The 57,671-nt window shown below is 58.3% G+C and carries 52 protein-coding genes (1 of these 52 running past the window's edge); 17 read left to right on the plus strand and 35 right to left on the minus strand.

Features of this window, described 5'->3' with window-relative positions; all coding sequences use genetic code 11:
• Positions 1 to 20 precede the first annotated feature (20 nt).
• Genes C5P05_RS14345 through C5P05_RS14370 form a run of 6 tightly spaced genes read right to left on the minus strand, consistent with a single transcriptional unit; the run spans position 21 to position 5,491 of the window.
• A complete protein-coding gene (locus C5P05_RS14345) occupies positions 21 to 770 on the minus strand; it encodes an electron transfer flavoprotein subunit beta/FixA family protein (protein WP_114970535.1) in 750 nt (249 codons plus the stop codon).
• Between the two features lie 56 nt (positions 771 to 826).
• On the minus strand, positions 827 to 1,741 hold the full coding sequence (locus tag C5P05_RS14350) for an SDR family oxidoreductase (RefSeq protein ID WP_114970536.1): 915 nt from the start codon (positions 1,739 to 1,741) through the stop codon (positions 827 to 829).
• 49 nt (positions 1,742 to 1,790) lie between these two features.
• Positions 1,791 to 2,960: an acyl-CoA dehydrogenase family protein gene (locus C5P05_RS14355; RefSeq protein ID WP_114970537.1), complete on the minus strand. Its 1,170-nt coding sequence runs from the start codon at positions 2,958 to 2,960 to the stop codon at positions 1,791 to 1,793.
• Between the two features lie 20 nt (positions 2,961 to 2,980).
• Positions 2,981 to 4,147, minus strand: coding sequence for an acyl-CoA dehydrogenase family protein (locus tag C5P05_RS14360; protein ID WP_114970538.1), 1,167 nt, complete (start codon positions 4,145 to 4,147; stop codon positions 2,981 to 2,983).
• 1 nt (position 4,148) lies between these two features.
• Positions 4,149 to 5,039 (minus strand): HpcH/HpaI aldolase/citrate lyase family protein, encoded by an 891-nt coding sequence (locus C5P05_RS14365; protein WP_114970539.1) that lies wholly within the window; start codon positions 5,037 to 5,039, stop codon positions 4,149 to 4,151.
• Entirely contained in the window at positions 5,036 to 5,491 is a 456-nt protein-coding gene (locus C5P05_RS14370; RefSeq protein ID WP_114970540.1) for a MaoC family dehydratase, read from the minus strand. Before C5P05_RS14370 ends, C5P05_RS14365 begins: the two co-directional genes overlap by 4 nt.
• Before the next feature lie 119 nt (positions 5,492 to 5,610).
• Between C5P05_RS14370 and C5P05_RS14375 the strand changes: the two genes are divergently transcribed.
• The gene (locus C5P05_RS14375) at positions 5,611 to 6,627 is read left to right on the plus strand and encodes an NADP-dependent oxidoreductase (RefSeq protein ID WP_114970541.1); all 1,017 of its coding nucleotides are present in this window, start codon (positions 5,611 to 5,613) and stop codon (positions 6,625 to 6,627) included.
• Between the two features lie 15 nt (positions 6,628 to 6,642).
• On the opposite strand, the gene C5P05_RS14380 is transcribed toward C5P05_RS14375, so the two are convergent.
• Genes C5P05_RS14380 through C5P05_RS14420 form a run of 9 tightly spaced genes read right to left on the minus strand, consistent with a single transcriptional unit; the run spans position 6,643 to position 16,273 of the window.
• Entirely contained in the window at positions 6,643 to 7,893 is a 1,251-nt protein-coding gene (locus tag C5P05_RS14380; RefSeq protein ID WP_114970542.1) for an acetyl-CoA hydrolase/transferase family protein, read from the minus strand.
• Complete coding sequence (locus C5P05_RS14385; RefSeq protein ID WP_114970543.1) at positions 7,890 to 8,309, minus strand: MaoC family dehydratase; 420 nt, start codon at positions 8,307 to 8,309, stop codon at positions 7,890 to 7,892. Before C5P05_RS14385 ends, C5P05_RS14380 begins: the two co-directional genes overlap by 4 nt.
• Entirely contained in the window at positions 8,306 to 8,761 is a 456-nt protein-coding gene (locus C5P05_RS14390) for a MaoC family dehydratase N-terminal domain-containing protein (RefSeq protein ID WP_114970544.1), read from the minus strand. Before C5P05_RS14390 ends, C5P05_RS14385 begins: the two co-directional genes overlap by 4 nt.
• Positions 8,758 to 10,308: an enoyl-CoA hydratase-related protein gene (locus C5P05_RS14395; protein ID WP_114970545.1), complete on the minus strand. Its 1,551-nt coding sequence runs from the start codon at positions 10,306 to 10,308 to the stop codon at positions 8,758 to 8,760. Before C5P05_RS14395 ends, C5P05_RS14390 begins: the two co-directional genes overlap by 4 nt.
• A gap of 53 nt (positions 10,309 to 10,361) precedes the next feature.
• Positions 10,362 to 11,906, minus strand: a complete 1,545-nt coding sequence (locus C5P05_RS14400) for a long-chain-fatty-acid--CoA ligase (protein WP_114970546.1) — start codon at positions 11,904 to 11,906, stop codon at positions 10,362 to 10,364.
• A 39-nt stretch (positions 11,907 to 11,945) separates the two neighbouring features.
• The gene (locus tag C5P05_RS14405) at positions 11,946 to 12,740 is read right to left on the minus strand and encodes an enoyl-CoA hydratase-related protein (RefSeq protein WP_114970547.1); all 795 of its coding nucleotides are present in this window, start codon (positions 12,738 to 12,740) and stop codon (positions 11,946 to 11,948) included.
• A 50-nt stretch (positions 12,741 to 12,790) separates the two neighbouring features.
• A complete protein-coding gene (locus C5P05_RS14410; RefSeq protein ID WP_114970548.1) occupies positions 12,791 to 13,558 on the minus strand; it encodes a glucose 1-dehydrogenase in 768 nt (255 codons plus the stop codon).
• 50 nt (positions 13,559 to 13,608) lie between these two features.
• Positions 13,609 to 14,814 carry an acetyl-CoA acetyltransferase gene (locus C5P05_RS14415; protein WP_114970549.1) on the minus strand — a complete coding sequence of 402 codons (1,206 nt, stop codon included), beginning with the start codon at positions 14,812 to 14,814 and terminating at the stop codon, positions 13,609 to 13,611.
• Positions 14,807 to 16,273: a 3-oxoacyl-[acyl-carrier-protein] synthase III C-terminal domain-containing protein gene (locus C5P05_RS14420; RefSeq protein WP_198674722.1), complete on the minus strand. Its 1,467-nt coding sequence runs from the start codon at positions 16,271 to 16,273 to the stop codon at positions 14,807 to 14,809. The genes C5P05_RS14415 and C5P05_RS14420 overlap by 8 nt, the downstream gene beginning before the upstream one ends.
• Positions 16,274 to 16,492: 219 nt before the next feature.
• Here C5P05_RS14420 and C5P05_RS14425 point away from each other — a divergent pair, with 219 nt between their 5' ends.
• The 8 genes from C5P05_RS14425 to C5P05_RS14460 all read left to right on the plus strand — a co-directional run bounded on the left by C5P05_RS14425 (position 16,493) and on the right by C5P05_RS14460 (position 22,538).
• Positions 16,493 to 17,407: an SDR family NAD(P)-dependent oxidoreductase gene (locus tag C5P05_RS14425; RefSeq protein WP_114970551.1), complete on the plus strand. Its 915-nt coding sequence runs from the start codon at positions 16,493 to 16,495 to the stop codon at positions 17,405 to 17,407.
• A 93-nt stretch (positions 17,408 to 17,500) separates the two neighbouring features.
• Entirely contained in the window at positions 17,501 to 17,965 is a 465-nt protein-coding gene (locus tag C5P05_RS14430) for a MarR family winged helix-turn-helix transcriptional regulator (RefSeq protein WP_114970552.1), read from the plus strand.
• Positions 17,966 to 18,221: 256 nt separating this feature from the next.
• On the plus strand, positions 18,222 to 18,947 hold the full coding sequence (locus tag C5P05_RS14435; protein WP_157979329.1) for a hypothetical protein: 726 nt from the start codon (positions 18,222 to 18,224) through the stop codon (positions 18,945 to 18,947).
• Between the two features lie 38 nt (positions 18,948 to 18,985).
• Complete coding sequence (locus C5P05_RS14440; RefSeq protein WP_114970554.1) at positions 18,986 to 19,606, plus strand: cytochrome c oxidase subunit 3; 621 nt, start codon at positions 18,986 to 18,988, stop codon at positions 19,604 to 19,606.
• A gap of 8 nt (positions 19,607 to 19,614) precedes the next feature.
• Positions 19,615 to 19,902 (plus strand): cytochrome C oxidase subunit IV family protein, encoded by a 288-nt coding sequence (locus tag C5P05_RS14445; RefSeq protein ID WP_114970555.1) that lies wholly within the window; start codon positions 19,615 to 19,617, stop codon positions 19,900 to 19,902.
• A gap of 125 nt (positions 19,903 to 20,027) precedes the next feature.
• Complete coding sequence (locus C5P05_RS14450) at positions 20,028 to 21,176, plus strand: acyl-CoA dehydrogenase family protein (protein ID WP_114970556.1); 1,149 nt, start codon at positions 20,028 to 20,030, stop codon at positions 21,174 to 21,176.
• A gap of 17 nt (positions 21,177 to 21,193) precedes the next feature.
• On the plus strand, positions 21,194 to 22,063 hold the full coding sequence (locus C5P05_RS14455; RefSeq protein ID WP_114970557.1) for an SDR family oxidoreductase: 870 nt from the start codon (positions 21,194 to 21,196) through the stop codon (positions 22,061 to 22,063).
• Positions 22,064 to 22,076: 13 nt separating this feature from the next.
• Entirely contained in the window at positions 22,077 to 22,538 is a 462-nt protein-coding gene (locus C5P05_RS14460; RefSeq protein ID WP_114970558.1) for a MaoC family dehydratase, read from the plus strand.
• Between the two features lie 16 nt (positions 22,539 to 22,554).
• Here the strand turns inward: C5P05_RS14460 and C5P05_RS14465 are convergent, their stop codons facing one another.
• From C5P05_RS14465 to C5P05_RS14550, 18 genes are all read right to left on the minus strand, one after another.
• Complete coding sequence (locus tag C5P05_RS14465; protein WP_157979330.1) at positions 22,555 to 23,709, minus strand: ABC transporter substrate-binding protein; 1,155 nt, start codon at positions 23,707 to 23,709, stop codon at positions 22,555 to 22,557.
• A gap of 26 nt (positions 23,710 to 23,735) precedes the next feature.
• Positions 23,736 to 24,521 (minus strand): tyrosine-protein phosphatase, encoded by a 786-nt coding sequence (locus C5P05_RS14470; protein WP_114970560.1) that lies wholly within the window; start codon positions 24,519 to 24,521, stop codon positions 23,736 to 23,738.
• A 22-nt stretch (positions 24,522 to 24,543) separates the two neighbouring features.
• Positions 24,544 to 25,461, minus strand: a complete 918-nt coding sequence (locus C5P05_RS14475) for a DUF7064 domain-containing protein (RefSeq protein WP_114970561.1) — start codon at positions 25,459 to 25,461, stop codon at positions 24,544 to 24,546.
• An 83-nt stretch (positions 25,462 to 25,544) separates the two neighbouring features.
• Positions 25,545 to 26,489, minus strand: a complete 945-nt coding sequence (locus C5P05_RS14480; protein WP_114970562.1) for a DUF7064 domain-containing protein — start codon at positions 26,487 to 26,489, stop codon at positions 25,545 to 25,547.
• A gap of 46 nt (positions 26,490 to 26,535) precedes the next feature.
• Entirely contained in the window at positions 26,536 to 27,087 is a 552-nt protein-coding gene (locus C5P05_RS14485) for a hypothetical protein (protein ID WP_114970563.1), read from the minus strand.
• Position 27,088: 1 nt separating this feature from the next.
• A complete protein-coding gene (locus tag C5P05_RS14490; RefSeq protein WP_114970564.1) occupies positions 27,089 to 28,282 on the minus strand; it encodes a phosphotransferase family protein in 1,194 nt (397 codons plus the stop codon).
• A gap of 55 nt (positions 28,283 to 28,337) precedes the next feature.
• The gene (locus C5P05_RS14495) at positions 28,338 to 29,681 is read right to left on the minus strand and encodes a DUF1329 domain-containing protein (RefSeq protein ID WP_114970565.1); all 1,344 of its coding nucleotides are present in this window, start codon (positions 29,679 to 29,681) and stop codon (positions 28,338 to 28,340) included.
• Between the two features lie 23 nt (positions 29,682 to 29,704).
• Complete coding sequence (locus C5P05_RS14500; RefSeq protein ID WP_114970566.1) at positions 29,705 to 32,095, minus strand: efflux RND transporter permease subunit; 2,391 nt, start codon at positions 32,093 to 32,095, stop codon at positions 29,705 to 29,707.
• A gap of 27 nt (positions 32,096 to 32,122) precedes the next feature.
• Complete coding sequence (locus C5P05_RS14505; RefSeq protein WP_114970567.1) at positions 32,123 to 33,106, minus strand: WD40/YVTN/BNR-like repeat-containing protein; 984 nt, start codon at positions 33,104 to 33,106, stop codon at positions 32,123 to 32,125.
• 123 nt (positions 33,107 to 33,229) lie between these two features.
• Complete coding sequence (locus C5P05_RS14510) at positions 33,230 to 34,585, minus strand: DUF1329 domain-containing protein (RefSeq protein WP_198674723.1); 1,356 nt, start codon at positions 34,583 to 34,585, stop codon at positions 33,230 to 33,232.
• Between the two features lie 21 nt (positions 34,586 to 34,606).
• The gene (locus C5P05_RS14515; RefSeq protein WP_114970569.1) at positions 34,607 to 36,427 is read right to left on the minus strand and encodes a DUF1302 domain-containing protein; all 1,821 of its coding nucleotides are present in this window, start codon (positions 36,425 to 36,427) and stop codon (positions 34,607 to 34,609) included.
• Positions 36,428 to 36,571: 144 nt separating this feature from the next.
• The gene (locus C5P05_RS14520; protein WP_114970570.1) at positions 36,572 to 36,850 is read right to left on the minus strand and encodes a cytochrome C oxidase subunit IV family protein; all 279 of its coding nucleotides are present in this window, start codon (positions 36,848 to 36,850) and stop codon (positions 36,572 to 36,574) included.
• Positions 36,847 to 37,482, minus strand: coding sequence for a cytochrome c oxidase subunit 3 family protein (locus tag C5P05_RS14525; protein ID WP_114970571.1), 636 nt, complete (start codon positions 37,480 to 37,482; stop codon positions 36,847 to 36,849). Before C5P05_RS14525 ends, C5P05_RS14520 begins: the two co-directional genes overlap by 4 nt.
• Positions 37,483 to 37,489: 7 nt before the next feature.
• Positions 37,490 to 38,221, minus strand: a complete 732-nt coding sequence (locus C5P05_RS14530; RefSeq protein ID WP_114970572.1) for a hypothetical protein — start codon at positions 38,219 to 38,221, stop codon at positions 37,490 to 37,492.
• A 33-nt stretch (positions 38,222 to 38,254) separates the two neighbouring features.
• Positions 38,255 to 39,331 carry a 2Fe-2S iron-sulfur cluster-binding protein gene (locus tag C5P05_RS14535; protein ID WP_114970573.1) on the minus strand — a complete coding sequence of 359 codons (1,077 nt, stop codon included), beginning with the start codon at positions 39,329 to 39,331 and terminating at the stop codon, positions 38,255 to 38,257.
• 45 nt (positions 39,332 to 39,376) lie between these two features.
• Positions 39,377 to 39,844 (minus strand): styrene-oxide isomerase StyC, encoded by a 468-nt coding sequence (gene styC, locus C5P05_RS14540; RefSeq protein WP_114970574.1) that lies wholly within the window; start codon positions 39,842 to 39,844, stop codon positions 39,377 to 39,379.
• An 11-nt stretch (positions 39,845 to 39,855) separates the two neighbouring features.
• Positions 39,856 to 40,956, minus strand: a complete 1,101-nt coding sequence (locus C5P05_RS14545; protein WP_114970575.1) for an alkane 1-monooxygenase — start codon at positions 40,954 to 40,956, stop codon at positions 39,856 to 39,858.
• A 3-nt stretch (positions 40,957 to 40,959) separates the two neighbouring features.
• Entirely contained in the window at positions 40,960 to 42,135 is a 1,176-nt protein-coding gene (locus C5P05_RS14550) for an NAD(P)-dependent alcohol dehydrogenase (RefSeq protein ID WP_232834498.1), read from the minus strand.
• Positions 42,136 to 42,309: 174 nt separating this feature from the next.
• Here C5P05_RS14550 and C5P05_RS14555 point away from each other — a divergent pair, with 174 nt between their 5' ends.
• Together C5P05_RS14555 and C5P05_RS14560 are read left to right on the plus strand one after the other, a co-directional pair.
• Positions 42,310 to 45,129: a LuxR C-terminal-related transcriptional regulator gene (locus tag C5P05_RS14555; RefSeq protein ID WP_157979331.1), complete on the plus strand. Its 2,820-nt coding sequence runs from the start codon at positions 42,310 to 42,312 to the stop codon at positions 45,127 to 45,129.
• A gap of 230 nt (positions 45,130 to 45,359) precedes the next feature.
• Complete coding sequence (locus tag C5P05_RS14560) at positions 45,360 to 46,799, plus strand: aldehyde dehydrogenase (protein WP_114970577.1); 1,440 nt, start codon at positions 45,360 to 45,362, stop codon at positions 46,797 to 46,799.
• A gap of 60 nt (positions 46,800 to 46,859) precedes the next feature.
• Here the strand turns inward: C5P05_RS14560 and C5P05_RS14565 are convergent, their stop codons facing one another.
• The gene (locus C5P05_RS14565; RefSeq protein WP_114970578.1) at positions 46,860 to 49,631 is read right to left on the minus strand and encodes a LuxR C-terminal-related transcriptional regulator; all 2,772 of its coding nucleotides are present in this window, start codon (positions 49,629 to 49,631) and stop codon (positions 46,860 to 46,862) included.
• 263 nt (positions 49,632 to 49,894) lie between these two features.
• Here C5P05_RS14565 and C5P05_RS14570 point away from each other — a divergent pair, with 263 nt between their 5' ends.
• The 6 genes from C5P05_RS14570 (at position 49,895) to C5P05_RS14595 (ending at position 56,038) form a co-directional block, all read left to right on the plus strand.
• Entirely contained in the window at positions 49,895 to 51,151 is a 1,257-nt protein-coding gene (locus C5P05_RS14570) for a cytochrome P450 (protein ID WP_114970579.1), read from the plus strand.
• Between the two features lie 69 nt (positions 51,152 to 51,220).
• A complete protein-coding gene (locus C5P05_RS14575; protein ID WP_114970580.1) occupies positions 51,221 to 51,544 on the plus strand; it encodes a 2Fe-2S iron-sulfur cluster-binding protein in 324 nt (107 codons plus the stop codon).
• A gap of 3 nt (positions 51,545 to 51,547) precedes the next feature.
• Positions 51,548 to 53,152 carry a GMC family oxidoreductase gene (locus tag C5P05_RS14580; protein WP_114970581.1) on the plus strand — a complete coding sequence of 535 codons (1,605 nt, stop codon included), beginning with the start codon at positions 51,548 to 51,550 and terminating at the stop codon, positions 53,150 to 53,152.
• 40 nt (positions 53,153 to 53,192) lie between these two features.
• Entirely contained in the window at positions 53,193 to 53,513 is a 321-nt protein-coding gene (locus tag C5P05_RS14585) for a hypothetical protein (RefSeq protein WP_198674724.1), read from the plus strand.
• Positions 53,506 to 54,657: an acyl-CoA dehydrogenase family protein gene (locus C5P05_RS14590; RefSeq protein WP_114970582.1), complete on the plus strand. Its 1,152-nt coding sequence runs from the start codon at positions 53,506 to 53,508 to the stop codon at positions 54,655 to 54,657. Before C5P05_RS14585 ends, C5P05_RS14590 begins: the two co-directional genes overlap by 8 nt.
• A 151-nt stretch (positions 54,658 to 54,808) precedes the next feature.
• On the plus strand, positions 54,809 to 56,038 hold the full coding sequence (locus C5P05_RS14595; protein WP_114970583.1) for an NAD(P)/FAD-dependent oxidoreductase: 1,230 nt from the start codon (positions 54,809 to 54,811) through the stop codon (positions 56,036 to 56,038).
• A gap of 26 nt (positions 56,039 to 56,064) precedes the next feature.
• On the opposite strand, the gene C5P05_RS14600 is transcribed toward C5P05_RS14595, so the two are convergent.
• Positions 56,065 to 57,671 carry the 3' portion of a methyl-accepting chemotaxis protein gene (locus C5P05_RS14600; RefSeq protein WP_114970629.1) on the minus strand. It continues 61 nt past the right edge of the window, so only the last 1,607 of its 1,668 coding nucleotides appear in the window; the start codon falls outside the window, past its right edge; its stop codon occupies positions 56,065 to 56,067.

Below are 57,671 nucleotides of genomic sequence, written 5' to 3' on the forward strand. Positions count from 1 at the left end.
TGATGTCATGTTTGTGCTCCTCAGATGACCTTGGCTTCGTTCTTGAGTTTGTCCACCAAGGTGGCGACGTCGGGCACCTTGATGCCGGCGCTGCGTTTGGGCGGCTCGCTGACCTTGAGGGTCTTGATGCGCGGCGTCACGTCGACACCCAGGTCTTCGGGCTTGAAGATCTCCAGCTGCTTTTTCTTGGCCTTCATGATGTTGGGCAAGGTGACATAGCGCGGCTCGTTCAGGCGCAGGTCGGCGGTGATCACCGCCGGCAGGCTCAAAGAGAGGGTTTCCAGGCCGCCGTCGACTTCGCGCGTGACGGAGACTTTGCCGTCAGCGACTTCAACCTTGCTGGCGAAGGTGGCTTGCGGCAGATCCGCCAGGGCCGCCAGCATCTGGCCGGTCTGGTTGCAGTCGTCATCGATGGCCTGCTTGCCCAGAATGATCAGGCCGGGCTGCTCCTTGTCCACCAGCGCTTTGAGCAGCTTGGCCACCGCCAGCGGCTGCAGTTCAACGGCGGTTTCAACCAGGATGGCGCGGTCAGCGCCAATGGCCATGGCGGTACGCAGGGTTTCCTGGCACTGGGTGACGCCTGCGGATACGGCAATGATCTCGGTGACCACGCCTTTTTCCTTCAGGCGCACGGCTTCTTCGATGGCGATTTCATCAAAGGGGTTCATGCTCATTTTGACGTTGGCGATGTCTACACCGGTGTTGTCCGACTTGACGCGGACCTTCACGTTGTAGTCCACCACGCGCTTGACTGCGACCAGGACTTTCATGTATGAATGCTCCTATAGAGTGATGAATGATTAGCCATTATTTGATGGTCATCTGCTTAGCCAGCGCTACGTTGCGCCTTCTCCTGCTCGGCACGCCCACGGACGAGTGACTTGGCCTCAGCCCAATCCTCGGGCGTCAGTTTGCCCAGCGCGGCGAAGGTACTTGGCGCGGCCAGGTGATGGCCACCGTCGATGGCGATGTTCTGGCCGGTCAGGTACTCACACCCATCGGCCTGCAGGAAGGTGAGTAGATTGCACAGTTCGGCCATGCGACCGAAACGTTGCATTGGCACTTCATCGGCTGATGCGGCGCCGACATTGGCCTTTGGAATCGGGGCCAGTTTTTCCCATGCGCCTTCCGTAGGAAAGGGCCCCGGGGCGACGGCATTGACGCGAATGTTGTTCTTTCCCCATTCAACAGCCAATGACATCGTCATGGCGTGAACCGCAGTCTTGGCCATCACCGACGGCAAGACGTAGGCCGAACCGGTCCACACCCAGGTCACCAGCATACTGACCACAGAGCCTGGCAGGCCTTGTTCAATCCAGCGCCGGCCGCAGGCCAGGGTGGAGAACAGGGCGCCGTCCATCACGGTGGAACGCACGGCGGCGAAACCGCGCGGACTGATGTCGATCGAAGGCGAAATGAAATTGGCGGCGGCGTTGTTGACCAACCCAGTGAGCGGGCCGCCTTGCCATATTTTTTCCACCATGGCCTCGATCTGCTCGGCCTCGCGCACATCGCAAATGTGACTCTCGATCGAGCCACCATGCGCTGCGCTGAGTTGCAGTTCGGCGACGGTCTCATCCAGGACGCCCTGGCGGCGGCCGCAGATATGGACGGCGGCACCCTGTGCGCTGAACGCGCGAGCCAGTTCCTTACCCAGGCCGGTGCCACCGCCCGTGATCAGGATACGTTTTCCTTGCAGTGCATCAGGGCGCATCGCGCCGCGCGGGGTATTTGTGTTCATATGCGATTCCATTTGTAAGTGCGGTTAGTCCGCAGTTGGCGAATGTGGGTTAAGCAGTTTGACCGTTGGCCCGGTAATCGGCAAACAGCTTGCGGCCGATGATGAGCTTCATCACCTCGATCGAGCCACCCGCGATTTTGACGATACGAGCATCTGCGTAAGCGCGTGAAATGGGGTATTCCCACATGTAGCCCCAGCCACCGAACAGCTGCAGACACTCGTCAACCACCTTGCAGTGCAGCGTACTCAGCCACATTTTGGCCATCGCCGCGTCGATCGCGTCGAGTTCGCCCTTCATGAAGTTTTCGATGCACTTGTCGGTGAATTGGCGACCGATGACGGCTTCCGTCTTCATTTCCGCCAGCTTGAACTGGGTATTCTGAAAATCGCCGATGGTCTGGCCAAATGCCTTGCGCTCAGCGGTGTAAGCGACCGTATAGTCAATCACGGTTTCCGCGACGGTGGCTGAGCGGATGGCTTGCGCCAGTCGCTCTTGCGCCAGTTTGGTCATCATCAATTCGAAGCCCTTGCCCTCTTCGCCGAGCATGGCCGAAGCCGGGACCCGCACCTCGTCGAAGAAAAGTTCAGAGGTGTCCTGGCCCTTCATGCCCAGTTTTTCCAGATTCTTCCCGCGTCGGAATCCCGGCAAGCTGGTGTCTACCAGGAACAGCGTCACACCTTTGGCCCCAGCGGTCAAATCGGTCTTGGTCGCCAGCACAATGACATCGCACAACTGGCCGTTGGAGATGAACACTTTCTGACCGGAAATCAGGTAGTCGTCACCGTCGCGCACTGCCCTGGTTCGGATGGCCTTGAGGTCACTGCCGGCATGCGGCTCGGTCATGCCCAGCGAGCCGATGGCCTCGCCACTGACCATTCTTGGCAACCACTGCTTCTTCTGCGCTTCGCTGCCGAATGCCTTGACGTAGGTTGCCACCAAATCGCAATGGATCAGAAAGCCTGGGCCGGTGTGGCCGGATCGGGCCATTTCTTCGAAGACGACGACATCGAACAAATAGTCCACACCCAGGCCACCATATTCCTCGGGCACTGTGCAGCACAACATGCCTGCGGATCCCGCCTTGAGCCAAAGTTCACGCGGCACAATGCCATCGTGTTCCCACTGTGCATGGTAGGGTGTTATTTCTTTTTCGATAAAGCGACGAACCGTGTTGCGGAAGGCTTCGTGATCTTCGTTGAAGAGTGTTCGTTTAAACATGATTTCCCTTGTGATTGTGGTCAGTAAGACTTGGGCAGGCCCAGCACCTTCTCAGCAATAAAGCACAAGATCAGCTGTTCAGTAATGGGGGCAATGCGGGTGATCGTCACTTCGCGCAGCAGCCGTTCGACGTGGTATTCCTTGGCATAGCCAAAGCCCCCGAGAGTGAAGACGGATTGCTGCGCCGCAGCATGTCCGGCGCGCGCACCGAGAAACTTGGCCGTGTTGGCTTCGGCGCCGCAGGGTTGATGCTGGTCATACAACCAAGCCCCTTTCATCGTCATCGCCCAGGCTGCTTCCAGATCCATCCAGCGCTCTGCGAGCGGATGCTGGATGCCTTGGTTCATGCCGATGGGGCGGTCGAAGACGACGCGGTCTTTGGCGTATTGGGTGGCTCGCCGCAGTGCGTCCTGGCCAATGGCGACGGCTTCAGAAGCGATGAGCAGGCGTTCCGGATTCAGGCTGTGCAGGATGTAGCTAAAGCCTTTGCCTTCCTCGCCAATGCGGTCGGCGTCGGGGATGAACAAACCGTCGATGAAGATTGCATTGGAGTCTACCGCCTTGCGACCCATCTTGGGAATTCGGCGAACCTCGATCTTGGACCGGTCCAGGTCGGTATAAAAGATCGTGATGCCGTCCGTCGGCTTCTTGCAGTCTTCAAGCTTGGTGGTGCGCGTGAGTAGCATGATCTTGTTCGCTACCTGCGCCGTTGACGTCCATACCTTTTGGCCATGCACCACATAGCCGCCCGGCACCTTTTCGGCAAAGGTCTTGATGGCTGTTGTGTTCAGGCCCGCATCCGGCTCGGTGAAGCCAAAGCAGCATTGGTCCTTGCCCTCGATCAGGCGCGGCAGCCAGCGTTGGCGCTGATCGGGGGTACCACAAACGACGATGGGATGCGGGCCGAACAGGTTGATATGGACCGATGAGGTGGCCGTCATGCCACCGCCGTGGCTGCCCACTTCATGCATCATGATACAGGCTTCGGTGACGCCCAGGCCGGCGCCGCCGTATTCGGTTGGCATGGTAATACCCAGCCAGCCGGCATCGGCCATGGCTTTGTGGAATTCGCGCGGGAATTCGCCGTCTTCGTCTCGCGCCAGCCAGTATTCGTCATCGAACGAGCGGACGACGGCACTGACACCATCGCGTATCGCCCGGTGATCTTCTGTGATTGAAAAATCCATGTTATTGCTCCGTGGGTTTGCACGAGCCGCTCAGGCCCAATGTGCGCAATGCTTGTGTCAAGTGGGGTTTGTCGACCATGACGCCGTCGATGCTGAGCGTGCCGACATCGGGCTGGGCCGCGAAGGCATCGACGATGCGCCGCGCGTGGACCAGCTCCACCTCGGACGGGGAAAACGCTTCATTGATCGTGACGACCTGATCCGGGTGGATGGCGATCCGGCCGCGAAAGCCGCGTCGGCGCGAGATCCGGCAGGAGGCCGCCAAACCCGCGTTATCCCGGAAATCTGCGTAAAGGGTGTCAATCGCTGCTGTTCCTGTGGCTGCTGCGGCACACAGGCACATCGAGTTGGCCAGTGAGTACAGCGGGGACAGGGTGCCATCTTCTTCCCGGTTGGAAATCGCCCCAATGGCGGCGGACAGGTCTTCCGCGCCCCAGGTGATACCCACCAGTCTTGACACCGGACCGGCGAAGCTTTGCATATTCAGCATGGCTGGCGCGGTTTCTGTGGCGACTGGCACGATGCGCACGCTGCCGGCCACCATGCCCGCACGCGCCTCCAGCGCATCAAGGCAATAGCCCAGGCGAATCACGTCGGACGCACTGTTCGTCTTGGGCAGCATGATGCCCGCCAGGCCCGGGACGACCACGGCGGCCAGGTCCTCCATGGCCATGCCGGAATCGAGCGGGTTGATGCGTACAAACAGTCTGGACTGCAGACTGTTGGCTTGGGTGGCGATGAAGCTTGCCGCGGCGTTACGGGCCTCGATCTTGCGGCTTGAAGCCACGGCGTCTTCGAGATCCAGGATTAACGCGTCGGCCGGGCTGCCCAGCGCCTTGTCCAGCTTGCGCTCGCTGTCGGCAGGCACGAAAAGCATGGAGCGCAGTTTCATGCCGCGGCCTGCTTGAGCATCAGGGCCTGACGGGTGCAGGTACAGACTTCCTCATCACGCTGGTTGAAGCCTTGGTGCAAGAAAGTCACGATGCCCGCATTGGACCTTGACTTGCTATCGCGCATGTCCTTGACGGTGGTGCGTGATCGGATCGTGTCTCCGGCGAAAACGGGGTGTGTAAAGCGCACGTCGGTCATGCCGAGGTTGGCCACGGTCGTTCCCAGCGTCGTATCTTGCACCGACAGGCCGATCACCAGGCCCAGCGTAAAAATGCTGTTGACCAGCGGGCGACCAAACTCGGTTGTCTTGCAGTACTCTGCATCGATATGGATGGCTGCCGGGTTGTAGGTGGCATTGCTAAACCACATGTTGTCCGCTTCCGTGACGGTGCGGCGTATTTCGTGTTCGAATGACTGGTCAATACTGAACTCTTTAAACCAAAGCCCTGCCATTGTTGGCTCCTTTGAAATTTTATCAATGATGTAGAGTGTGCCTGTGCATGGTACACATGTGTAATATATCATAGCTATTTAATCGTGCAACTAGGTAAAAACCTTCATCGGAATTCGCAATGAACAATTTAATCAACCGTCAGGTGCGCTTGCGCAGCCGTCCTTCAGCCATACCGCAGGCAGATAATTTTGAAATCACCGAAGTGCCAGTGCCCGAATTGGTGGAAGGGCAGGTGCTGGTGCGCAACGTCTTTTTGTCGGTTGAACCCGCCATGCGCGGCTGGCTGAGTACGGTCGGAAACTACAGCGAGCCGGTGCCGCTGGGTGGCGTGATGCGTTCTTTCACCGCCGGGCGTGTGCTGGCTTCCCGCGATCCGGCGGTGCCGGTGGGCGCCTGGGTGACGGGCATGTTTGGCTGGCAGGACTATGCGCTGGTCGTGGCTTCGGATATTCAGCGCCAGATCGTTGAGCGCGACTTGCCGCTTTCCACGGCGCTGGGCGTGTTGGGCATCAACGGCGTGACAGCACACTATGGCCTATTGCAAATCGGTCGCCCGCGTGAAGGTGAAACGGTTGTGGTTTCGACGGCAGCTGGTTCGGTCGGCTCCTGCGTGGGTCAAATTGCCAAGCTCAAGGGGTGCCGAACGATCGGCATCACGGGCGGAGAGACCAAGCGGCGCTTGTGCCTCGATCAGTTCGGCTTCGATGCGGCGGTCGATTACAAGGCCGCCGACTTCGAGAACCGACTGGCGGAAGTCTGCGCTGGCGGTGTCGATATCTATTACGACAATACCGCCGGCCCTATCAGCGACGCCGTGATGACGCACTTGAATCGCGGCGCACGGGTGATCATCTGTGGCACCGCCTCAATTGCCAGTTGGGATCCGATCCCCCTCGGCCCGCGGGTCGAGCGCCATCTGCTGGTGAAGCGGGCTCAAATGCAGGGGTTCGTCATATTTGATCATCCGGAGCACTACGAAGGTGCGTACCGTGATCTGGCGCAGTGGATTCGAGAAGGTCACCTGAGCTACCTGGAAGACATCCAGGTCGGGATCGAGCACGCGCCGGGCGCGATCGCCGGACTGTACCGGGGCGACAACCTGGGCAAGCGGCTGATTCGCATTGCCGAGGATTGAGTTGAGCGCCAGTGCTCAGAGCCTGGCGCGTTGCTGTTCCCAGGCGGCCAGCAAGGCCGCACGGTGCGAGGGCTCAGCAATGCCGATCAGCGCCTGTGCGCGTTGTTCCATGCTGCGACCGCGTAATTCGGCAATACCGTGTTCGGTGATGACCGCATCAGCCATGTAGCCGGGCAGGGTGCACAGGGCCTGTGCATCCAGCGCCGGCACAATGCGTGAGATCGCGCCACGGGCTGCGGTGGCTCGCAAGCAGATCAGCAGACGTCCCCCTTCCGAGTTGAGCGCGCCTTGTGCAAATGCCGGTAGGCCTCCCGCGCCAGCTTGCAGCACACCGCCCATGCGCTCCGAGTTGACCTGGCCGAATAAATCGACTTCAACCGCCGCATTCACCGCAACGAAGCGGGGGATGCGCGCGATAGCCGCGACGTTATGGGTCTGGCTGACATCGGTGAACCACAGGTTTTCATGCTGCGCGACGAAGTCATAAAAGCGGGTGTCGCCCAAGGCGACGCCGGTGGTGATGCGGGCGTCCGGGTCCAGCGCACCGGCCTCGTGCAGGCGTTGCACCACCTGCGTCACCATGCCGGCATGAATTTTCAGGCGTCGGTGCTGGGACAGTGCCTGACCCAGCGCAAGCGGGACCGTCCCCATGCCGAATTGCAGCGTGTCACCATCGCGCACCAGGCTGGCGGCCTGGGCGGCGATGCGCAGGTCAATCTCGCCCATGACCGGTTCCTTGTAAGTCAACAAGGGCCGTTCGGCCTCCACCCAGCCGTCCAGTTCGCTCATGTTGACGCTGAACGAGCCCTGGGTGCGCGGCATCAGCGGGTTGATATGGGCAATGCGCTGTTTGGCTCGGTTCCAGACCAGCGGCAGGAAGTCGCTGCTCAAGCCAATGCTGCAACGACCTTGCGCATCGGGCGGACTGACTTGCGCAATCGCCAGATCCACGGGCGGGCCATGGCGCAGCGTGTGTGCAATGCCGAGGTAGTCCACACCATGCAGCGCGGCCCGGCCTTCTTTCAAACCGCTGCGCACGGCGGGCGACATGAAGAAGGCCGCTAGCCGGGATTCGGGGTGCAGGCTGAGGTAGTCGATGGTGTCGATGCCCGGGAACTGCACGCCCATGAAGTTGACGTCGCGCGCACGCTCGGGGTCGCCACGCAACTCCTCGGCCAGCAGCGCTGATTCCGCGCTCATCGTTGACACAAATACCCGATTGCCGGGTTTGATGGCGTCACTCAGGCGCTGTAACGGATGGCTCATAGGGCGGTCTTGGTTGCGTTGGCTCTCGGTGGAAGGCGGACACGCGCGCTGCCTGAAACAATTTCGGCGCCAGACTCGGTACAGCCGCGCAATCTGTACTGTGCAGTCTTGCCGTCACATTCACTGAGCTGTGCGTGGAGCAATATGTTGTCGCCACGCTTGGCCACACCGATGAAGCGGGTGTTCAGAGCCAGCAATGCGTTACAGCCGAACCTCTGGGTGAAAAGGCGTCCTACATAGGCCATGGTCAGCATGCCGTGCACCACCGGTCGGTCAAAGCCGGCGGTGCGGGCCACAGCATCATCCAGATGGAGCGGGTTGTGATCACCGGAAGCGGCAGCGTACAGTGCCAGATCGACCGCAGTGACCGGACCACATGAAAGTTCAATTGAAGCGGGGAAGGGCGAAGTGCTCATGCGGCTGCCATCTCCTGGTTACGGATGAGGATGGTTTGCACGCTGGTACCAACCTCAATCCCTTCGACCCGGTAATGAGTCTGAACGACGATGAAACTCATCGTTCCCTCCCGCTTGTCGTACAGGTCGGTGATGGTGCGGGTGATTTCGACTTCATCGCCCACGTACACCGGCCGGGCGTAGTCAAAGCTTTGCTCGGCGTGCAGTACCTTGCCCATCGAGACCATGAGCACCTGCAACAGCGCTGCACTGCTGCAATGCTCGCTTTCCAGTGCCTTCAGGAAAGTGGGTGGAATTGGGCAAGCCCGATAGCCCGCCGCGCGGGCGGCAGTTTCATCCCAATGAATCGGATTGGTTTCGCCAATGGCTTGGCAAAAAAGCTTGACACGCCATGCATCCACCCGGACTTTGGACGATGCGGTGGTGTAGCCCTTGAAATGGGGGGCAATCATGAGCAGGCCGCGCGCAATAGAGGCTCCACGCGGGGCCAGGCGGTACGGAGAATGTTGTCGAACTGCGGTTCAAGCCGTGTCCTGTGGGTCCACAAGTAGGTGAGTGGTCCACCCGTCCAGCTCGGGCTGAGATCGGCCGCACAAGCCACGACATCAAGCGTGTCGGCCTGCGTCGCCGCACCGCTGACCAGCAGCCGCAGGGCCTCCAGGGACTGGGCATCGGGAGATTCCCGACCCGCGCGGGCCAGGCGCTGCAGCACGCTGAAGCCGTCGCCGCTGCGGTAGGGCAGGGCGCCGCCGAGGCGAACGGCCAACGCCGCGAGTGCTTGCGCTGTTGGCTGTGTGGCAGTGAGAATTTCCAGCACGCAGCCATTCGCAGCGGGTGACGTCAACAAGGCTTGAGCCGTCGAACTGTTGCCTTTGGGCGGTTCAGTGCTCAGTGTCCCAATGCGGATATCGTGCGAGGCGCCGCGAGAATCAGTGATGATCATGGCGCCAGGTGGCAATGACATGTCGTTATGCAGCGGCAGGCGACTCTTGGCCAGCGCCTGCTCCCAGAGCCCATGCTCGGGGGACAACGGGCCCAAGGTGACATGCGTGATGCGCAGGTCCCAAGGTGCCTCCAACTCGCGATCAGCGCGTTGGCGGCTCAAAAACAATGTGCGCACCATGTTGCCCGCGACGGGATTGAACATCAGCCGCAGAAACTGGCGCATCTCAATGGCGCTGGCCTCCGCCAGCGGTTGGCGAGCGCCGAGCAGCACGCAGTCGATGATGGTTTCATAAGCCGGGTAGTCACGAAAATCGGCATCGCTCACGCCGAATCGACGCGCCAGGGCCTGCACGGTTTCGGGCGTGTGAATTGGCACATCCTCCTGGGCCAGGTGCGCAAACTTGCTTGCCGGATTAAAAGACTCGCCTTGCAGACGGCGCGCCAGAGCCCGTGCTTCGTCGAGCAGCCGATCTGCCGGGACGGCGCGCTCGAAGACACCGCGTTCAATAGCCTCCTTTGGATTCATGGCGCGGGCACTCAGCAGCAACTCCAATCCGGCTTCAAAGCCTACCAGCCGGGGCAGGCGTTGCGTGCCGCCAGCCCCTGGCAGCAGTCCCCAGCGGGCCTCCGGCAGCCCCAGCAACGAACGCGGGTTGTCGCTGACCAGACGCGCGCGGCAGGCCATGGCCAGTTCCAGACCACCGCCCAGCGCGGTGCCATTGACCGCCGCAACCCAAGGTTTTACCGATGCTTCGAGACGCACGAACTGGCGCCCAAGACGACCGCACAACTCGACCATCTGGTCGGCATTGAGCGTGTGAGCGCTCTCGGTGTAGCCGCGAACCATGACTAAATCGGCCCCTGCCAGAAAGGACGTTTTACCCGAGGTTAGTACAACGCTGCGTACGGCCGGGTCGGATTCGACGCGCGTCATCAATGCTTCCAGCGCGTCCATTAACTCGACCGAAAAAACATTCATCGAGCGCCCGGGCATGTCGATGGTGGCTAACAGTATCCCGTCTGATTCCAGGCTACTGTAGATCTGCGTATTCAAAATTATGACTCCTGACTAAAACCGTCGAAAGACGGCGATTACGCTGGTCTTCGTCAACTGGCCTGGCGCAGCAGACGCTTGAGGATCTTGCCCGTCGGGCTGATAGGCAAAGAGTCGGCGAAACGAATTTCTTTCGGTACTTTGTACCCGGCGATCAGGCCCCGGCAGTGCTGGCTAATTTCCTCGGCAGTCGCCGTGCAGCCTGTTTTCAGCACGATCACGGCCACGACCTTCTCGCCCCAGCGTTGATCGGGCGCTCCGATCACGGCCGACATGGCGACTGCGGGATGCTTCTGTATCGCCTGTTCCACCTCGGCGGAATAGACGTTTTCGCCGCCACTGACAATCATGTCCTTGACCCGGTCCACGATGTAGAGAAGGCCGTCCTTGTCGCGGAAGCCGGCGTCACCGGTGCGGTACCAGCCGCGTTGCAATACGGCAGCGGTGGCTTCAGGCTGGTTGCGATAACTCGTAAACATCGCCGGTGAGCGGATTACGAATTCGCCGATCTCGCCATCAGGCAGCGCATGTCCCGTGCCATCGTCGATTCTCAGTTCAATCAGGGGCAACGGGGTGCCGCAGGACTTCAGCTTTTCCTCATGGTTCAGGTCATGCTGGTCCGGGCGCAGAATTGTGATGGCCCCCAGGCTCTCGGTGGCGCCGTAGAACTGCATGAACTTGCCCTTCATTTCGATCATGGCGCGCTTGAGCAATTGCGCATTGATGGGTGACCCGGCGTACATGGTCAGTCGAACCGAAGAGAAATCAGTACTTTTGGCTGCGGGATGGTCCAACACCATCTGGATCACGGTGGGTGCCAGCACAAGGATGCTTGGCCGGTCGTGCGCGATCGCGCTGAGCAATTTCCCCGGCTCAAGGGTATGCAGAATAGACACGGTTGAACCGTGGTACAGCGATTGCACCGGAAGGCTCGCGCCGAGTAGGTGGAAGTTGGGCATCACCATCAGCAGAACATCGTCATCATGCCATTGGTACACGGGCTCCAGGCTCTCGCACAGGCGCATGTAGCTGATGCCTTGGTGCGACATCTCGACCCCCTTGGCCTTCCCGGTGGTTCCCGATGTGTACATCAGCAAGGCAATCGAACGCGGGTCTTCGGGCAGGCCAGGGTCAACGTTCGGCGCATCGCTGCACCAAGCGGCCAGGCCGCTGTCGCCGACGGCGGTTGAATCTAAAGCAACGACTTTGAAAGGCTTGGCGACACCCTTGAGGACCGCTTCCATTAAGGGCATGAATTCCTTGTCGACAAACACCAGTGCCGGTTGCGCGTCATCCACGATAGGAATAAGTTCGGCCGGTACCAGCCGCCAGTTCAAGGGCAGCATGGTGCCCCCCGCTTTGTTGACGCCGAACAGGATCTCGAAGAACGGAATCGAGTTTTTGCCAATAAAGGCGACTACTGAATCGGGTCCGGCACCCAGCCGGGTAACGGCCTGTGCCAGCCGATTGCTCGACTGGTCGAGCTCGCGAAAAGTCATCCTGTGGCCACCTTCAATCAGAGCGGTCTTGTCAGGCGTTGTCCGTGCATGGTGGCGGACAATGTCCGGTAACGATGTGATATCTGCATGAAGCCACATGATGTTTGTCTCCTGTTATGTTTTCTGCTGGCCAGCGGCTTAGCCGGCGTACTTTTTGAAGTCGGGTTTCCGCTTTTCGTTGAAGGCGCGCACGCCTTCCTTCGATTCCTCGCTTTGGTAGTAGCCCTTGACAGCGGCGACACCCATAAAGCTGATGCCGCGAATATTTTCGCTGTCTGCATTGAACGAGCGCTTGGCAATGGCCAGTGCGGTTGGGCTCATTTCATTGATGCCCGCGGCCCAGCTTTCGCATTCAGCATCCAACTGATCGTGCGGCACCACTTTGTTAACAAGACCCCACTCGCACGCTTCCTGGGCAGGCAAACGGCGGCACGTAAACCAGATTTCACGCGCTCGCTTTTCACCAACAATTCGCGCCAGATAGGCTGTACCAAAGCCAGGATCGACCGACCCCACTTTGGGGCCCACCTGACCGAATTGCGCTTTCTCTGAAGCGATAGTCAGATCGCAGATAGTGGCAAACACGTTGCCGCCACCAATTGCAAAACCCTGCACTCGCGCAATGACCACCTTGCGGCAGTCGCGTATGGCACTTTGCATTTCCTCAATAGGAAGTCCAACCATGCCACGCGGTCCATAGAGGCCATCTTCTGAGAGGTGTACCTTTTGATCACCGCCAGTACAGAAAGCTTTTTCTCCAGCACCCGTAAAGATCACGGTGTTGACGGATTTTTCTTCGTCGGCTCGGCGAAACGCGAGAATGAGTTCTTCAATGGTTTGCGAACGAAACGCATTGAAAACCTCGGGCCGATTGATGGTGATGCGCACAGCGTTTGTGCCCACCTCATAAAGGATATCTTTGAATTCGGTCATGCTGTCCTCGACTTTAGTTGGTTGTTGATAGGTAATGGAGTTGCAGCAGATCAGCCGTGCATTGTGAGACCGCCTGAAACGCTGATCGTCTGGCCGGTAATGAAAGCAGCATCGTCACTGGCCAGGAAGGCCACGATGCCAGGGTAGTCATCGGGTACGCCGATGCGGCCCAGCGGCACGCCACGCACCATCGAGTCGCGGATCTTCTGGCCTTGCTCGCCGGTACCCACGAACGAGTCCATCGCCGGGGTGTCAGTCGGACCTGGGCAGACGTTATTGATGGTCACCTGACTGCGCGCCAGTTCACGTGCCAGCGCCTTGGCGAAGGCGATGGTCGCGCCCTTGCAGCCCGAATACACCACTTCGCCTGATGAGCCCACACGGCCCGCGTCTGACGCGATGTTGATGATGCGGCCGGACTTGCGTTCGGACATACCCTGGGCCACCGCATGGGTCATGTGCAGCGGGCCAAAATAATTAATGGAAACGACTTTTTTCCAGAACGCTTCATCGGTCTTCAGGAAGGGCATAGGCGTGTCCCATCCCGCATTGTTAACAAGGATGTCAGTCGGGCCGGCTGCCGCTTCGAAAGACGCCACGGCGGCCTTGACGGCGGTGTAGTCGGTGATGTCGCAGAGGGTGGCCACGGCCTTGCCGCCAGCGGCCGTGATGGCCGCCACGGTTTCTGCCGCGCCTTGTGGGTTGATGTCGAACACGCCAACATGGGCGCCTTCTGCCGCCAGCCGCACGGCGATTGCGCGGCCGATTCCGCTACCGGCGCCAGTCACGATCGCCGTTTTGTTATTGATGCCTCGCATTGAGTATCTCCTGTGGGTTGAGTTGATGAATGTTGAGAAGGTACGAAATTTCAGGCGCCGTGGCGTCCAACAATGGAAATGGCCGACACGTTCTGGTGCGGGTGGCCCCCCAGGTTGTGTGTCAGGCCGAGGTTGACGTGCTTGAGTTGGCGTGCGCCGGCACGGCCATGAATCTGCAGGTAGATCTCATAGACCATGCGCAAGCCGGTCGCCCCAACCGGGTGGCCAAAGCACTTGAGTCCGCCATCCGGCTGAACCGGCAATGGGCCATTCCGGTCAAACATGCCGTCGAGCACGTCATGGATCACGCGACCGTGCTGGCTAAAGCCCAGATCTTCCATCAGCACGGCCTCGGTAATCGAGAAGCAGTCATGCACTTCTGCCATCTGGATCTGGGTGCGTGGGTCGGTAATCTTTGCGCTGGCGTAGGCGCGAGAACCCGCCTCCCGTGCGGTCGCAATGTGGGCACCGTCCCAGCTGCCAAAGCTGGCTTCTTCCCCGTTGCTGACGGAAACCTCCAACGATTTGATGGTGATGAGCTCAGCGTCAGGGCGCAAGACCCGTGCAATTTCAGGTGTCGTCAGGATCGCGCAGGCGGCGCCGTCACTGACGCCGCAGCAGTCATAGAGACCCAACGGCGCAGCGATGGTTGCGGCCTTGAGCACATCTTCCTCGGTGATGGGGTTGCGCAGGTGTGCCTTGGGGTTAAGTGCGCCGTTGGCATGGCTCTTCACCGATATATGTGCCATCGCCCGCTTTAGATCAGTCATCGACACGCCATGTTTGGCGGCATAGGCCGAAGCGAGTTGTGCAAAAGCGCCTGGCGCGGTCGTGTTAGGTAACCAGAGATCATTGGCTACGCCGCGTGTGCGTGCGGGCAAGCCGCCGTAACCTGTGTCCTTGAGTTTTTCGACGCCGAGTGCCAGCACGATGTCGTAAGCGCCGGATGCAACCGCGTAGGCTGCGCCACGCATCGCTTCGGTGCCGGTGGCACACGCGTTTTCGACGCGAGTGGCCGCGATACGCGGCAGGCGCAAGGCCTGAGCCAGCGGACCGGCGGTCTTGCCGACGTTGTTCTCCTCAAGGCAGACGCCGAACCATGCGGCCTCGATTTGCTTGAAGCCGATGCCCGCGTCGGCCAAGGCTTCATTGAACGCCTCGAGCATCAGGTCATCGGGGCCGCAGTCCCAGCGCTCTCCGAATTTCGAGCAACCCATACCCAGAATTGCGACTTTGTCGCGAATGCCCTCAGCCATTGTTTGCCCCCTGTTCCATGCCGCGAACCGGCGTGGCTTTCCAAAAATATCGGCGAAAACCCCGATTTGCGTCGAAGTCTTTCACGCGGTAGACCATGCGCAGTGGCAGGCCAACACGCAGTTCGTCTGGATCCGTGTCGGCGAACTCCATCATCACACGTCCACCGCCTTCAAAGTCGATGTGGCCGAATTGAAAAGGTGGATTCGGCGTGTAACCCAAGTAGTCACTGGTGTGCGACAGTACCTGGGCTGGCACGTCAGCCAGACTCGTCGGCGTCTGGCTGTCTTGCGCCCGGCACTCGGGATTGACGCAAAGTCGCGTGCGTGGGAATTGCACTGTGCCACAGCATGTGCAGCGTCCGCCCTCGAAGCGAGCGACCCGGGCCTGGTCGCGCCAGGCGGCGGTGAGGGCCGTCTTGTTGTCCATCTCGGCGCGCATACCCCATTCCAGCGCGATCTGGCCGGTGAAAGACAAGTACTTCATATAGCTTGTTTCTTTACGGCCGCCCTCTGGAACGCTGCCGGGGCAGGGGACATTGGTGCGGCGTAATAGCAGCGCTTCACAGCCGCTGCCGAAGGCGACGACCAATATATAGGCGCCAGGCGCAGCCGCGCGCACAGCAATGTCCAGCATGGCCAGCGGCTGCGCGCTGCCCAGGTCGCCCACTGTTTCGTGCTCCGCCGACACCACGGATGAAGACGCAAATCCGATGCGCTTTGCCACCAGATCGTTCACGCGTGCCAGCGGGGTTGGCATCACGAAGTGGGCTACCTCGCTGGCCGACACACCAGCTTCTGTCAGACAGCCGCGGATGGTGTCGACGGCGATCTTCATATAGCCTTCGTCGCGGACCCAGCGCTCCTCCCAGCCATAGTCGTACAGTTCGCCGGTTTGACGGAAATGGTCAACCAGATCGGCATGGGTGCTTCGGCTGGCGACGAGGGTCGCGATGGCCCGACCGGTGCCAATCAAGACGCCTGCAGCGCCATCGCCGAAGATCATTTCCTGTGTGCTGGCGGGGCGACCCAGGCGACGTTCCGAGGCCAGCAGCAGGTGCGTTGTGTCCGTCATGGGGCGACGCAGCACCGCGCCCAACTCGGTGCATGCGGCGCGTGCGCTGGACGTGACGTCCCGCACCACGGCTGTGGGCGCCAGTCCAATCGCTGATGCGACGATGCCTGCGTTCAGCCGGTCGGCAAACGGCAAGCTGGTGGACGCCACCGTCAATTCAGTGATGGCGGCGTCCGGTATGGCTTGCTGCAGTTGCCGCCCCGCCTCTACCGCCATCGTCACACTGTCTTCATCCCAGCTGGCCATGGCACGTTGGCCCTTGGCAAGCGAGCGAAGACCGGGCGCCATCCAGCGGTGCTGTGCCAGTACCTCTGCTCGCTCCAGGCGCAGGCGAGGGACGTAGCGGGTGGTTGCGAGAAGGCCGTATTCTGCCTCTAAGTTGTTCATGATTGGCGCATCTTAAATGTAGTGATGGTATGCATGGTACGCTAGTATATGGTAAAGTTATTCAAACGGTTCACATGCGAGGAAAGAAATGGACAAGGGTTTTCCCGAATCAGGGGCGCCATGGTCGGGAACCCAAATGCTTTCGTCTGCCGCCATGAACTTGCGCGCAATCACTGTACGAACAGATAGCAAACTTAACAACGGAAAAGGACTGAAATAATGGGTAAATTACTTGAAGGCAAAGTCGCGCTGGTGACGGGCGGTGGCCGTGGCGTAGGACGCGGTATTGCCCTGGCACTGGCGCAGGCGGGTGCCAAGGTAGTGGTCAACGATCTGGGGGCCTCACTCGACGGCATGACGCATACAGAACAACCTGCTGCCCAGGTGGTTGCCGAGATCGAAGCGATGGGCGGTCAGGCCATCGTCAACGGCGGCTCGGTAGCCAGTCGTCAAGATGCAGACGAGATGGTGGAAGCCGCGGTAAAGGCGTTCGGCCGGCTTGACATTGTGGTCAACAATGCAGGCATCCTCCGCGATGCAATTTTCCACCGAATGACCGAGCAGGAGTTCGATGACGTGGTGGCGGTGCACCTTAAAGGTTGCTTCAATGTCAGCCGCGCCGCGGCACCCTTGTTCAAGGAGCAGGGTAGTGGCAGCTATGTGCACATGACCTCAACCTCTGGCCTTATTGGTAACTTTGGACAGGCCAACTATTCCGCCGCCAAACTCGGCATCGTGGCTTTGTCAAAGTCGATCGCCGTGGACATGCAGAAGTTCAACGTGCGCTCCAATGCGATTGCCCCGTTTGCCTGGACGCGGATGGTCGGCTCCATCCCCGATGAGACCCCCGAGCAGAAGAAGCGTGTGGAGGGCTTGAAGAAGCTGGTGCCCGAACGGGTCGCGCCGTTTGTCGTTGGCCTGTGCGCCGACGCTGCGGCCGATGTGAGCGGTCAGATATTCGGTGTGCGCAACAACGAAATATTTTTGTTTAGCCAGCCACGCCCGATCCGCACCGCGCACCGGGGCGAAGGATGGACGCCAGAGAGTGTGTTGGACACCGCGCTGCCCATGCTGAGGGCCGACTTCTATAAGCTGGACCGGTCGGGTGACGTCTTCACCTGGGATCCCGTGTAACGATGCGCGGTGGATTAGAATGTACGCATCATTACAGTAAAGCATAGGTGCTCCCCGGATCAGAAATGGTCCGCCGTGCACCGGAAAGTGGGCATGGCAGTGGAACTTCATAGCGTCGATTGGGAGCTTCGGCTCGGTTTTTTAATTCACGACGTGTCGCGCTTGCGACGCAGTGCATTTGACCGATGCCTGAAGCCGTTGAGTGTCACCCGCTCGCAGTGGTGGGTGTTGGCTTATCTCTCGCGAGAGGATGGCATGACCCAGTCTCAGCTGGCCGAGGAACTCGATATTGGCAAAGTGGCCGTCGGCGGCCTGATCGATCGATTGGAGAAGTCAGGGTTGGTGAGGCGCGACGCCGACGCTGGCGACCGCCGGGTCAATCGTGTGTTTCTCGAGCCGAAAAGCAAACAGCTGATCGCGCGAATGCGCAAGATAAGTCACCGGATGAATGAGCAGATTCTGGTCGGTTTGACGGACGAGCAACTGGAAGCCTCTGCCGTTACCTTGGATGGCATGAAAGCCAACTTGCAAACTTACTTGAGCGCAAACGAGGCTTAAAGCGCTGCCTACAGCGTCTCTCTTGCGCGCTGTATACGCGCGCCAAGTGAATCGCACTTTCCTTCAAGATGCGGTCCACCGCTGTCTTTCCCCCGGGTTCGGATGCAGGCAAAAAATTTGGATCTCAGCAGGGCGCTGTACATGCGACCTGAATGACCTTGGTCATACTATACGATATGCAATCAATATGGTACAGTAGCGAACTACAATGATGCGCGAATTCGTTCGCACAGCATTTTTTTCCAAGGAGACCCCTGTGACCGACAAAAGCGTAGACCCGTTGTTCAGAAAATCTATTGTCTTTTGTGCGTGGTCTGGCTTTGCCGCCATTGCCTTGTTCGTCATCGGTGGCGTCATTCTTGGGGAGATGTTGCCGCCCTTGCTGCGTGCCAACGACTCGCCGGAGGAATTCGTCAGAAAAGTGACCGAGCATCAGCTCTCGATCCAAATCGGATCGGTGATCCTCATGCTGTCGTTTGCGCTCTTTGGCCCTTTCGGCGCCGGGATTGCCGCGCTGACGCGGCGCGCCGAGAAGAGCCCCGTGTTTTCCTACGTTCAGCTGGTCTTTACGGCATGCGGCACCATGGTTGCCTTACTGGTCGCATTTGCCTGGGCGCTGATGTCTTTTCGTCCTGATGTCTATCATCCGACGATGGTGCAAATGTTTGCCGATCTCGCCTATTTCCTCGCCGTGTTTTCGGTGCCGGTGTTTGGTGGCTGGTGTGTCGTTATTGCGCTTCCCATTCTTTTGGCAGAAGAGGGCCACGAGTGCTTCCCGCGCTGGGTTGGCTACGTCAATCTATGGGCGGTTCTGCTGTTTGCGCCGGGCCAACTTGTGCTCTTCTTCAAGGATGGCCCCTTTTCCTGGCACGGCATAGTAGCGTTGTGGATTCCGTTTGTCGCCTTCTTCTTGTGGATTTTGATCATGTGCATGTCGATGCTGAAAGCGGTGAAGCAGGATGGTCAAGTCACCCAGGCTTGAGCGATGCAAGTGCTTGAACTGTGTGAGAGCTTAAGACGGTGAGCAGTCGTTCGCTTGAGCGCCCCGGTGCAGGAGACGGTTCCGGCACTGCGGCGGGGCACCATGCAACGACCAGGATACCGGGTGAGCTCGGTATCTGGATGTTTGTCGCCGGTGACCTGATCGTCTTTTCAGTCTTTTTCATCCTTATTGCGCTGGGACAGAAAGAGAAGTCAGATCTCTTCCTTCAATCGCGAGTGCAACTCGACCTCGGGGCGGGGCTTTTGAATACCCTGTTGCTGTTGACGGGATCGTGGTTCGTGGCCATTGGCGTCCAGCGCTGCCGGACTGGCTTGAGTGCGACGGCCAGCCGCTTTTTCTCTCTGGGGATTCTTTGCGGCGTGGGGTTTGTCGCCAACAAGGGCCTGGAGTGGAACGCAAAGTTTGCACATGGGATCAACCCGGCAACAAACTATTTTTTCATGTACTTTTTCGTTTTTACCGGTATTCATCTGCTACATGTTCTCGTCGGCATCGGCGTTCTTTTTATGCTTCGCAGCGTTAGCCGGAACCCCTTGATGAACGCGAGAAGGATTCGTACGCTTGAGAGTGGGGCCACCTTCTGGCACCTCGTGGATCTCCTGTGGATTGTCCTTTTTGCACTTCTTTATCTCCTCTGACCTCCTTCATGTCGAACAGGGAAACCTTCATCGCCAAATTCGACCCCTTGACATTGGCCTGGGGCATTCTCGTCGCGGCGACAGGCATCGGCTGGTGGTTTGGCCACACGGCACAAATCGGCAACGATGGCGCTCGCCTCTCCATGGCGGGCGTGTTCGTGACCGCCTTTTTCAAAGCCTGGGTTGTCGGCTTCCAGTTCATGGAATTAAAGCGCGCTCCGCGGTGGCTGCGACACACATATGATTTATGGATTGTTGGTGTATGTGCCGCGCTCATGTTCATTTGCCTACGCTGAATAATCGTGATGTTGATACATCTTTGATGTAGCTATACGATATTTAACCAATATGGTACAGTAGTGCACTATTGTGATGCGCGAATTCGTGGCGCATCTTAAACGCCGTAAAGGAGCTGCATTCCATGGTACTGACCGACGACCAAAAAGCCTTGCAAGAAACCGCGCGTCGCTTCGCTCGTGAACGTCTGCTGCCGGACTATCAGAAACGGGAGAAGCTTGGCGTTCTGGACCGCGAACTGATCGCCGAGATGGGTCAGTTGGGCTTGCTGGGAGTGGATTTGCCCGAGACGCTGGGTGGGCTTGGTGTGGATGGCGTGACAACCGGCATCATTGCCGAAGAACTGGCCTACGGTGACTTCAACATCAGTCTTGTGCCCGTGGGTATTTCGCTCAACGCGGCCATCCTGATCCGTCATGCGCAGCCGGAGCTGACCTCCGAATGGGTTCCTCGCATGACACGCGGCGAGGCCGTTGTTGCAATTTGCCTGACCGAGCCACGCGGTGGCTCGGATGCCAGCAATCTGCAATTGCGCGCGCGCCGGGAGGGCGACCAATACGTCATCAACGGCGAGAAAACCTCCATTACCTTTGCCGACCGGGCTGACGCGTATCTGATTTTCGCCCGCACCGGCCTGCCGGACGAGGGGGCCAGGGGTGTCACGGCTTTTTTTATTCCAGGCAACACCCCGGGCATTTCGCGCACGCGTTTTGATGACGTGGGCAGTGCCATTGCGGGGCGCGGCTCGGTGTTCTTCGACGACGTGCGCATTCCCCTCAGTCATCGTCTCGGCGACGAGGGCAAAGGCTTTACCCAGGTCATGCAAGGCTTTGATTACAGCCGGGCATTGATTGGACTTCAGTGCTGCGGCATCGCCCAGGCGTCGCTTGACGAAGCCTGGGCCTACGCCAAGGAGCGCGAGGCCTTTGGCCGTCCTATTGGTCAATTCCAGGGCGTAAGTTTTCCGCTTTCCGAGGGCGAGTCGCATATTGCAGCGATACGTCAACTCTGCTACCACACGCTGGCGTTACGTGACGCAGGCCTGCCTCACGCATCCGAGGCTGCCATGTGCAAATGGATGGGGCCGAAATATGCCTTTGATGCTATTCACCAGTGCCTGCTGACCTTTGGCCACTATGGCTGGTCAAAAGACCTGCCGCACCAGCAGCGTATGCGTGACGTCAGTGGTCTGGAGATTGGCGACGGCACGGCGGGGGTGATGAAGCTGATCATTGCGCGGGGCCGCATTGGCCGCGCCGCCGTTCAATACTGAAACTAGAAGGATATTCCATGTCTTATCAATCTGTATTTCGCCCCGGTCTTTTCGCCGGGCAAACCATTATTGTTACCGGTGGCGGCAGCGGTATTGGCCGCTGCACCGCGCATGAACTGGCGTCCCTAGGCGCTCATGTTGTCCTGGTTGGCCGCACTATTGAAAAACTGGAGACGGTGAAGGCGGAGATCATTGAAGATGGCGGCAGCGTTAGCGCGTATGCCTGCGACATTCGCGACGAAGCTGCTGTGATCCAGACGATTGATGCCGTTTTGCAGACGCGCGGGCGCCTCGACGGGCTCGTCAACAACGCAGGTGGGCAATACCGCACGGCACTGAAAACGATCTCGACCAAAGGCTTTGAGGCGGTGGTGCGCAACAACCTGACCGGCGGCTTCATCTTCATGCGCGAGGCCTACAACCGCTGGATGGAACACAATGGCGGCGCCATCGTCAACATCATTGCTGATATCTGGAATGGCTGGCCGGACATCGCTCATTCTGGCGCAGCGCGTGCCGGCATGCTGAACCTGAGCGAGTCTGCCGCCTGCGAGTGGGCGGTCTCGAACGTGCGTGTCAACACGGTTGCACCGGGCGGCATCGCCTCCAGCGGTTTCGATACCTATACGCCCGAAGCCAAGGCCAAGATACTGGAGTTTCCGCCCACTGTGCCACTCCAGCGCTATGGCAGTGAGTCGGAGGTGGCGGCTGCCATTGTCTATCTGCTATCGCCGGCGGCGGCCTACATCACGGGATCGTGCATCCGGGTTGACGGCGGTACGCCGAACGCCCGAAACACCTGGAAGCTGGAACCCCATCAGCGCAGCAAGCCCTTCGAAGGTTTCCATCGCGCCAAACTGCCCGAACTCTTGCGCGAAAAAGTCTGAGGCGGAACACGCCATGCATGCGATGCAACTCAAAAACCGCTGGTTCCAGGACTATGTGCCAGGCGAAACATTCGAGTTCGGGGATTACTTGATTACCGAGGCTGAAATCATCGCTTTTGCGTCCCGCTATGACCCGCAGCCCTTCCATGTCGATGCCGGCGCGGCTGCCCAATCGAGTTTCGGCGGCCTGGTGGCCAGTGGCTGGATGACCGGCGCGGTGCTGATGCGCATGATGTGTGATCACTTCATATCGACAGTCTCTGCCATGGGGTCACCCGGTGTAGATCAATTGCGTTGGCTTGTGCCGGTGCGACCGGGTGACCGCCTTCATGCCCGGGTGACGGTGATCGATGTCTGCCCCTCCCGAAGCAAACCTGACCGCGGTACTGTGACGCTGCGCCAGGAGGCCATCAACCAGGACGGTGATGTCGTCATGTCACAGGAAGGAAAAGCCATTCATCGTTGTCGTCGTTGAGCTGGATGGTTGGTTGCTATTTCAAGTAATAACCATGGCGCGACCGAAGGCCGATCGTGATGCGGTCCGAACCGGAAGTACGGTCCTTCGCGAACGAAATGGCGTGCCCGCCAAGCTCGATCGAGCTCGCTGCCGACAACGCGGCGGCGATGCCATCACCGGTGAACAGAGGGGATGATCGGCGCAATGCCTCAACCGTGAGCCTGGCGGCCATGTAGTTGGACATCCCCTCAAACGTGATGGCCTTGGGTGACGCGTATTGTTCGACATGGCGTTGGAACTCGAAGGTGAGCGGGCTGTTGTCTGACTCCGGGTTCGGTACCAATTGAGTGAACCCGATAACCTTCTTCGGAAAGACGTTGCTCATGCCCTGGAATGAGCTTGACGCCAGGCTTGTGATGGTGCTGGGCCACTCGTCCGCTCGGGCCTGGATTCCTTGTTCAACCATGACGTCTACCAAGTCAGGCAATACGTCCATCACGACGGTCTGGAAATTTCCCTTGGCGACGCTATTCACTGCGCGGGTGACGGAAGCCGGATCGAACATCGACACAGGGTACATCGTCTGGCTAATGCCTTTCGCTTGCAGGGCGCGCTCAAGGGCCACTAACCGTTCGCTGTCAGGCCCCGAATCGCTCAGCACAGCCGCGCGTGTGATACCAAGGACGTGGATCTGCGAAGCGAGGGCCTCGGCCTCGCGCTCGTAATTGGGACGCAAGGGAAAGAGGTAAGGCGAGCGGTCATGGCCCATGGCCTTGAGGCCAGACAGCGCGCCGATCAAGGGCACTTTCATTTCGATGGCCGTTGCCGCGATGGCTTCGCAGACAACCTCGCCTGCACAGCCAATCATAGCGACTGCTCCGTGCTCGCGAACAAGCCTGCGCACATTCTCGGCATGCGTCGCCGCGTTGTTATCTCCCACCAAGGTCACGACCTTGATTTGTCGACCGCGAATACCACCATTCGCATTGATGTGCCCCACATAGGCTCGCAGGCCTCCGGTCAGTCCCTGTGTTGCCCGGTATGAGCCGCGTCCTTCCGCGATGCTCTGTCCCAGGACGATGGGCTCGTTGGCGCCGAAGCCGAGCGCGCAATGGCCAGCCAGGATCAGGCCGGGAAGGAGGTGTCGGACGGATTGCGCGGCCAGGCCGCGGAAGTCGATGATTTGCAAGGTGTGGTCTCTTACGGGAGGGGCGGTTAATACGCGGGGAGGGTCGTTAACCAGCGGTCGCGCAGACGTTGAAGCGCCCCGGCATCCAGGCCGGCACAGGTCTGCACGTAGGCGTCCAGCGAACCGTAATCGGCCGCGACCGCGTCAAATGCGGTCTGTAGATACACAGGACGCGCATCCATGATCGCGTCGATCATGGGTTCAGAATCGGCCTGGCCGGAGAGTTTGAAAACGATCTCGGCAACCATTTCGCGCCGCTCCGGGTTGGTCACGCATTCCGCCCGGGCAGACAGCAGATAGTCGGCAAAGATGCTTTCCTGCGTCACCCCCAGTGCATGGAGCAGAACCGCGACAGCGAACCCTGTTCGGTCCTTGCCTGCCGCGCAGTGAATCAAAACCGGCACTTCAGCTGATTCAAATAGTCCGAATAGTTGTGGCAGGTGCGGTGCCATCGAACCGGGTAGCCGGCGGTAAACCTCCAGCATCAGGTCGACGGCGCCTTCAACATTCGGTTTATCCCTGAGCGTGGCAATGAGGCCTGGATCGGCACGAACATCACTGATCACTTCCATGGGAATTTGCCGTATTCCTTCCGATGGCTGGCTGTTCGGGTAGCGCTTGCGTTCAGAGGCGCTGCGGAGGTCGCACACCGTTTTCACGCCCAGCGACGTTAGCACCATCCAGTCTTGGGTGCCCAGCAGGTCAAGCTGATCTGAGCGCAGGATGGTGTGGCCGGCGATTCGCCGGCCATCGACGGTTGGCAGTCCCTTGAGACTTCGGAAATTTCGGGTTCCCGTGAGATCGAATTTCATGTCTGACTCTCTGGTCGCGTGACTACTCTGAAACAGCCAAGTTTTGCCATGGCAGGCGGAAGCCTCCTTCGCACAGCCCGTAGCCAAGGGTTCCGTCGCTGAGCCGGAATTCCATCATCTGCTCGCAGACTACAAAAGTGTCTTGGGCAAACAACCAGCGGAACAGCGGCTTGGCGCTGAATGCATAGGCTCTGCCTTTTTCATCAGTGAAGCGCCAGCGCATTTCGCGTACCGTGAACGGACAATAGTCCTCATAGTCGTTGTCATCGACAATTTCAGCCACACGCAGCCACTGCTGGCCGTCATGGAACATGCGCATATAGGCGCTTTTCCCCGAGGTGTTATCACCGCGCACACCACAAAAAACCATGCCGTTTTCAAACACCGGCCAGGCCAAGCGGTAGTGCTGCAAACTGTCCCAATTGCGCACACCGGCGGCGACGTCGCGTATGCCGATGCCCTGAAACGCACTCTGCGCTCCACGCACCACCAGATGACCGCTCACGATGCAAGGGCCTTCCAGGTGGACGTGCGCCATCTCTTCGGCAAAGGTGCCGCTGTCACCCTTGCTCATGGCGATGCAATCGGCCATCTCGTGGGTGGACGTCCACACCAGGTCCATGGCGAAATCCGCCTCGTCAAAGCGGATACGCAACTTGCGCAAGGGCTCAAGCACTTCAATATGCATACCGGCAATGTGCATGCCACCGGCTGGGCGCTCAGTCGTATAAGGTAACTGTAGATTGGTACGCGTGAAGAGAGGCAATCCATCCTGAAACACAATCAGCCAACTGTTGGCATGTCCCATATTTTCCAGCAAGCCGATCCGGATCAAGCAGCCGGTACGGGTTTTCGGGTCATAAGCATTGAAGTAATAGCTCTGGTTCCACATGGGCTCGCCATGACCAGCAACATGAGATTCGAATTTTTGGAAGTTCATAGTCTCTTAATCCTGAAGGTATGCAGTCTTGTGCTGCTGCTTCACAAGCAGCCGCACTTGTTTGACGCCCAAGTTATCGCAAATCAATAGGGCCCGACCTCACCGATGTGATTGCGGTAGGCGTCGGGCCACATCATCTCAATCCAGGCCACGCCGGGTTTTCCGTCGATTACTGCGGAACCTGCGTGTTCATTCAGACAGCAGGCCGGGTCGGGGTACAACTGAAAGCGCGATACGACCTCGACATCGAGCGTGGTCACTCGTTGGTCAGCATCGGTTACCGTGGCCGACCAGCGCTGTGCATCCAGCTTGCCGACATAATCAAAGTGAAAGTCCACGTCGGTCACCAGGGCCATGCGGCCTCTCTTAAAAACATAACCTCGCAGTTCGGTGCGGCCCATGGCCTCCACGATCCAGAAGTGCACCGAGACATCTGGCCCAGACTGGGCCTGCACCCATTTCCAGTGCTGGGTGGCGTGCCAGTCACGCGTGCCCCAACTATGGTCACGGTGGCCAGTGGTATTGAAAGCGATGACGCGATCGCCGATCCGCAAGGTTCCCACGGCGCGGCCACTCTGTTCAATGCGGTTGTCGGCGGTGTAGGGCATGCAGCCACGCTCGTCACTGCCATACGCATAGGGCGGGTGCATGGCCTCGAAATTCATATCGAGTTCAACCTTGTCAGTCTTCCAGCGAATGCGGGCTTTGTCAAAGCGAAGGTCCTGCTCCATGTGCAGACCTTCAAGGCGCCAGTCGCTGAAGTTCATGTCAGCGGAAGTTGGACGATCAGCCAATTTTTCCACGATCGGCTCCGGTCCAATTCCAGGACCGAAAATCGCCATCACCGCGCCAGCCTCGCCAGCCTGGTTAACCCAGGTGTAGGTAAACAAGGCCAGGCCTTCCTCAGGCAAGTTCAGCAGGTAGGGCACGGACTCACGTGCCTTGGGGTCGGCCCGCAGAGCGTGGCGCCCGTCATGCACGGGATCAAGGATCAGTCGCTGATCCGCTAAGACTTTGTTGTCGATCATATTATTCTCAAGTGTGGGTGTAGGGGAGATAGGTCGGGAATGCGGCTCAAGGTGCCTTGGAAACATGTGCAATGAGAGTCTTGATGGCTGGCATCGCTTGCGGATCAGCCTCCCACCCTTGGGCCAGAACCCAGGACCGATCGCGAAGCAGTTGTTCGCGGCTGGCATCAAGCACTGCATGTTCCAGTTCCAGGGTCGCACCGGCTTCGCCATGCGCACAGGCTTCGCGCACCAAAGTGCTGGTGGTGGCACGCAGTGCCCGAACAGCGCTCAGCACTTCATGGGGCTCGGCTCTGGCGCGTGTCAGTACTTCGTCGGCGCAATCGGTATCCTGCGTTAGCGAGGCCAGTATGCCGGGTGTCGCCAGATTCGTGCCGGCCAGGGTCAGCAGCCGTTTGGACAAAGCGACCAGTCGGGTCAACTCGTCGCAATCGAAGCGATATTGCAAAGGCAGTTGACGCGCCATCAAGTCGAGCAATCCCATGCACAGCTTGGCTTGCTCCTGTGCCAGTTGGTTGTTGGGGTCGATCGCCGGCAGCACGACGTCAGTCATGGCTTTAAGGATGCTCTGGATCTGGATATCGGGTCGCATTTGCATTTCAGACTCCTTTTTCAATGAGATTTCGCATGTCATCCATCAGCATGTAGCCAATCCCGATCAACCAGGTGACGAGTACATCCTGATGGGTTTTCCCGTTTCTAGCTATCCTGTAGCCGGTGCCCATGGTGAGGGTGCAAATCATGTATGCGTTGTAGATCTTGTACCAATGGAGGGTTTTGTGGTCGACTCGCCGACCGCTCGCGCGCTCGTAGGCTTCAAAGAACGCAACCTCGGTCATCAAGCCGCACACCAGAAATTGACCGTCCTCATCGCGGCCTCCGAATGCCGGGCTCGTGGTCCATGCCAAGTCCTGGTGTGGATCTCCGATATGGCCCAACTCCCAGTCAAGCCACGCAGAAATTCGGCAATCGGCCTCGGTGTAAAGGAAGTTGCCAAGACGGTAATCTGAATGCACCAAGCCGGGTTGGTCAAGTGCGGGTAGGTTGCGACGCAGCCAGGCAGCGGCCACGGCCATCATCGGCGAGTCTTCATCACAGTCCTCTTCCCAGATGCGCTCCCAGCAATTGAGGCCCCACAATGCGCATTGCGTACCAGGCGCCGGAATATCGAAGGCCGAAAGATCAGCACTGTGATAGTCCATGTTATGGATGCGGGCCAGGTGGTCGACAAACTGAGGCGCGAGGGCGTTGCGTACCTGAATCGGCAGGCTGGTGCCCAAACCGCTGACATTGCTGATAGACATGCTGGGCTTGGTGACGCCTTCAGCAAAACCGTAAACCAGCGCCGGGTAAGGCAGGAAATCACCGTGTGCGTCGCACCAGAACACGGGCGGTACCGGTACCACCGACTGGACCGCGCGGATCAACTGGAACTCCCGCAGCCGACTGGTCTCAACGATGGACTCGGAGGGCTCCATGCGCAGGACCATGCGCGTCTGTTCGCGTCCGACGCCCGGACGTTCCCAGTCGAGTACAAATGACATCTGCAGTTTGGAGGCGCCGCCCGACAACCAACGCGCCCGGGTGATCTCAAACGGCCCGATATGCCCCGAACGAATCAAGGCCTGCACGCCATTGACCAGTGTCTCAAGTGACAAGGGTGTGTAGGCCGGCCCGGCGCGGCGCTCCAGGCGGCGTGTCAGGACGCGATCAATCTCGCGTTCCGTGGGAAAGCGTTTGCGCAGGGACTCGGTCCACTGCGGCGAAGGCCTGTTTTTGTCAATCGTTAACATCGTGTCTCTTTCGTTTGTAATTCGGAGTGGTTGTGAACAAAAGTATTCCCGCGCTTCAATGACCCGCGCGCCGGAGCGCATCAGGTTGAAAATCCCGCATCCTGCCCGGAATGCCGAATGTCCATGGCGTCTTGTATTCGTTGTCGAGTCCGGTCAGCACATAGCTGTCGTTGGTCAGGTCGAACCACAACTCAAATCGGTACCAGGGCACCAGTGCGTCGTAGTACTGCAGCAATGAATGCAGCCCCACCCGCCAGAGCTTTCCGCGGGAGTCATAGGCTTCGCTGAGCAGGACCGACCAACTGTCTTCGTCGATATAAAAAAGACGCCTCGGGTAGACATGCGTCTGGCCTGCTTTAAGCCGGGCTTCAACCACCCAGACGCGGTGCAGTTCGAAACGCAGCAAGTCCGAATTTGGCGAGCCTTTACGGATGACCTCGCTGTAAGGCACGCGCTTGTCGCCGATGCGGTAGTTGTTGTAGGGCACCAGCATCTCGCGCTTGCCAAGCAACTGCCAGTCATAGAGATTCGGGCTGCCGTTGTAACCATCGTACTGGTCGACCACAGCCAAACCGTCGGAGCCATTTTGCACATTGTCGTAGGCCAGGTCAGGGGCCCGGCGCACACGACGTTGGCCAGCGTTGTAGATCCAGGCCTTGCGTTCGTCGGCGCTCAGCGGGTTGGGTTCGTGCACAAGGTAGATCGTTCCGACCAGGTCGGCGGGGCTCAGGAAGTAACCCAAATAGGAAAAAAGTCGATTCGGTACCGGTGTGTCGAAGTTCTCGTCGTAGACCCGTTGGTCGTGAAAACCGATCTTCGAGAAGTCGCCATTGGCCCGCATGACGAAGCTGTCAAAACTGCGCTCGACCCCGCCGCCCAGGTCACGCAACAAGTGATTTGAAATGGCCTCCAGCCCGTTGCGAGGTTCAGGAAAGGGAACGGTACCCTGCTTGGGAGCTGTCTCGGACCCGGTCACTGGTGGCCGTGGCTTGCTCTTGTCCGGATACCCTGCCGTGCGATGCGCCGGATACACCGGCATACGAAACTCGGGGGTGCGTGCCAGCACTGCCTGCAGGCCGGGCGTCAGGCGTTCGCGCTGTTCTTGCAGATTGGCTGCGGTAATCGTGAACAAGGGGCGTTCCCCTGCAAAGGGGTCCACATACCCCTGTTTGGACTGCCAGTTGGCAGGCGGCGCGCGCAGACCACCGGTCCAGGGTGGAATCGTGCCCGCCGCATTGCCCGCCACCTCAGCACCGACCGGGGAGAGTCCTGGTGATACGGCCAGCGCCGACATGCCGCTCAACAACTGACACGCAAGGCCTACAACTAAAAACAGCAGTCGTCGCTGTTGTGGACCTTTGTTGGAGCGATTGGCCTGCGGGATTTCTGACTTGGTCATTTGCACTGCAGGCCTCCTGTGTGTCAGGCCTTGCGGTCACGCACAAGGTAGGCCGCCAAAGCGGGCAGGAGAAGAATGGCGGCAAAAACATTGATCAAAAACATGAAGGCCAGCAAGATGCCCATATCGGCCTGGAACTTGAGCGGCGAAAACACCCAAGTCGCCACCGACACGGTCATGGTGACGGCGGTGAACAAGGATGCGGTACCCCGCTGCTTCAATGATTCGACGAAGGCCTCGCGCAAGGGCATGCCGCGTTCATGCATCTCGTGCCTGATGCGCTCAAAGAGGTAAATACCATAGTCAACACCCACCCCCACGCTAATCGCAATCACGGGTAGTGTATTGACTTTCACACCGATGCCCAGCATCGCCATGATGGCGTTGCACATCAGGGTAACCAGCGCCAGCGGGATGACGATGCACAAGGTAATGGTGATGGACCGGAAGGTGATCAGGCACAGCAAGGTGACGGCACTGAAGAGCGTCACGTTCACAATTTTATCGGCACGTTCCACCACTTCGTTGGTCGCAGCCATCACTCCAACATTGCCCGATGCGAGGCGGAATGTCACTTTATCGGAATCGTTCTCGGCCTTGAACCGGCGAACCTGATCGACGACGGCGGCGATGGTGGTCGCCTTGTGATCGGTGGTGTAAAGCGACACCGGCATCGCATTGCACTGCGAATTTCGGTACTCATTGCCGAAGCGGGTGGAAAAACCAACGGCCTGCGCAATTTGTTCCTTGGTCTCCGGTAGCATGCGCCACTTGACCCATCCTTCGGCAAAGTCCTGCGTCACCGCGGTGATGAAGGAGGCCAGGCTGCGAACCGCCGCCACACCCTCAACCTGACGCATTTCAAAGTCAAATTTTTCGAGTTTGTCCTGTACCTCGCGGCTGAGACATGGGGAGTTTCCTCCCTTCATTTCGGCGATCACCTGCAACAGATCGACGCCGATGGCGAAGTGGCTGGTGATCATCTCCACATCCTGGTTGTAGCGGGAATCCGCGCGCAGCTCGGGGACGCCCTTGCTGGTGTCTCCGATCAGGAGGTGACGCGTCTCATAGAGTGCACCCGCTGTCAGCAGCAGTCCCGCCGCGATCGGCAGCAGCGCGCCACGCCGGGTTGCCAGGAAACCGAGCCGCTCCCAGAACCAGTCACCGGCGGTCTCCATGCCGCGAAGTTTATGGGCCGAGGCCGCCGAAATTTTCATGTAGGACAAAAGGATGGGCAGCAAGACCTTGTTGGTCAGAATCATGACCGACACGCCTATCGTGGCCGTCAAGGCCAGTTCTCGAACGATCTCGATTTCAACCACGGCGATGACCATGAAGCCCAGGGCATTCGCAAGCAGGGCCGTGGTGCCGGGCACGAACAGTTTCAGAAAGCTGTTGCGTGAGGCGGTCACGCCATCGGCCCCGGCCAGGGTCTCCAGCTTCCAGGCGTTGGTCATCTGAACCGCGTGTGACACGCCAATCGAGAAGATCAGGAAGGGCACCAGAATCGACAAGGGATCCAGCCCCAGCCCCAGTATTGGCAGCAGGCCCATGAGCCAAATGACCGGGATGGTGGCGGCAACCAGCGTCCACGCCGTCAACATGGCTGAACCGGAATACCAGTACAGCAAGGCCGCAGTGATGAAGAAAGCACCGATAAAGAAATACAGCACGTTGGACGCGCCATCGGCAATGTCTGCGATCGACTTGGCAAAACCGATGATGTGCACCGAGACACGCTCGTCTTCGTATTTCGCACGGATCTTCTCAAACTGTGCCCCGACCGCCCGCAGGTCAAGGCGTTCACCGGTGTCGGGGTCTCGTTCCTGCAAGGTGGCCACGACCATGGTGGCTGTCATGTCGGTCGAGACGATGCGCCCCACCCAGTCTGACTTCAGGACGTTGGCGCGAACTTGCGCAATCTGTTCCGGCCGGCCCACAAAGTCACCAGGCACCAGGTTTCCGCTTTTGAAACCCTCTTCGACCACCTCGTTGTAACGGACGTTGGGGGTGACCAGCGACGTCAGCGAACTGCGCTCCACGCCTTTGATGTAGAAAACTTCATCCGTAACTTTTCGGACCGTGGCGAGGACGTCCTTGTCGTAGATATTCCCCTTCTTGACCTTGATCGCCAGCAGTACATTGTTGGCGCCACCAAAGTCACTCTGGTAGTCCCGAAAGGTCTGCATGAATTCGTGGTTCAGCGGGATCATCTTCGAAAATCCGGCGGTCACCTGCAGTCGCGTGGCGAAAAACCCCAACACCAAGGTGATCACGATGCCGGCAATCAGCAAGGCCAGGCGCCAGTGAAAAATGAAATAACCAATGCGGCCAATGAAGCCCTTGGAAAATTCATCAGAAACGAACTCACCGTGAATCGGCGCCTCGCTCGACTGTTTATCGTTCTTGGTCATTGTGAGATGCTTTTTTGGCGGTGGATGTTATTTACTGGAGGCGGCCAAAGACGCGCTCTTGCTGTCGGCAGCCTGATGTCCAACCGCCATGTGGCCGATGTAGACGATGTCGTTGTTGTTCAACATTCTGGCCTGCGACAGGGATGTGCCTTCAGGAGCATGTGTGTAGGTAAAAGTCTGGCCTTCATCGGCGCTCACGGCGATTAGTCCGTTGTTGCCTGCCAGGACAATGCGACCATCACGCGCTACCGATCCACCGTTCAAGGTCGACTTGGAGTTGAAGGACATTTTTTCCCAGCTCGTTCCTTGATCCTTCGATCGATAGATGTTGCCGCGCATACCGAAAGCCAGCAGGGCCCCGCTGTTGAGCTCAAGAATTCCAAAATAGGAGCCGGCGTACGGCGTTGTCAGCAGTTTCCATTGCTTTCCGCCATCCTCGGAGCGGGCCATCACACCGGTTTCTCCGACAAGCATCATCGATGTCCGGGTTTCGATCACCTTGGAGATGTGACGCTCGAAGTCTTCGGCGATGATTCGTTCACGGCGCCAGGTTTTGCCCTGATCTTCCGAAACGAGGTACAAGCCAAAGGCCCCGCACGCCACCAGGTTGCCGTTCTTCAGTAGACTGATCCCCAGTAGTGCATCCTCGCCGACATCTTTTACCTTGATGGCATCCCAGCTCAAACCGGCGTTCTCGGTTCGCAATATGGTGCCACCATGGCCGACCACCACGCCCACCTTATCGTCTGTAAATGCGACTGCGGTGAGAGAGCGCGAGCTCGCGGTGTTGAACCCTTTCCAAGTGCGCCCGGCATCTTCGGACCGCATCACCACCCCGCGTTCCCCGACCGCAACCAGTGCGTTGCCGACAACGGCAAAGTCCAGCAGTGTCGTCTTGCCGGCCTTTATCGCCACTGGCGGACTAGCCTTGTCGGGCGCGGCTATGGCCACCGACCCGCAGGCCGCCAGCATAACCGCCAGCACCGCAGCGGATCTCTTGAACGAACTCATCACATGAACCTCGATTCCATTCAACTAAGCAGGGTTTTCTGAAAGGACTAAAGATCTCGGTCCTTCCGGTTTGTTGCAGCAGTCGGCCTCGCGAAAGGCCGACTGTGCATTAGCGCCAGGTCTTTATCGGGTGCCGCGACGCCGGATGGCATCCGCCGTGAAGTCGGCCGCCTTGCCCTTGGTGCCCCATGTGTAGGCGGGCTGCTTGCGCTCGTTCGTCAGCGCGGAGAGCATGAAGTTGCCATTGCTCAGGTCGCTGTTGATGAACGGGGACTGAAACATAACCCCAGCGTCATAGGCCTGCACCAGCGGATAGCTATACGCCCGCCACAGGTTGCCACGTCCGTCATAGCCGTCGGCCTGAGCGATGGTGTAGCTGTCTTCGTCAATGTAGAAGGTCTTGCGGGCGACCACGTGCGAGGTGCCGGGCTTCAACGTTGCTTCAACAACCCATACCCGGTGCAGTTCATAACGCAGCAAGTCGGACTTTATTGAGCCCTTGTCCAACATGTCTTTGTACTTGAGCGCGGGATCTTGCAGCTTGTAGGCGTTGTAGGGGATGTACATCTCCTTCTTGCCTACGAGCTTGAAGTCAAAGCGATCCATGGCGCCCTGGAAGCCCCAGTAGTCATCGGTGGTTCGCATGCCCTCCGTGCCATCCTCAATGTTGTCATACGCCAGATCAGGGGCGCGGCGCACGCGACGCTGGCCGGCGTTGTAGACCCAAGCCTGGCGCGCTCCTTTTGTGAAGTCGACCGGATCATGGACCAAATAGATGGTGCCGACCAGAGTCTCTGGTGCATCGTAGTAACCAAAGAAGCTGAAGATGCCACCCTCGGTTCGCGGCTCCATGTTTTGCCCCTGGACCATGTCCTCGCAGAAGCCGACGCGATAGAAATCTCCACTTGCCCGTACCGGCAACCAATCGCGGCAAGTCTTATAGCCGCCGAAGAAACGCGTGCTGTGGTTGAACATCACTTCCGTCCCCGTCTTCGGAATCGGAAAGGGTGTGCCCGGTCCAACATAACCCTGAATGCTGAGGCCGTCCAGCTTGGCGGTAGCCGCTTGTTTCCTGGTGGCGTCGTACACCTCCTTCGGCTGTGCAAATGAGCGGTGTGTAGGGTAAACATTCATCGAGAAAGTCGGGTACTTCTTGATCATGGCCATCATGCCGACGGAGATCTTGTCCTTGTACTGATCGGCGTTCTTGGCATCGATCTTGAACAGTGGCTTGTCGGCCTTGTATGGGTCAGCATAGCCTGTCTCCGGCTTCCAGCCAGCCGGTGGTTTAGTCAGGCCACCGGTCCATGCCGGGATGGTTCCCTCTTTGTTACCGGCCATTTCTGCGCCGTTGGGCGTCAACTCCTTGCCCAAACGGTCGAGTTGCGCAGCATCGAGCTCGGCCCGGACTGCGGTCGCGCTAACAGTCAATACCAGCGCGCTCATTGTTAACGCGATAGTTCTTTTCGATGGTTTCATAGTTTTCTTTCCTGAATCAAGTTAAAAGCTCATGCCCGCATTCATGTAGAACGAGTCACGATCGCGCAATGGGTCATACTTTGCATTCCGGTTGTAGAACACGGCACCCAGCTCAAGGTTGTACTTCTTGGCGTAACTGAATCGAACCGCTGGCGCCAAAGACTGACGACCTTCGGAGAACTGACTGTCCAGCGAGTAGCCTTTGACGTCATGCGACCAGTACAGACTGGGGTAAACCGTCACGCCAGGAATCAGATCGTTATAGGTCAGCTCACCCTTCAGACGGTAGCCCCATGAGTTGCGTGTGAAATAACCATCGTTCTCACAGCCCGCCACATTGATGTTGCCTGGGCAGGTGCCGCCATAGGCCGGGCTGGTGCCTGGGCCGAAGATGAAGGGCCGGCCGTAACGAAGAGCGTTAGGGTCGCTTTTGTAATCTGGCAAGTTGTTGGTTTGAAGGGCCGCCTCGGCAATGAACAGATACTGGTCAGCACCAAGAATACCTCTGCCAACTTTAACTGCATTGATTTGAATTTGCGTCTTGTTCGCCAGGGTATAGCCGGGCAGATTGCCGCTGCCGGCGAAGGCTGCCACTGCTGCAGCGCCATAGGGGCCAAAGGGGATGGGGGCGCCTGCTGAAAAGGCTCCGCCTGCCCCGAGTCCAGCGAGCAACAGGTCATTGCCGTCCACTTGCACCGGCACATCCTTCGCGTGACTCAACTCCGCGCCCAGAGACCAGCCAAGCACGTTGGTGGCCGCACTGATACCAATCGTCTTAATGTCTTCTGGATACTCCCAGAAAACGGAGAACGGACTGGCCGTAGTGCTGCCTTTCTGAATCGACACGATTGGCATGCGCGAGTGAAGTTTCGTCGCGTAGAGGCCAAACTCAGTATCCAGCTTTTCTGCGCTAAAGCGATAGGCCAGACCGAACTCGCCGGAGTTTCTGGCGTCGCGTCCCTCGATGCCCGGAACGTAGGCATTGGCGGCGACTCCGGAAGGGCTGTTTGCAGTTAGCGTCACAGCGTTGTTGCAGGCACCGGTCTTGGTCGAAATGTTATTCTGGGCTACGGCCCAGTAGTTGCCGCAACTGGCTTCAATCGGGGTGTTTTTCCACTGCGCCTGCCAGAAGCCTTCCACCGTTCCGTACTCGCCCAGGCTCTGGCTGGCGTGGAGAATGGGCACTGGCAAGAAAACTTCCTTGAGTTGCGCGCCCGGCTTGCGGAACGACGGCACATCGATCGGGTTGATTTGATTCAGGCCCTGGATGAATAGACTTTCGCCCCAGTTGACGACCTGGTTGCCCGCGCGCACCTGCAATGGCTGGCCGCTCACATCAAAAGTGTTGTAGACATAGGCATCCAACAGGTAGATGCCTTTGAAGCTGTTTAAGCGCTCAAAGCCTTCGTCTGAAAGAGGCTGTTGTTGGTAGCCGTTACCTTGGTTGCCGAAACGCACCTTTTCGTCATTAAGTGCCTGGTCATACCAGGCCTTGCCCCGCAACAAGAAACCCATGTTGCCTTTCTTGACCTCCACCTCGCTGAACAGCTTGAATAAGGTGGTGAATCGATCCCCCTTGTTGTAATTCAAATTGCCTTCATCGATGGTGTTGGCACCGGTGCCGTCAGTCAACCCGATCAGCGCGCCGTTGCCCTGTCCGTACAGACGACTGTCCCGGTCAGCGGCACGCCAGCTGGAGCCCACCGAAACGGAGGAACTCCAATTGCCGGTCCAGCCGTCCCCGAACTCAAATTCTCCGGCCCATCCAGGTGCTGCCCAGGCGGCAGCCATCAGGGTTATGAGAGTCGTACGCCGAGCGCGAAGGCTGCTTCGTTTGTTCATGTTGTCTCCTGTTTTGAGTAGTCGTCTGCGTACGTCGAAAATGGGTTGAATTGTTATCTACACTAGTAAATCGTACGCAAGCATATGATATTTAAATTTACGGAAATTTAAATTAGGGATTTCCCGTAGCCACGCTGCATCGGATTAGCGCAATCCGTACCAATAGCCAATCAGGATGATGCCGACGAACAACAACACCCAGGCTTCAAACAGCAATCGCCATGCCAGTGGGGCTGTGCGCAACTCCATGAAGTGCAGAAACACCAGTCGGACCTTGAAGGCTGCGATCAGCAGCACTGCTGTGGAAGCGATGCGAGGGTTGACGCTTTGATGTTCGACCAGCCACCATGCGAGTCCGGTAGCGGCCATGAGTAGCAACCAGATCCCGGTGGCATGCGAGCGCAGAGGAGAAGATGTATTCATCGCAGCAAATAAAGCAGTGGAAACAACACGATCCAGAGTAGATCAACCATGTGCCAATAGCAGCCGCTGGATTCGATGAAAACCAAATACTGGCGGTCCATCGGTTGACTCCGGGTCTTGGCTAGGCAGACGGCCAACACGCCCATTCCGATAAAAAAATGCAGGAAGTGGATTCCGGTGAATACAAAGTAATACATGAAAAATTCATTGGTCAGCATGGTGATGCCGGCATGAATTTTTGTTGTGTATTCAAAAATTTTGCTTGCCGCGAAGCAGGTGCCAACGAGCAGGGCGAGAGCCAGGTTGCGGATAACGATAGCCCTCATGCCTTTTTTGGCCGCCTCGACGGCCAGCACCATGCACCAGCTGCTGGTTAGAAGGATCAGCGTGTTCAAGAGTCCGAAAACAGGATCAAGTGCTTGCCTGGATTTTTCATACAGTTCGGGGTTGGATACCCGCCCCACGGTGAACAGGAGGAAAAATAATCCGAAGGCAAATACATCCGCAGCGATGAACACCCAGACGCCCGGATCACCGGGCAGTTTTAATTCTCGCTGATGGGGGGAGTTGTCAGAAAAAGGGGGAGCTTTTGTACTCCCCCCCTTAAGCGTAATTTCGGCGGTATCGCTCATGTGCTGCTTAAGTTCGTTCTTCCCGTTCGATTCGGTTGATGGCCTTCAAGATATAAAAGGTCAACGTTGGGCACCATACAAACCAAATCATGAACTCAATCCAGAAGTTCAAAATTCCATCGCGAGCAAAGGCTCCGGTCTTGAAGAAAGGCATCAGACATTCAGCGACAAACATGAAACCCACCCAAATGCCATACCAGGCAAGCCATTTAGGAATAAGTGGGGTTGTACGCTTATCCCGCATGAAGCCAACACCTGCGGCAAAAAGCTGCACTGTGGTGACGGCATAGGCCAAGTCAATCAATAGCCAGGCCATGTCGTACAGCAGTTGAAGCACATAGTCCGGCAGCGCTTCCGGTCGATAGGCTCCTGCGAGCCAGAAGGAGGTTGAAACCAAAACTGGCACCACGGTCAGCCCGGCGCCCCAGACTTGCAGGTCAACCAGGATGCTGTCTTTGGGCACAATTCTCGTCATCACGCGCCCAATAGCAAGTCCCCAAACGGCATAAAGCACGGCGAAAGTCATGGAAAGGACCATCCCGGTGCGAATGGTGTTGGCCTCGGTCCGGAACCAGTTGGCGATGGTCGCGGCCGGCAGGTCCGCATTCCAGGGTGGAATGTTGTGCCCCATGATTCCCCAGAATACGATGAATACCGACATAAATACCGGTCCCATCCAGGCGCAAAAGCGCCAATATTTGAACTCGGTTGCGTCTGTCATGGTGTCTTCTTTTTTCATGGTTTTTCCATTTTGTTCGTGAGCGTGGTGTGATCAGGCAGCCGGTGCTTCGTCCCGGCCGTCTGTGAACTTGTCGTAATGGATCGCGTCCAGGGGCAGGCCGGATTCGACCAGCTTGGCAATGGCCGCATCAATCATGGGCGGCGGTCCGCACATATAGGCTTCAGCACTTGCCCAATCGATTTCCCCGGCGGCGGATGCGATGAATTCGGTCACCATCCCGCGTGCGCCCTGCCAGGCGCTGTCGGGCGGCTCGTGCGATAGCACGGGCACGAAGTTAAAGCGGTCGAGCCAGCCGGAGGCCAGGCTTTGAAGCGCGTCGAGCATGTAGAGGTCCGCTTGCGTGCGTGCGCCAAACAGCAAGGTGCACGGGCGGCGAATGCGAGTCTTGCGTGCTTGCTCCAGAACGCTGAGCAGAGGCGCCAGGCCGCTGCCGCCGACCACGCAGAGCATGGGCGAATTTCCGCCCCGGAGGTGAAAATTGCCATGGGGGGCATCGATCGTCAGGGGTTGTCCGTTCAGACCGCCGCTGAACAAGGCGTCCGTGAAGGCGCCACCTGGCACTTTGCGGATGAAAAAATTCAGGTCTGTGCGCCCCTCGCGTTGCGGTGCGTCCGCAAATGAGTAGTGGCGACTGCGCGGAAGCCCCGGCGCACGCACGCTGGCGTACTGCCCCGCCACATAGTTGACCCGACGGTCCATGCGGACCGTGACCTTCAGAATGTCATGGGTCAGCGGCTGCGTCTCGGTGATGGTGCCGGTAAAGGACTCTGGGGGGGGGACGTCTGCGCCGGGCGGCTCGATTTCGACCACAGTCAGGTCGTCGCGCGGAAATGCCTGGCAGGCCAGAATAAAGCCGGCATCCAGTTCCAGTTTGGACAGGGTGTAGCCGAATGGCGTGGCCTCCCTTACCCGGCCTTGTTTCAGGCGTGATTTGCATGAGGCACAAGTGCCGACCGTGCAGTCGTGAGGGAAGGCAATGCCGTTGGCCAATGCCGCCTCCAGCAAGGTTTGGCCGGAAGCGATATCGACGGTGAGGCCTTGCGGGAGGATATGAAGTTGCCGCTTTTTGGCAGGTCCTCCCACCAGGGATTTCAGGAATTTGAGCATGGGTCGAAGGACTCCATAATGAGGCAAGAGCCGAAAGCGGCAGTACTAGCGAAAAGCCTGTCGCGCCAGCAGAACCACCGCAATGATGGACACAACGGTGAACAAAAGTGCGGGTGCCAGTCCGATGACTGCAGCCAGGTTGGAGGGTCCGAATCGGTTGTCGCCAAGGGTCAGCGCCCGATTGGGTGACAGCAGCGCAGCCCAGTAAAAGAGGGTGTTTGCCCAGCCCGTGCCCACAAGCATCCAGCTCAGCCGCTGGCCCCCACGCAAATCGAATCCGACCACCGGCAGTATCAGGGCAGCAATCATGATCAGAAATGCATTCAGCATGCCACCCAAGTGTGTCCGAACCCAGGCGTCCGTCGGGCCCGGAATCTGCAATGGCAGGATGGCGCCGGGCCATACCTCCAGGCCGCCGAGCAGGCTGACGAGCAGTCCCACGCCCGCCAGCATGCCGATCAGGAGAATGACGGCGGCGTGGCCGATCATGCGCCGCTGTATATCAATCAACATGTGCGGCGCTTTCATCGAGCTGTGGACGCTGGCTGGGCGACCCACTCTTCCCATCCGGCATGCCTGTTCTGCTCTGCGGCCAGCTTCTGTTCTGCGGGCGAGGCGAATTCGTTGTCCCAGCGTTTCAGGGCCGGTTTGATGATCATGTTGAACCATACTGGCGGAATCAGTGCGGCAAAGAAGCAAACAAACACGCTGGGCATACGGACCGATTCCTTATGGGGAACCAATTCGTAGTACGACAGGTAAGAGTTCAAATGATGATCGGCATGGTTGGTGATTTCGAATGCCACCAGCCGCGAGAGCGGGCCGAAATGGTTCCAGACATGGCGTTTTTCAATCGGTGTGCCTTCGACCCGCACCTGACCGTAATGCTGAAAATAGTTGAAAGTCTCAACCCAGAAGCGGGCTAACACCATCGCGCTCAAGGCCAGGCCGACTGCGAGCCATCCGCCGATCACGTAGATCAGCGACTGAAACAACAGTTGTGCCAGGACGGCGCGCCAAATGTGGTGGCGAATCGACCAACGGCCGAAACCGCGTTTTTCAAGTGCGTCTGATTCGATGCGTTGGGCCAGCAGGGTGGATTCCAGTACGGCCTTGGGTGCGAATGAATACAGGGTCTCACCGCGCGCCGCGCTGTCACTGTCATCCGCCGTGCCAACGTCGCGATGATGACTCACGACATGGGCTTCCATACGTGTTGCATCAAGGTAGCAAAGCTGGGCGTAGCGTCCGACGCTACGGCCGATCCTGCCCCGGGCGTGGTAGAGCTCATGGGCGGCCGACACCAGTGGCACCACCGAAAGCCAGGCGCAGCTGATCACTGCGCCCAACATCTGCCAGCCTGTCAAGTCATGCAGGGCTATCGACCAGGCCAGCACCACGTACAAGACCGGGCCCAACAAGGTTGAAAGCCATACCGGTACGAAGGCCGCAGCTTTGTTCCGCATCTTGCGAGCGCTCAGATCCAGCGGCAGCAGGGTGTCGATGATGGCCAGGAGCGGGAAAAGGGCCAGTCCGATCCAGACATAGTTGCCGCCCAGATACAGGCCGAGCATGGCGAGCAACTGCGTCACCGGTGCCAGGTAATATTTTGTGTATTCCCACATTTTTTACTCTCCTTTGGAAAATGGTTGAAAAACGATGACGGGTTTGATCACGTCGCCACTTTCGGATGCGGCCATGGCCTCATTGATTTGGTCAAATGAGAAGGTTTTGATCAGGCGATCAAACGGCAATTTGCCGTTTTTAAAGAGTTCTATGAGCTGCGGAATGAAGACTTGCGGATCGCTGTCCCCCTCGACGATGCACTTCAAGCCGAGGCCGCGTGCGTAAATGCTCATGATGTTCAAGGGCATCATGGCGTCCGGTGGCGGAATACCGATGAGTCCGAGTTGACCGTTGGGCAGCAAGGCGTCTGCGGCGGTGGTGATGATGGCCGGAATACCCGTCGTGTCCAGCGCATAGTCAACCCCGGCGCCGCCGCCAGCGGCGCGAATGGCCGCCAGGGTGTCAGAGCCGTCACGCGGATCAATCGTTGCCGTGGCGCCCAGCTCCATGGCCAGCGCGCGCCGGGCGGCATTCGGCTCAACCAGCACCACTGCGCCGGCCCCCACCACTTTGGCTGCCATGACGGCGCTCAAGCCGACTGCACCTGCTCCGAAAATCACAATGGAGCGGCCGGGGCGAACTTTTAACGAGTTCATCACGGCGCCCGCACCTGTTTGAATACCGCAGCCCAGTGGGCCGAGCAATTCCAGGGGCAGCGCGCGGTCAACCTTGACGGCATTTTTCGCTCGTGCGATTGCCAGTGTGGCAAAGCTCGATTGGCCAAAAAAGTTGCCATGTACCAGTTCGCCGTTCTGGCTCAGCGGGGATGTGCCGTCTTCCAATAAGACGCCACCAAAGTTGAGGCCGAGGAACTGGTGGCAGTAGGCCGGTTCGTGACTTTGGCAGTTTGAGCAAGCACCGCAAGAATTGAAAGAAAAGATGACGTGGTCTCCGACGACCAAGTTAGTCACCTTGGAGCCAACGGCTTCGATGATGCCGGCGCCCTCATGCCCAAGCACGATGGGCATGGGCACTGGAAATGCGTCGCGGCAGACAATGTCGGTATGGCAAACGCCAGTTGCCACGAGGCGGACGAGCACCTCGTCATCGCGTGGCGCAGCAACATCAATGTCCTCGATGGTCAGAGGGGCTTGTTGCTTGCGCACAATGGCCGCGCGCGCTTTTCGGGCGGCCATGGATGCCTGTAAGGGTAGCCCTTCAGCTGATTGTGTGCCCATTTAAATTTCCTTGGTTGGTAAGTTAGCGTACTAACTCGTATTTGATAGAATTTGCAGGGGTACTTGACCCACCAATAGATGGGTTTTCATAAGGATTAACCCTAGGTCGGCTTTGTTCGGCAGGCTGTCATTGGGGCATTTTTCAAACCTTTTCTAAGCTTGGAACTCTTACCGGTGACACATAACGGCACCTCATTCCCGCCGCAACCCTGGCAGAGCGGAACAAGTGCTAACCCGAAGTTCTTGGGTGCGGCGGGTGGATCGCACGCCCAGCACGGTCCGCCAAGCTTTGAGTTCGATACGGTCACGACCCGGGCGATCTCCATGGTCCTCAATGCGGACCCTTTTCCGAAGCTTGTGGCGGTCTGTGCGCCGCCCGGCTATGGAAAGACGGTGTTGCTCAGCAAACTGTATGAGGCAGCCCTTGCCCGAGGCTCCCGGTGTCTATGGGTCACACTCGATGATCGCGACATTGATCACGCTTCATTGCTGCACCGGTTGAGGTACGCCTTGGAGTACGTGGGCGTTGAGGTGGGCGCGGAAGCTTTCCCACTCAAAGCCTCATTCGCCGACCGTGGCGCACCGACTGACGACATGGTCAATTTATTGGCGAGCCTGGAGGGGGAAACCGTACTTTTCATCGACAATCTCGGTTTTTGCGAAGACGAGACGACAACGCTGTTCCTTGAGCGACTCGTGTTTGCCGCCGGATCTCGTTTGCGCTTGGTTCTTTCAAGCACCCGTGAGATTCCCGTTGACATAGTTCGAGCCAAACTTGAGGTTGGCGCCTTCGAAATTCGTGCAAGCCACCTGAGTTTTGATCGTTCCAGCACGGCGTTGCTGCTTGGACAGGTCGGCATCTCGACCGCCGGCGGATTGGTCCTTGATGAGATCGTCGCCCAGACGGAAGGTTGGCCCGCCGCAGTGCGATTGTTGCAGGTGCTTTTAGCCGGTGAGGTCAACGGTCTCGACGGGGAAACGGCCCTGGATATCGGTCGCGTATTGCTGCGCTTAAGTGGCGACCACAGCGACATTGCGCAGGTGTTGACGCGCCGGGTACTCGTCGGTTTCGATCCGGCGCTTGTCCAGTTCATGATCGAGATTGCGGTGGTCCGTGAATTCAGTGCCGACTTGGCCGCTGAAATGACAGGACGCGCCGAAGCGCGGGATTGGCTCAACATGCTGGTCCGGCGCAACGTGCTTATTTTCCCGATGGACAGCAGTCGACGCTGGTTTCGCTTTCACACACTGATGAGAGCGTTCCTGATCGCGGAGGGGCAAGAGACCATGCCCGCCGAACGCCGGCGAGAAGTTCTCGATAAAGCGGCCCGGTGGCATAAAAGCCGCGGCAACAATATTGCCGCCATCAGCATAGCCCTGGAAGCTGGATCGACCTCACTCGCTCAGGAGCTGCTCGATCAAATGGCCCACGTTGTTGTCGGTGACCATGGCGAGATGGGGTCGCTGATTCAATGGGTTGATCGACTGATTGCAGCGGGGGTAAAGCCATCATTGGAGGTCCACGCCTGGTTCGTATGGGCTTTGTGCGATTCGCATCACTATGAACGTGCTCGTGAGGCCTTGGATGAATTTGACGGCCGGATCGCCGAAGGAGCGCCATTCGGGACCGAAGGCGGCAGACTTCCCGCACGGTTGTTGTTTTTGCGAATGCTTGTGAATGTGTTTATCGATAGGCTTGATTTTGCCTATGAACAAGCAAACGCGTGGCTCGCCAATGGTGAGCAAGGCGATGCCTTGTCCGTCGCCACGGTGACATCCATCGCAGGCATCGCCGAAATCGACCGCGGAGAGCTAACGGCGGCCCGTCTCCGCATGGAGCGAGCCCGCCCGGCCATTGATCGTTCGGACAGCGCCTACGGCCTCGCATGGGTAGGTATCTTGCGGGCTTGCGTCGAAATTGGACAAGCTCGTCCCGACGTGGCGGATAAGCTCCTGCTTGAGGTGCGGGAGCGCGTCGCTCGGGTGGTCGGTAACGATGCGAGCGTCGTGGTCACCCTCGATTTTGTGCATGCGCGAGCGTTGCTGGATCTTGGCCAAGTCGATAGTGCCCGCGAGCTGGCTATCCGCGGGCTGGATCGCGCAATGCATCACGGCATCATGGCATCGCTTGAACAGGGCCTTATCAGTTGCGTTGCATTTTGGGGCGATATAGGTGATCAAACGGTCACGGAAGAGCTCCTGGATCGGGTGTCGCACAGCTACCCGCCGCGAGGGCGAGTCCTGCTGGGTGCCAGCAAGGTACGCAGGCTGCTTGAGCTGAATCGGTATGCAGACGCACTCAAAGAAGCCGAACGGGTTGGCTTGACGACAAGCAGTAAACCGGTTGAGGCGACGCTGATGCGCGATCGCGGCGACTGGATGCTCGCTCGTATTGAGCTGGATTTGGCCCAGGGTTTGTGCGATCTTGTTCTGGAGCAAGTCGATGCACGCCTCAAAGAGGCGCGTCTCCAAGGCCGCGACCGCGATCGCATTGAACTGCTGTTAATTGCAGCGGACGCGCATCAACGTCTCGGGCAAGCGCGTATGGCCCTGCGTAATTTCTCAATGGCAGTCGTTTTGGCTTCGCCCGGTAAGGTCGTTCACCCTTTCAAGGTCCGAACCGGATTATTGCGGAAATTGTTGACAAGCAGTGACGGCAAAGAATTGGGACTGATCCAGCCCTCCGAGAGATCGTTTTTTGAACGACTTCGCATTGACGAGCAAGCCCAGTCTGCCACTGGAGACGTCCAGACTTCGCCTCTTCGTCCAGACGATGAAGAGGACTCAACTACCGCAGGCGTCCCCACACTGCGGGAGATTCAACTACTGTCGCTTCTGGACGAGGGACTGAGCAACGAGCAGGTTGCGGACCGCATGTCACTGTCGGTGCCGACAGTCAAATGGCATCTTCACAACGTTTACGGCAAGCTCGGCGTTCGCAGCAGATCTGCTGCGCTGGCGCGCGCCAGAGCCTTGAAGCTGGTGGGTCGATAAAGATTCCGTTACGCTGAAATTGAAGCACCGCGAGGCGGGTCTCCAAGTTGAATTCGGGAAAACACCAATGCTTGTTGGTATTTTGATGCGCTAGTATACTTTACGAAGTAATACTATTAGGCAGGAGACTAGTTGGTGGCGGCATGCTGCGCCGACCGTTTCGCGAGTCGGCTTCTCCTTGGAAGAGCCGCTTTCTGCTTACACCTCATCAGCAATAGAAAGAGTATTTCATGCAGACACATCATCAGACCTTGTTCATTGATGGCGAGTGGATCAAGCCGTTCTCGTCAAACCGCATCGAGGTCATCAGCGCGACCACCGAGGAAGTGATCGGTAGCGTGCCCGAAGGCAGTGAGGCCGATATCGACCGCGCGGTCGCCGCCGCACGCCGTGCGTTGAAAGAGTCTGCGTGGGCGACTTGTTCGCCAGCAGAGCGCGGAGAGGCGCTGAATCGCTTTGCCGATGCACTGGAAAAGCGCGGAGCGAAGCTGGCTCAAGCTGTGAGTATGCAGAACGGCATGCCCATCAACACCGCGGATCAGCTTGAAAGTGGCTACACCGTCGCGTTGATGCGTTACTACGCAGCCTTGGCGATCAATATGCAAGTGGAGGAAAGTCGAGCATCGCCGTTGGGGTTCAATACCCTCGTGCGGCGAGAGCCCATTGGCGTGGTGGGTGCCATCATTCCATGGAACTTCCCGGTGATTTTGTCCATGATGAAGATCGGACCCGCCTTGGCGGCGGGTTGCACCATCGTTCTCAAACCTTCTCCCGGCACTGTACTTGACAGCTACATCGTCGCAGAGGCCGCTGAAGAAGCCAAGTTTCCGCCGGGTGTGATTAACTGGGTGCCGGGCGGGCGTGAGCTGGGTGCCTATCTGGTATCCCACCCAGGCATCGACAAAGTGGCATTCACGGGTTCGACGGCTGCCGGACGGTCGATTGCGCAAGCGTGTGGCAAGCTGCTACGCCCGGTCAGCCTGGAACTTGGTGGAAAATCTGCCGCGATCATTCTTGAAGATGCGAACCTCGATGCTGTGCTGCAAGGATTGCCGTCAGTTTCCCTGACTAGCAACGGTCAGGCGTGTTTCTCATGCACCCGTATCCTGGTGCCGAGCCGCCGCTATAAAGAAATCGTCGACGCTATTTCGGCCACGGTTTCGTCTTACGTGGTGGGTGATCCCTTGGACCGTGCAACCCAAATTGGACCAATGGGGTCGTCCATTCACCGGGATCGGGTCGAAGGTTACATTGCGAAAGGCAAGTCCGAGGCAAAGCTGGTGGCTGGCGGCGGACGCCCCAGCGACCGCACCCGCGGCTGGTTCGTGCAGCCGACCGTGTTCGCCGATGTGAGCAACTCTTCGACCATCGCGCAAGAGGAAATATTCGGGCCGGTACTTTCGATCATTCGTTATCACGACGAAAACGAGGCCGTGCGTATTGCAAACGACTCGGCGTACGGGCTGGGTGGTACGGTTTGGTCCGTTGACCATGAGCGCGCGCTAAATCTGGCACGTCGGGTGGAATCGGGAACCATCGGCATCAATGGCTACATGCCAGATTTGAATACACCTTTCGGCGGCGTCAAAGCAAGTGGACTTGGCCGCGAGATGGGACCGGAGTCTGTAGCCGCTTATCAGCAGCTGAAATCGATCTATCTGCTGGGCTGAGAGGTTGCGGTGGCCGTACGGCGCCGGATGACTTTGGCGCCCGCCAATAGTCACTCGCGCTTATCTCGGCAGCAGGTTCAAAACCCTTGCCTTGGCCAACGCGGCGGAGCGGTTTTTCACACAGAGCTTCGCGTACAGGTTCTGTAAATGCCACTTCACAGTCGTCAACGAGACATCTATGCCGTCGGCAATTTGCTGGTTGGACAAGCCCGCGTCGATATAGCCGAGAAGTTCCAGTTCTCGTGACGTCAATGGTGTCGCCAGATGAGGTTCTTCCTCATGCACAGAGGCAAGCCTGTCATATAGCGATTGATCGGGAAAAGTCAGACTGCGGCACCGATCGACGAAAAACAGGCGCTCTTCGTGCCTGGCAAATCCCCACGCGTTCACTTTTGTATCGGCGACTATGGCCGCAAGTGTTTCCGCTTGATCATTGAAGGGGCGGACGATGCAGTGCGTTGCCGCGATTCTGATGGCCCGCGTGATGTGTCTGACAGCAAGTAATTGTTGATCGGTACGCAAGGCAATCGTGGCGGACGCAAGCGCAAGCTCCACCAGCCGGAATGCACAGTTGCTTGCTTTGGCGCGGGGCGTCTGTTCGGCGATCAACAATTCTGCCGGCTTCCATTTTCCGCTGGCGATCAGAAAAGCGATTTTGGTGTCTTCGATCAGGGCATCCAGTTGCGCGATCCGGGATGCAGGGCGCTGATGTTCGATAGTGCTGTCGTCTTCCAGCCCAATGCGCTCGGCTTCGTCTCGCGCATCGTCCAGTCGGCCCAGTACGAGCAGGCGCCGGATTAGATAGCACGACAGCATCAGCGAAAGCCGTGGTGCGTAGGCACTGGCCACTTCGCGCAGAAGCGCGAGAGAAATGCGGTCATTGCTGTTGCCCGTCCACAGCAGCACCGCAGCTTCAAGTCCGCATGCCGCAGCTTCGAGAAAGCCGTGCGTGCGCGAGGTCCTGCTTCCCAGCTCAAAAAGTTGCCAGGCTTCCTCGGTGAGTCCCATCTCAGCCGCGCATTTGGCTGCGACCATGGCCATGGTGCCGCAGATACCGGCGTCGTCACCGAGTGACGCCTTTGTGGACGCCAAAGCCGCGACAAGTTCGGGGTACGCGGCGGCATAATTTCCTTCATAAATCGAAATCAGGGCGGAAAAGGACGAGATCCATCCGTCGACGTAGGCGCTATTCGCCTGGAATGCTGCCTCGCGCGCAGAATGGATTGCGCTACGCGCTTCGACAAAGCGAAATATGCGGGAAAAGTATCCGCTTTCGATGCAGTAGGCTGCAGCCAGATTGAACGGGTCATCCATTCCGGCGCCCGCGCCGGCCAGCCATTTGGACGCGCCAATGTGGGCATCCTGAAGATGGTCGCTGAGACTGTCGATCGATGCCCTCAGGATAGAAATCCTGCGCTGCAGGTCTTTCTTTTTTTCTCCATCATCCTTTTTCGACTGGCGCTGAACGCGCATTGCCAAATTGGCGCACTGACGGCGAGCGTAGTCATAACGACGATGAAAAGCCAACGCCCACGCGAACCAGTATTCAGCTTCGGGACCGGCCTGATGGCCTTGTTCATGCAATAGTTCAATCCATTGAATGTACTGAAGGATGAGGCCACTGTTGCGCACGAACACGGGTGCGATGTGCTCAAGGATTTTGCTGGCGGTCGAGGCTGACCCCGACGCCAGTGCATATTCGACGGATTCGCGCCAGTATTTATTCTTCTCGCACCAATGCGCGGCACGGGTCAGTACCTCCTGCCGCCGCGTCGCCGTCAAGGCGCTTTGCGCCTCGCGCAGAAGGTGTTCCCGGAATAATCCGTGCAGTCGATACCAGCTTCGATTGCGATCGAGCGGGATCACGAAAACGTTACGATCAAGCAGGTAGGCCAGATATTCCTTTGCGCGATCGCTGCCGATGATGTGGCTGCAAAGTTCCAGACAGAAGGTCCGCACTTGCGCGATGCACAGCAGGAAGTCGCGCACCTCGGCAGGAAAGACCGATAAAACCTGACGGTTCAGCAAATGGGCGAGCGCTTCGTCGGAACCCGAGAAAACCTTTAGCGCCGCCTGCGGGTGCTCGGTATTCGACAGGATGATTTGCGCCATTCGCACTGCGGCCGGCCAGCCCTCAGTCTGCTGGGCCACGTCTTCCACGCCGTGATGGCCAATCAGATGGCACAAATTGGCTCCCAGCAATTTGCCAACTTCTTCGGTACTAAAACTCAGCTCGGCCAGGCCAATTTGTCGGATCAGGCCTTGCAATTGCGCGCGTGATACGTCCACTGGAATTTCGCGGGTACTGGACAGCACCAGCTGCAGCGAAGATTTCGTCTGGAACACCAGTTTATCGAGGAGCGGACCCAGAGCGTCATCGGTACAGCAGTTGATGTTGTCGATGAAGAGGGTGAGCGGCAGCGGATAGTGATTCACCAGACCAATCAGGGAATCGATGCGGGTTTCGAGAGGTGGCTGGCCGCGAAACAATGCCTGCGTGGGGTGCAGTCTCGTTTCGCGCCCATTCAATAGCATCTCAAGTGCGCTAATGATGCTTTCGACGGCTGTATCCCGATCGTCAAGCGCAAACCAGGTGCATTGTTTGCCGGTTCTGCGCAGTTCGGAAAGCATCATCGACATCAGAACCGTCTTGCCGTATCCCACCGGTGCAATGATGACAATGGCCTTGGGCGCAGCAAGCTCGGTCGTCCCTTTGAGCTGTTCGAGAGCCCGCGTACGCAGAGGCGGGTACATGAAAGCAGGTGGATCGGTCCGCCCGATTGTTCGCTCGGTGACAGCGCCAAAACCTGATTCATCGGATTCTTGCCGCATGGTCCGCAGACTCCTCCTGAGTGCTTGTCAATGGCGAGCGAGGCGGCTTCGGCGTTACGGTTCGCAGCCCATCGTGCGCTTCAGATCAATGTCCGCTTGTCAAAAGTCTGATCAGATCTTCTGCGGTCCATGGCCACTATCGTAGTGCCATCTAAAACGCCGACCCCCTACCAAAGTACAGGTATCAGGCCGAGACTTGATCCTACACTGAAATCGGACTGAGTTAAGCGCAACAACCGCAGCCCCCCATAACGAGGAAACAGATGACTACCCTAGCAATAGATACCGATATCGCCCGGACGGTGCCACTCGACAAGATCGACGTGAGCGCGCCCGAACTCCATGCGCGCGATGCACTGCACCCGTATTTCGCGCGCCTGCGCCAAGAGGCTCCGGTGCATTACTGCCCGGAGAGCGCCTACGGGCCGTACTGGTCCGTTACCAAGTTCAACGACATTGTGGCGATTGATACCAACCACAAAGTATTTTCATCCGATGTCAGCGTCGGCAGTTTCGTGCTCGACGATACGACGCTGAATGCAGTTGACGGCGGCATCTACCTGCCCAATTTCCTTGGCATGGATCCGCCCAGGCACGATATTCATCGCATGGCCGTCAGTCCGATTGTTGCGCCGCAAAACTTGCTGCGTTTTGAGGCCACGATCCGCGAACGCACGGGTCGCGTGCTGGACTCGTTACCGATCGGCGAGACTTTCAACTGGGTCGAGCGTGTCTCTATCGAATTGACGACGATGATGCTTGCGACACTGCTCGATTTTCCCTTCGAGGAGCGCCGCAAACTCACGCGCTGGTCGGATATCGTGACAACCAGGCCGGGTTACGGATTGGTCGACTCCTGGGAGCAGCGCGAGCGTGAGCTGAAGGAATGCCTGGCCTACTTCCAGAATCTCTATGACGAGCGTAAAAATGCACCACCGCAGCCGGACCTGATTTCAATGCTCGCGCATGCGCCGACGATGCAGGATTTGGGCCCTGAGGAATTTCTGGGCATGCTTGTGCTCTTGATCGTCGGTGGCAACGACACGACGCGCAGCTCCATGTCGGGTAGCGCGCTCGCGTGGAACCTGTATCCGGAGGAATTTGCGAAGGCAAAAACCAACCCTGCGCTCATCGCCAGCATGATCCCGGAAATCGTTCGGTGGCAGACGCCGATCGCGCACATGCGCCGTACCGCATTGTCAGACATCGAGTTTGGGGGGCAGCTGATCCGCAAGGGTGACAAAGTTGTGATGTGGTATGTCTCAGGCAACCGCGACGAGGAAGTGATTGATCGGCCAATGGACTTCATCGTCGATCGGCCGCGTGCACGTCATCACCTGTCCTTCGGCTTTGGTATCCACCGCTGCCTGGGCAATCGCCTGGCTGAACTCCAGCTGCGTGTACTTTGGGAGGAAATTTTCAAGCGGTTTCCTCGCATCGAGCTGATGGGAGAGCCAGTGCGGGTGCCCTCCAATCTGATCCGTGGCTTTATCGATCTGCCCGTTCGGCTGCACAAGTAAAGCAGTTGCACCGCAACGCAATGAGATTGACGACCGCATACACAAATTTTTAAGAACTAACGAACCCCCATGCCAAAAATTATCTTCATTTCCGCCAACGACACGGAACATGTCGTCAACGTCGCCGACGGGATCAATGCGATGGAAGCGGCTACCCAAAATCTGGTGCCCGGCATTGACGCTGATTGCGGCGGCGCGGCTGCCTGCGGTACCTGTCATGTCTACGTTGACCCGGCCTGGATCGGCAAAACCGGCGGAGCGTGCGCCGGCATTGAGCAAGATATGTTGTCGCTTACTGACAATGTCCAGGAAAACAGCCGACTGTCATGCCAGATCCGGATCACGGAAGCCCTCGATGGGCTGGTTCTGAGGATTCCGGAAAACCAGCACTGAGAAATGAAATTCAAACCTGACTATATCGTCGTCGGTGCGGGTTCGGCCGGTTGCGTTCTGGCCAACCGCCTGAGCGCCGATCCTTCGGTTCAAGTGCTGCTGCTGGAAGCCGGCGGCAGCGACAACAGCCTGTTCTACCGGATGCCCGCCGGATTCTTTGAGTTAATGAAGTCCGGCAAGGGCAACTGGAACTATGAATCCGTTGCGCAGCCAGGTCTCAACGGCCGCAAGATGTATTTTCCGCGCGGCAAGGTGCTGGGCGGCTCCAGCTCCATCAACGGTTTGGTCGTCTCGCGTGGCAATGTCGGCGACTACGACCATTGGGCGCAACTTGGCAACGCCGGCTGGTCGTATCGCGACTGCCTGCCTTACTTTAAGCGGATCGAAAGCTACCCAGCCGGCAATCCGGCCTTGCGCGGTCACGGGGGGCCGATCGGCGTCACGCTGACACCGCTGGAGACGATGAATCCGACCTCGGGCGCCTGGATTGACGGTGGCGTGCAGGCCGGTCACCCCTTCAATCCAGATATGAATGAAGGCAACCCGCTCGGTGTCGCACAGATGCAGGGCAACTACGCCAACGGCGAACGGCAGAGCGCTTCGGCTCGCTATCTGAAGCCGGTATTGAGCCGGCCCAATCTGCGCGTCATGACAGGTGCGCTGGTCAAACGGGTTGTCATCGAAGGCAAGCGGGCCACAGGGATTGAGTACTTGCATCGTGGACAGTCCCACATCGTCCATGCCAATCGGGAGATCATTCTCTCAGGGGGCGCCATCAACTCCCCGCAGCTTCTTCAACTGTCTGGAATCGGGGATCCTCTGGATATTCGTCCGCACGGCATTTCGGTGCGGCACGAATTGCCTGGTGTCGGACGCAACCTGCGCGATCACCTGTCTGTCGCCGTCAAACAGCGCATCACGCAGCCGTATTCCCTGCTCGCGAACCTGAAACCGCTGGCGATGGTCAAGGCCCTCGGCCAATACCTCCTCTTTCGCTCTGGCCCGACGGCAGTCGGCGCGCTAGAAGCCTGGGCGCACCTGAAGTCAAAAGCCGAGCTGGAATATCCCGATCTGCAAATTTACTCCGTGCCCCTCATGTACAACGACCATGGCCGCGACGTGATCAAGGAAGAAGGCTTCATGGCCGTCTTGAACGACATCCAGCCCGGCAGTGTCGGCACGATAAATATCCGGTCGAGCGACCCGACGGTCGCGCCCGCGATTGACCCGAAGTATTTTTCCGATCTGGACGATCTGCGCGTGCTGCGCGACGGCATCCGGCTCACGCGCGAAATCATCGGACAAAAGGCCTACGATGGATTTCGGGGCAGCGAGTACGCACCTGGGACGGGGGTGACTTCGGATGCCGCGCTCGATGCCTACATCCGCACCGAGGCCAATACCCTGTACCACCCGGTGGGCACCTGCAAGATGGGCTCAGATGAGATGGCGGTGGTGGATGCCGCACTACGCATCCGGGGGATGGACGGACTGCGTGTGATTGATGCCTCGATCATGCCCAACATCACCAGCGGCAACACCAACTTCCCGGCAATGATGATTGCCGAGAAGGGCGCTGACCTGATCCTCGGCAAAGTAGCCGGATAACCGGCTGCGTATTGCCAGCCACAAAAAGGAGAATTCACTCATGCAAAATTTTGGCCCATCGGGCGAAGCCTGTCCGTTCTCGTTTAATCTTGATCCGGCCACCTTCAAAGTGGGCGATAGTGTGAGCTACCGTGTCCCCGACCGCTTCGATGACTTTCCCTTCGTCGGCACCCTCGTCGCGGTCCACGAAGACTATGTGGAAATTTCCCCGAATGATCCACTGAGCCCCGGCAAGCGCATGAAGGGAACCCGGGAAAGCCGGCCCGTGGTCAGTTCCGCAGAAGCGCTCTCGGAGACTATCAGCAGTACCGGCACGGATGTGCCGCGCACCGAGTCGGGTCTGGAGTCCGTGCATGCTTAAATCACGATCCGTTTACAACCAGGAACATGAGATGTTTCGCGACGCCGTTCGCGGCTTCATCAAGGCCGAGATCGCGCCGCACTTCGCGCGCTGGGAAGAAGCCGGCATCGTTGATCGCAGTTACTGGACGGCGGGAGGAAGGGCCGGCTTATTGTGCCCGCAGGTTCCCGAGCAATATGGGGGCGCGGGCGTCAACTTTGAATACAACGCCATCGTGGTCGAGGAAATTGGCTATGCCGGCTATGCAGGGCCGTTGACAAATTTTTCGGTGCATAGCGATGTCTGCGCAGGCTACATCCTGAAGGCCGGCAGCGAGGAACAGAAGGCGCACTGGCTGCCCCGCATGGTCACTGGTGAAACCGTCTGCGCCATCGCCATGACCGAGCCCGGAACCGGCAGCGATTTGCAGGGCGTGAAGACGCGCGCGGTACGCGACGGCGAGGTGTATCGCGTCAGTGGGGCCAAGACCTTTATCTCCAATGGCCAGCACTGCGACCTCGTGATCGTGGTGGCGCGCACCTCCGACGCGCCGGGTGCGAAGGGTCTCAGCCTGATCCTGGTCGAGACCGATCGGCCGGGCTTTCGCCGCGGAGGTAAATTGCACAAGCTCGGCCACCTGTCGTCCGACACCTCGGAGATGTTCTTCGATGAAGTCGAGGTACCCATCACAAATCTGATGGGTGCTGAAGGAGCCGGTTTCAGCACGCTGATGAACGAGCTTCCGCAGGAGCGGCTGATCATCGCCGTCCATTCCATGGCTGCGGCGCAACGCGCGTTTGACATCACCTGCGACTACGTGCGAGAACGCAAGGTCTTTGGCAAATCTGTCGCGGATTTCCAGAACACCCGCTACAAGCTCGCCGACCTCAAGGCCGATCTGCTGATGGGCTGGGCCTTCGTCGATCAATGCCTGGCGAAGCATGTGCGTGGCGAGCTGAGCGCGCTGGATGCTTCCACCGCAAAGCTCTGGTGCACCGAGATGCATGGCAGGTTGGTGGACCAATGCCTGCAGTTCCATGGCGGTTACGGTTTCATGCGCGAATACGAGATTTGCCGCTTGTTCGCCGACGCGCGCGTGCAGCGCATCTACGGTGGCACGTCCGAAATCATGCGCGAGCTGATTTCGCGCAATCTACAGTCATAACCAGATCCCCACAGCCTATCTGGATCAGATGACCGTCAACTGTCCTTACGGAGGTTGTTTCAATCTGCGGCCTGTTCGAGGCCCGCAAACGCTGGTCCTGAAATGGATTTGATCCGCACCCCTGTGCAAGTCTCCTGGAAAACTTCGAGAAATGATTCAAGATAAACATGAGAAAGTTGTCGTCGTCGGCGCTGGGCAGGGCGGTGGTTCGGTCGTCGCCTTCCTGCGTCAATATGGCTATTGCGGCGATATCACCTTGATAGGCGAAGAGCCGGTCGCTCCCTACCATCGGCCGCCTCTGTCAAAGGAGTGGCTGAAGGGCGATTTCAGCTGTGAAACTTTGGAACTAAAGCCGGCTTCTTTCTATGCCAAACAGAAGATCGCACTGCGACTCGGTACCCGCGTCGCCCGAATCGATGCCAGTCGCGGCTGTGTGATTCTTGCGGATGGTGATGAGATGGGCTACGACCACCTCATTTTAGCCACGGGTGCGGATGCGCGCACCCTCCCCATGCAAGGCGCGGGGTTTGACAACGTAATGACCTTGCGGACAATGAATGATGCCCAACGCTTACGCGCCGCGCTTGTGCCCGGCAAGAAGCTGGTCATCATCGGCGGCGGTTATGTGGGTCTCGAATGTGCCGCTACTGCGCGTACATTGGGTGTTGATGTGGTGGTCATCGAACGTGCTGGGCGCCTGCTTGAGCGCGTTGCCAGTCCACATGTCTCCTCATTCCTGGCGCAATTTCATCAGAACCATAGTGTTTTGGTCGAAACGAATGCGGACCTCTTGGCGATAGATGGATCCACACGCGCCGAGTCCGTGCAACTGGCCGATGGCCGCCGTTTTGACTGTGATTCGCTGTTGGTCGGAATTGGCGCCAGTCCTGCGATAGCTATCGCGGCAGAGGCCGGGTTGGCTTGCGACGACGGAATTTTGGTGGATGCTGATTGCCACACATCGAACCCGCATATCTTCGCGCTGGGCGACGTGGCCAGGCGCCCTCACGCCTTGTATCACTGCCGCCTTCGCTTGGAGAGCGTGCCCAGCGCCATGGAGCAGGCCAAACGCATTGCCGCTGTACTCACGGGCCGAAAGCCGGCAGAGGCGGAAGTGCCTTGGTTTTGGTCCGAACAGTACAACTTGAAATTGCAGATTGCCGGACTGCTTTTCGAGTCAAAGAAAACCATCGTGCGTGGCGACCCGGATCAGTCGAAGTTTGCGGTGTACCACCTCTGCGACGGCAGGGTGGTTGCGGTCGAAACGATTAACGCACCATCGGAATTTTTCGCGGGCAAGAAATTAATCGGATCGAAAAAAACCGTGGACAGCGAACGCTTGGCCGACCTGTCTGTCTCGCTCCATGAATTGGTGGCTTGACAACTGTCCCGGGGTGAATCTGGGTCTTATGCCCGGGGCATCTGCGTCAAGCAGTCGGGCTCGTTCTGCCTGCCAACGGAACTCCCAACGGTCAAGGGCGTTTCGTAACTCGGGTGTTGAAATTCCTGGCTAGACGTTTGGGTCTGTCCCGAACCATCAAGCTTGAAGATCGCTACGGTCTGCACCAGGTCCTGGGCCTGAGATTTCAGGCTACTGGCTGCCGCAGCAATTTCTTCCACAAGCGCTGCGTTTTGCTGCGTGGCGTGATCCACCTGCGTAATGGCTTCACTCACTTGGGCGACGCCGGCTCTTTGTTCGGAACTGGCCGCGCTGATCTCATTCATGATCACGGTGACCCGTTTGATACTGCTGACGACCTCGGCCATGGTTACGCCAGCCTGATCGACCAAGGCTGATCCCTGTTCGACCCGATCCACACTTGCACCGATCAACGATTTGATCTCCTTGGCAGCCTCCGCCGATCGTCCCGCGAGGCTGCGAACCTCACTGGCGACCACGGCAAAGCCACGACCCTGCTCTCCAGCGCGGGCGGCTTCGACGGCCGCGTTCAATGCCAGAATATTGGTCTGAAAGGCAATGCCGTCGATCACGCTGATGATGTCGGAGATCTTTTTGGATGAATCATTGATGCCCTTCATGGTTTCTACGACTTGCGCCACAACTTCACCACCTCTGGCGGCGACGCAAGAGGCACTCATGGCTAACTCGTTGGCCCGGCTGGCGTTGTCAGCGTTTTTTATGACGGCATCACTGAGTTCCGCCATGGAAGCGGCCGTCTCTTCGAGTGCGCTGGCTTGTTGCTCGGTGCGGGCAGAAAGGTCGTAGTTGCCTTGAGCGATCTCGGCACTGGCGGTGGCCACACATTCAGAACCCTCCCGTACGTGAACCACCACGTTGGCAAGACCGGTTTGCATGGCGGAAAGAGCCATGAGCACCTGGGTGATCTCGTCTTTACCGTCTATTTTGATAATGTGGCTCAGGTCGCCTTGGGCCACGGCATTGGCACCATCTTGCGCCCGGGTCAACGAGCGGGAGATGCCGCGCACCAGGGTTGAACCCAGAAATAGAGCGAAAAACACACCTCCTATGATCGAAGCAATCGATGCCATCCGAATAATTGCATAGCGGCTCGTTGCTCCGTCGAATTCCGCTTTGGCTTCATCCAGTTGAAGTTGAACAAGGAGTTTCCCATTGTCCCGAACCGGATCGTAAAGGGGGGCGAGTTTCTCAAACACGATGCTTTGCGCCTCTTCCAGATCATGCGCGTTCAACGCGGCGATGGCGGGCAGCATTCCTTGCGCATGGAGTTTTCTTTTGGCCTCTTTGAAGAGCGTGGCTAGCCGCGTTTCTTCAAGGGTCAGTTTGGTCGCCATGTAGGCGTCCAACTCTTTGTCGATCTGTTTGATGTTGGCTTCTATCTCGGCGTTGTACTTGGCGATTCTCGCCCGAGTTGGATCCAGAAGATTATTGCTGATCATCAAGCGGTTGTTCAGTATCAGCGCATTGATGGAACCTAAACGACCCACTGGAACGGTTCGACCCTGATACACCACCTCCAGGGATGTATTGGTTTTGCTGATGCCATACAGCCCCAGGCCGCCAGTAACAATCA

Source organism: Rhodoferax ferrireducens (assembly GCF_003347515.1).
Taxonomy (GTDB): Bacteria; Pseudomonadota; Gammaproteobacteria; order Burkholderiales; family Burkholderiaceae_C; genus Rhodoferax.

Coding starts and splice junctions, on each gene's coding strand:
- C5P05_RS14345 (WP_114970535.1), bottom strand. CDS start 770: ATGAAAGTCCTGGTCGCAGTCAAGCGCGTGGTGGACTACAACGTGAAG.
- C5P05_RS14350 (WP_114970536.1), bottom strand. CDS start 1,741: ATGAACACAAATACCCCGCGCGGCGCGATGCGCCCTGATGCACTGCAA.
- C5P05_RS14355 (WP_114970537.1), bottom strand. CDS start 2,960: ATGTTTAAACGAACACTCTTCAACGAAGATCACGAAGCCTTCCGCAAC.
- C5P05_RS14360 (WP_114970538.1), bottom strand. CDS start 4,147: ATGGATTTTTCAATCACAGAAGATCACCGGGCGATACGCGATGGTGTC.
- C5P05_RS14365 (WP_114970539.1), bottom strand. CDS start 5,039: ATGAAACTGCGCTCCATGCTTTTCGTGCCTGCCGACAGCGAGCGCAAG.
- C5P05_RS14370 (WP_114970540.1), bottom strand. CDS start 5,491: ATGGCAGGGCTTTGGTTTAAAGAGTTCAGTATTGACCAGTCATTCGAA.
- C5P05_RS14375 (WP_114970541.1), top strand. CDS start 5,611: ATGAACAATTTAATCAACCGTCAGGTGCGCTTGCGCAGCCGTCCTTCA.
- C5P05_RS14380 (WP_114970542.1), bottom strand. CDS start 7,893: ATGAGCCATCCGTTACAGCGCCTGAGTGACGCCATCAAACCCGGCAAT.
- C5P05_RS14385 (WP_114970543.1), bottom strand. CDS start 8,309: ATGAGCACTTCGCCCTTCCCCGCTTCAATTGAACTTTCATGTGGTCCG.
- C5P05_RS14390 (WP_114970544.1), bottom strand. CDS start 8,761: ATGATTGCCCCCCATTTCAAGGGCTACACCACCGCATCGTCCAAAGTC.
- C5P05_RS14400 (WP_114970546.1), bottom strand. CDS start 11,906: ATGTGGCTTCATGCAGATATCACATCGTTACCGGACATTGTCCGCCAC.
- C5P05_RS14405 (WP_114970547.1), bottom strand. CDS start 12,740: ATGACCGAATTCAAAGATATCCTTTATGAGGTGGGCACAAACGCTGTG.
- C5P05_RS14410 (WP_114970548.1), bottom strand. CDS start 13,558: ATGCGAGGCATCAATAACAAAACGGCGATCGTGACTGGCGCCGGTAGC.
- C5P05_RS14415 (WP_114970549.1), bottom strand. CDS start 14,814: ATGGCTGAGGGCATTCGCGACAAAGTCGCAATTCTGGGTATGGGTTGC.
- C5P05_RS14420 (WP_198674722.1), bottom strand. CDS start 16,273: ATGAACAACTTAGAGGCAGAATACGGCCTTCTCGCAACCACCCGCTAC.
- C5P05_RS14425 (WP_114970551.1), top strand. CDS start 16,493: ATGGGTAAATTACTTGAAGGCAAAGTCGCGCTGGTGACGGGCGGTGGC.
- C5P05_RS14430 (WP_114970552.1), top strand. CDS start 17,501: ATGGCAGTGGAACTTCATAGCGTCGATTGGGAGCTTCGGCTCGGTTTT.
- C5P05_RS14445 (WP_114970555.1), top strand. CDS start 19,615: ATGTCGAACAGGGAAACCTTCATCGCCAAATTCGACCCCTTGACATTG.
- C5P05_RS14450 (WP_114970556.1), top strand. CDS start 20,028: ATGGTACTGACCGACGACCAAAAAGCCTTGCAAGAAACCGCGCGTCGC.
- C5P05_RS14455 (WP_114970557.1), top strand. CDS start 21,194: ATGTCTTATCAATCTGTATTTCGCCCCGGTCTTTTCGCCGGGCAAACC.
- C5P05_RS14460 (WP_114970558.1), top strand. CDS start 22,077: ATGCATGCGATGCAACTCAAAAACCGCTGGTTCCAGGACTATGTGCCA.
- C5P05_RS14470 (WP_114970560.1), bottom strand. CDS start 24,521: ATGAAATTCGATCTCACGGGAACCCGAAATTTCCGAAGTCTCAAGGGA.
- C5P05_RS14475 (WP_114970561.1), bottom strand. CDS start 25,461: ATGAACTTCCAAAAATTCGAATCTCATGTTGCTGGTCATGGCGAGCCC.
- C5P05_RS14480 (WP_114970562.1), bottom strand. CDS start 26,489: ATGATCGACAACAAAGTCTTAGCGGATCAGCGACTGATCCTTGATCCC.
- C5P05_RS14485 (WP_114970563.1), bottom strand. CDS start 27,087: ATGCAAATGCGACCCGATATCCAGATCCAGAGCATCCTTAAAGCCATG.
- C5P05_RS14490 (WP_114970564.1), bottom strand. CDS start 28,282: ATGTTAACGATTGACAAAAACAGGCCTTCGCCGCAGTGGACCGAGTCC.
- C5P05_RS14495 (WP_114970565.1), bottom strand. CDS start 29,681: ATGACCAAGTCAGAAATCCCGCAGGCCAATCGCTCCAACAAAGGTCCA.
- C5P05_RS14500 (WP_114970566.1), bottom strand. CDS start 32,095: ATGACCAAGAACGATAAACAGTCGAGCGAGGCGCCGATTCACGGTGAG.
- C5P05_RS14505 (WP_114970567.1), bottom strand. CDS start 33,106: ATGAGTTCGTTCAAGAGATCCGCTGCGGTGCTGGCGGTTATGCTGGCG.
- C5P05_RS14510 (WP_198674723.1), bottom strand. CDS start 34,585: ATGAAACCATCGAAAAGAACTATCGCGTTAACAATGAGCGCGCTGGTA.
- C5P05_RS14515 (WP_114970569.1), bottom strand. CDS start 36,427: ATGAACAAACGAAGCAGCCTTCGCGCTCGGCGTACGACTCTCATAACC.
- C5P05_RS14520 (WP_114970570.1), bottom strand. CDS start 36,850: ATGAATACATCTTCTCCTCTGCGCTCGCATGCCACCGGGATCTGGTTG.
- C5P05_RS14525 (WP_114970571.1), bottom strand. CDS start 37,482: ATGAGCGATACCGCCGAAATTACGCTTAAGGGGGGGAGTACAAAAGCT.
- C5P05_RS14530 (WP_114970572.1), bottom strand. CDS start 38,221: ATGAAAAAAGAAGACACCATGACAGACGCAACCGAGTTCAAATATTGG.
- C5P05_RS14535 (WP_114970573.1), bottom strand. CDS start 39,331: ATGCTCAAATTCCTGAAATCCCTGGTGGGAGGACCTGCCAAAAAGCGG.
- styC (WP_114970574.1), bottom strand. CDS start 39,844: ATGTTGATTGATATACAGCGGCGCATGATCGGCCACGCCGCCGTCATT.
- C5P05_RS14545 (WP_114970575.1), bottom strand. CDS start 40,956: ATGTGGGAATACACAAAATATTACCTGGCACCGGTGACGCAGTTGCTC.
- C5P05_RS14550 (WP_232834498.1), bottom strand. CDS start 42,135: ATGGGCACACAATCAGCTGAAGGGCTACCCTTACAGGCATCCATGGCC.
- C5P05_RS14560 (WP_114970577.1), top strand. CDS start 45,360: ATGCAGACACATCATCAGACCTTGTTCATTGATGGCGAGTGGATCAAG.
- C5P05_RS14565 (WP_114970578.1), bottom strand. CDS start 49,631: ATGCGGCAAGAATCCGATGAATCAGGTTTTGGCGCTGTCACCGAGCGA.
- C5P05_RS14570 (WP_114970579.1), top strand. CDS start 49,895: ATGACTACCCTAGCAATAGATACCGATATCGCCCGGACGGTGCCACTC.
- C5P05_RS14575 (WP_114970580.1), top strand. CDS start 51,221: ATGCCAAAAATTATCTTCATTTCCGCCAACGACACGGAACATGTCGTC.
- C5P05_RS14580 (WP_114970581.1), top strand. CDS start 51,548: ATGAAATTCAAACCTGACTATATCGTCGTCGGTGCGGGTTCGGCCGGT.
- C5P05_RS14585 (WP_198674724.1), top strand. CDS start 53,193: ATGCAAAATTTTGGCCCATCGGGCGAAGCCTGTCCGTTCTCGTTTAAT.
- C5P05_RS14590 (WP_114970582.1), top strand. CDS start 53,506: ATGCTTAAATCACGATCCGTTTACAACCAGGAACATGAGATGTTTCGC.
- C5P05_RS14595 (WP_114970583.1), top strand. CDS start 54,809: ATGATTCAAGATAAACATGAGAAAGTTGTCGTCGTCGGCGCTGGGCAG.